42 protein-coding genes and 3 pseudogenes (1 of these 45 running past the window's edge) are annotated in these 57,671 nt (G+C 62.8%); 31 read left to right on the plus strand and 14 right to left on the minus strand.

The genetic code is table 11. The features are described 5' to 3' along the window. The 4 genes and pseudogenes from HHL24_RS35990 to HHL24_RS36005 form a co-directional block, all read left to right on the plus strand. Nucleotides 1–244, plus strand: a pseudogene (locus HHL24_RS35990) (IS6 family transposase); the annotation flags it as partial. A 133-nt stretch (nucleotides 245–377) separates the two neighbouring features. After that, nucleotides 378–1,016, plus strand: coding sequence for a TetR/AcrR family transcriptional regulator (locus tag HHL24_RS35995; protein WP_169490037.1), 639 nt, complete (start codon nucleotides 378–380; stop codon nucleotides 1,014–1,016). Between the two features lie 30 nt (nucleotides 1,017–1,046). After that, on the plus strand, nucleotides 1,047–2,651 hold the full coding sequence (locus tag HHL24_RS36000) for an MFS transporter (RefSeq protein WP_169490038.1): 1,605 nt from the start codon (nucleotides 1,047–1,049) through the stop codon (nucleotides 2,649–2,651). Between the two features lie 485 nt (nucleotides 2,652–3,136). Then, complete coding sequence (locus HHL24_RS36005; protein WP_169490039.1) at nucleotides 3,137–3,409, plus strand: YodC family protein; 273 nt, start codon at nucleotides 3,137–3,139, stop codon at nucleotides 3,407–3,409. Nucleotides 3,410–3,422: 13 nt separating this feature from the next. Here HHL24_RS36005 and HHL24_RS36010 read toward each other — a convergent pair whose 3' ends face one another. After that, nucleotides 3,423–3,734, minus strand: a complete 312-nt coding sequence (locus HHL24_RS36010) for a superinfection immunity protein (RefSeq protein ID WP_169490040.1) — start codon at nucleotides 3,732–3,734, stop codon at nucleotides 3,423–3,425. Nucleotides 3,735–4,019: 285 nt separating this feature from the next. Here HHL24_RS36010 and HHL24_RS36015 point away from each other — a divergent pair, with 285 nt between their 5' ends. Further along, complete coding sequence (locus tag HHL24_RS36015) at nucleotides 4,020–5,483, plus strand: M20 family metallopeptidase (RefSeq protein WP_169490041.1); 1,464 nt, start codon at nucleotides 4,020–4,022, stop codon at nucleotides 5,481–5,483. A 453-nt stretch (nucleotides 5,484–5,936) separates the two neighbouring features. Further along, a complete protein-coding gene (locus HHL24_RS36020; RefSeq protein WP_169490042.1) occupies nucleotides 5,937–6,824 on the plus strand; it encodes a crotonase/enoyl-CoA hydratase family protein in 888 nt (295 codons plus the stop codon). A gap of 83 nt (nucleotides 6,825–6,907) precedes the next feature. Here the strand turns inward: HHL24_RS36020 and pdeR are convergent, their stop codons facing one another. From pdeR to HHL24_RS36035, 3 genes are all read right to left on the minus strand, one after another. Next, nucleotides 6,908–8,911 (minus strand): cyclic di-GMP phosphodiesterase, encoded by a 2,004-nt coding sequence (gene pdeR / locus HHL24_RS36025; protein ID WP_169490043.1) that lies wholly within the window; start codon nucleotides 8,909–8,911, stop codon nucleotides 6,908–6,910. Between the two features lie 219 nt (nucleotides 8,912–9,130). Then, nucleotides 9,131–13,693, minus strand: coding sequence for a DEAD/DEAH box helicase (locus HHL24_RS36030; RefSeq protein ID WP_169490044.1), 4,563 nt, complete (start codon nucleotides 13,691–13,693; stop codon nucleotides 9,131–9,133). Between the two features lie 297 nt (nucleotides 13,694–13,990). Beyond that, on the minus strand, nucleotides 13,991–17,323 hold the full coding sequence (locus tag HHL24_RS36035) for an autotransporter outer membrane beta-barrel domain-containing protein (protein WP_169490045.1): 3,333 nt from the start codon (nucleotides 17,321–17,323) through the stop codon (nucleotides 13,991–13,993). Nucleotides 17,324–17,663: 340 nt separating this feature from the next. Between HHL24_RS36035 and HHL24_RS36040 the strand changes: the two genes are divergently transcribed. Beyond that, nucleotides 17,664–18,719 carry an aldo/keto reductase gene (locus HHL24_RS36040; RefSeq protein ID WP_169490046.1) on the plus strand — a complete coding sequence of 352 codons (1,056 nt, stop codon included), beginning with the start codon at nucleotides 17,664–17,666 and terminating at the stop codon, nucleotides 18,717–18,719. 119 nt (nucleotides 18,720–18,838) lie between these two features. On the opposite strand, the gene HHL24_RS36045 is transcribed toward HHL24_RS36040, so the two are convergent. Continuing rightward, a complete protein-coding gene (locus tag HHL24_RS36045; RefSeq protein ID WP_169490047.1) occupies nucleotides 18,839–19,195 on the minus strand; it encodes a carboxymuconolactone decarboxylase family protein in 357 nt (118 codons plus the stop codon). A 117-nt stretch (nucleotides 19,196–19,312) separates the two neighbouring features. Here HHL24_RS36045 and HHL24_RS36050 point away from each other — a divergent pair, with 117 nt between their 5' ends. Then, nucleotides 19,313–20,254, plus strand: coding sequence for an AraC family transcriptional regulator (locus HHL24_RS36050; RefSeq protein WP_169490048.1), 942 nt, complete (start codon nucleotides 19,313–19,315; stop codon nucleotides 20,252–20,254). Here HHL24_RS36050 and HHL24_RS36055 read toward each other — a convergent pair. The 4 genes from HHL24_RS36055 to HHL24_RS36070 form a co-directional block, all read right to left on the minus strand. Continuing rightward, the gene (locus tag HHL24_RS36055) at nucleotides 20,251–20,820 is read right to left on the minus strand and encodes an FUSC family protein (RefSeq protein WP_169490093.1); all 570 of its coding nucleotides are present in this window, start codon (nucleotides 20,818–20,820) and stop codon (nucleotides 20,251–20,253) included. The two genes, HHL24_RS36050 and HHL24_RS36055, sit on opposite strands and share 4 nt — an antisense overlap. A 41-nt stretch (nucleotides 20,821–20,861) precedes the next feature. Continuing rightward, on the minus strand, nucleotides 20,862–22,181 hold the full coding sequence (locus HHL24_RS36060) for a cation:proton antiporter (RefSeq protein WP_169490049.1): 1,320 nt from the start codon (nucleotides 22,179–22,181) through the stop codon (nucleotides 20,862–20,864). An 83-nt stretch (nucleotides 22,182–22,264) separates the two neighbouring features. After that, on the minus strand, nucleotides 22,265–22,675 hold the full coding sequence (locus HHL24_RS36065; RefSeq protein ID WP_169490050.1) for a DUF3175 domain-containing protein: 411 nt from the start codon (nucleotides 22,673–22,675) through the stop codon (nucleotides 22,265–22,267). 206 nt (nucleotides 22,676–22,881) lie between these two features. Next, nucleotides 22,882–23,409, minus strand: a complete 528-nt coding sequence (locus tag HHL24_RS36070; RefSeq protein ID WP_169490051.1) for a PRC-barrel domain-containing protein — start codon at nucleotides 23,407–23,409, stop codon at nucleotides 22,882–22,884. Nucleotides 23,410–23,703: 294 nt separating this feature from the next. Here HHL24_RS36070 and HHL24_RS36075 point away from each other — a divergent pair, with 294 nt between their 5' ends. Beyond that, nucleotides 23,704–23,976: a hypothetical protein gene (locus HHL24_RS36075; protein WP_169490052.1), complete on the plus strand. Its 273-nt coding sequence runs from the start codon at nucleotides 23,704–23,706 to the stop codon at nucleotides 23,974–23,976. Nucleotides 23,977–24,077: 101 nt separating this feature from the next. Here the strand turns inward: HHL24_RS36075 and HHL24_RS36080 are convergent, their stop codons facing one another. Then, a complete protein-coding gene (locus HHL24_RS36080; RefSeq protein ID WP_169490094.1) occupies nucleotides 24,078–25,412 on the minus strand; it encodes a DNA topoisomerase IB in 1,335 nt (444 codons plus the stop codon). Nucleotides 25,413–25,577: 165 nt separating this feature from the next. Here HHL24_RS36080 and HHL24_RS36085 point away from each other — a divergent pair, with 165 nt between their 5' ends. The 6 genes from HHL24_RS36085 (at nucleotide 25,578) to HHL24_RS36110 (ending at nucleotide 29,475) form a co-directional block, all read left to right on the plus strand. Then, a complete protein-coding gene (locus tag HHL24_RS36085) occupies nucleotides 25,578–25,919 on the plus strand; it encodes a chemotaxis protein (RefSeq protein ID WP_169490053.1) in 342 nt (113 codons plus the stop codon). A gap of 116 nt (nucleotides 25,920–26,035) precedes the next feature. After that, entirely contained in the window at nucleotides 26,036–26,587 is a 552-nt protein-coding gene (locus HHL24_RS36090) for a type 1 glutamine amidotransferase domain-containing protein (RefSeq protein WP_169490054.1), read from the plus strand. 98 nt (nucleotides 26,588–26,685) lie between these two features. Continuing rightward, nucleotides 26,686–27,249, plus strand: coding sequence for a DUF4142 domain-containing protein (locus tag HHL24_RS36095; protein ID WP_169490055.1), 564 nt, complete (start codon nucleotides 26,686–26,688; stop codon nucleotides 27,247–27,249). Next, entirely contained in the window at nucleotides 27,246–27,590 is a 345-nt protein-coding gene (locus HHL24_RS36100) for a DUF1488 family protein (protein ID WP_169490056.1), read from the plus strand. The genes HHL24_RS36095 and HHL24_RS36100 overlap by 4 nt, the downstream gene beginning before the upstream one ends. Nucleotides 27,591–27,686: 96 nt before the next feature. Beyond that, entirely contained in the window at nucleotides 27,687–28,268 is a 582-nt protein-coding gene (locus HHL24_RS36105) for a hypothetical protein (RefSeq protein ID WP_169490057.1), read from the plus strand. A gap of 754 nt (nucleotides 28,269–29,022) precedes the next feature. Further along, the gene (locus tag HHL24_RS36110; protein WP_169490058.1) at nucleotides 29,023–29,475 is read left to right on the plus strand and encodes a PA2169 family four-helix-bundle protein; all 453 of its coding nucleotides are present in this window, start codon (nucleotides 29,023–29,025) and stop codon (nucleotides 29,473–29,475) included. Nucleotides 29,476–29,763: 288 nt separating this feature from the next. Here HHL24_RS36110 and HHL24_RS36115 read toward each other — a convergent pair whose 3' ends face one another. Next, nucleotides 29,764–30,102 (minus strand): BON domain-containing protein, encoded by a 339-nt coding sequence (locus HHL24_RS36115; RefSeq protein ID WP_169490059.1) that lies wholly within the window; start codon nucleotides 30,100–30,102, stop codon nucleotides 29,764–29,766. A 541-nt stretch (nucleotides 30,103–30,643) separates the two neighbouring features. Between HHL24_RS36115 and HHL24_RS36120 the strand changes: the two genes are divergently transcribed. The 16 genes and pseudogenes from HHL24_RS36120 (at nucleotide 30,644) to HHL24_RS36195 (ending at nucleotide 52,919) form a co-directional block, all read left to right on the plus strand. Further along, entirely contained in the window at nucleotides 30,644–32,125 is a 1,482-nt protein-coding gene (locus tag HHL24_RS36120) for an RNA polymerase factor sigma-54 (RefSeq protein WP_169490060.1), read from the plus strand. Nucleotides 32,126–32,263: 138 nt separating this feature from the next. Beyond that, complete coding sequence (locus tag HHL24_RS36125) at nucleotides 32,264–33,463, plus strand: pyridoxal phosphate-dependent aminotransferase (RefSeq protein WP_169490061.1); 1,200 nt, start codon at nucleotides 32,264–32,266, stop codon at nucleotides 33,461–33,463. 301 nt (nucleotides 33,464–33,764) lie between these two features. Continuing rightward, nucleotides 33,765–34,469, plus strand: a complete 705-nt coding sequence (locus tag HHL24_RS36130) for a gluconate 2-dehydrogenase subunit 3 family protein (protein ID WP_169490062.1) — start codon at nucleotides 33,765–33,767, stop codon at nucleotides 34,467–34,469. Nucleotides 34,470–34,622: 153 nt separating this feature from the next. After that, nucleotides 34,623–36,395 carry a GMC family oxidoreductase gene (locus tag HHL24_RS36135; RefSeq protein ID WP_169490063.1) on the plus strand — a complete coding sequence of 591 codons (1,773 nt, stop codon included), beginning with the start codon at nucleotides 34,623–34,625 and terminating at the stop codon, nucleotides 36,393–36,395. A 2-nt stretch (nucleotides 36,396–36,397) separates the two neighbouring features. After that, a complete protein-coding gene (locus HHL24_RS36140) occupies nucleotides 36,398–37,717 on the plus strand; it encodes a cytochrome c (RefSeq protein ID WP_169490064.1) in 1,320 nt (439 codons plus the stop codon). 325 nt (nucleotides 37,718–38,042) lie between these two features. Continuing rightward, complete coding sequence (locus HHL24_RS36145; protein ID WP_169490065.1) at nucleotides 38,043–39,839, plus strand: S10 family peptidase; 1,797 nt, start codon at nucleotides 38,043–38,045, stop codon at nucleotides 39,837–39,839. Between the two features lie 133 nt (nucleotides 39,840–39,972). After that, nucleotides 39,973–40,719, plus strand: coding sequence for a FadR/GntR family transcriptional regulator (locus HHL24_RS36150; protein ID WP_169490066.1), 747 nt, complete (start codon nucleotides 39,973–39,975; stop codon nucleotides 40,717–40,719). A gap of 331 nt (nucleotides 40,720–41,050) precedes the next feature. Continuing rightward, on the plus strand, nucleotides 41,051–41,794 hold the full coding sequence (locus HHL24_RS36155) for a (Fe-S)-binding protein (RefSeq protein ID WP_169490067.1): 744 nt from the start codon (nucleotides 41,051–41,053) through the stop codon (nucleotides 41,792–41,794). Continuing rightward, a complete protein-coding gene (locus tag HHL24_RS36160; protein WP_169490068.1) occupies nucleotides 41,791–43,182 on the plus strand; it encodes a lactate utilization protein B in 1,392 nt (463 codons plus the stop codon). Before HHL24_RS36155 ends, HHL24_RS36160 begins: the two co-directional genes overlap by 4 nt. Continuing rightward, nucleotides 43,169–43,765, plus strand: a complete 597-nt coding sequence (locus HHL24_RS36165; RefSeq protein ID WP_169490069.1) for a LutC/YkgG family protein — start codon at nucleotides 43,169–43,171, stop codon at nucleotides 43,763–43,765. The genes HHL24_RS36160 and HHL24_RS36165 overlap by 14 nt, the downstream gene beginning before the upstream one ends. Before the next feature lie 1,208 nt (nucleotides 43,766–44,973). Continuing rightward, a pseudogene (locus HHL24_RS36170) lies at nucleotides 44,974–45,735 on the plus strand (formylglycine-generating enzyme family protein); the annotation flags it as partial. Nucleotides 45,736–45,871: 136 nt separating this feature from the next. After that, nucleotides 45,872–46,147, plus strand: a pseudogene (locus HHL24_RS36175) (TolC family protein); the annotation flags it as partial. Nucleotides 46,148–46,175: 28 nt separating this feature from the next. Beyond that, the gene (locus HHL24_RS36180) at nucleotides 46,176–47,315 is read left to right on the plus strand and encodes a retropepsin-like aspartic protease (protein WP_169490071.1); all 1,140 of its coding nucleotides are present in this window, start codon (nucleotides 46,176–46,178) and stop codon (nucleotides 47,313–47,315) included. Nucleotides 47,316–47,576: 261 nt separating this feature from the next. Then, nucleotides 47,577–49,604: a VRR-NUC domain-containing protein gene (locus tag HHL24_RS36185; RefSeq protein ID WP_230417716.1), complete on the plus strand. Its 2,028-nt coding sequence runs from the start codon at nucleotides 47,577–47,579 to the stop codon at nucleotides 49,602–49,604. After that, on the plus strand, nucleotides 49,601–51,877 hold the full coding sequence (locus tag HHL24_RS36190) for an ATP-dependent DNA helicase (protein ID WP_169490072.1): 2,277 nt from the start codon (nucleotides 49,601–49,603) through the stop codon (nucleotides 51,875–51,877). Before HHL24_RS36185 ends, HHL24_RS36190 begins: the two co-directional genes overlap by 4 nt. 190 nt (nucleotides 51,878–52,067) lie before the next feature. Further along, a complete protein-coding gene (locus HHL24_RS36195; protein ID WP_169490073.1) occupies nucleotides 52,068–52,919 on the plus strand; it encodes an alpha/beta fold hydrolase in 852 nt (283 codons plus the stop codon). Here the strand turns inward: HHL24_RS36195 and HHL24_RS36200 are convergent. From HHL24_RS36200 to HHL24_RS36210, 3 genes are all read right to left on the minus strand, one after another. After that, a complete protein-coding gene (locus HHL24_RS36200; protein ID WP_169490074.1) occupies nucleotides 52,858–55,545 on the minus strand; it encodes a mechanosensitive ion channel family protein in 2,688 nt (895 codons plus the stop codon). The two genes, HHL24_RS36195 and HHL24_RS36200, sit on opposite strands and share 62 nt — an antisense overlap. A gap of 365 nt (nucleotides 55,546–55,910) precedes the next feature. Continuing rightward, a complete protein-coding gene (locus HHL24_RS36205; protein WP_169490075.1) occupies nucleotides 55,911–56,261 on the minus strand; it encodes an NIPSNAP family protein in 351 nt (116 codons plus the stop codon). A 116-nt stretch (nucleotides 56,262–56,377) separates the two neighbouring features. Continuing rightward, nucleotides 56,378–57,671 carry the 3' portion of an MFS transporter gene (locus HHL24_RS36210; RefSeq protein ID WP_169490076.1) on the minus strand. It continues 374 nt past the right edge of the window, so only the last 1,294 of its 1,668 coding nucleotides appear in the window; its start codon lies beyond the right edge, outside the window — the gene reads right to left on this strand; the stop codon is at nucleotides 56,378–56,380.

Below are 57,671 nucleotides of genomic sequence, written 5' to 3' on the forward strand. Positions count from 1 at the left end.
CGCCCGCGTGAACAATCGGGCCGAGAATAGCCATCAACCTACGCGCGAACGCGAGCGGCGCTTGCGCGGGTTTCGCGACCCAAAGCGTACCCAGGCGTTTCTCTCGAGTTTCGGACCGATCCGGCAGCACTTCGCGCTCAAGCGGCATTTGCTGCGCGCTTCTCTTTACCGCAAACAGATCACTCAGCGCTTCGACTCGTGGCATCGTTTGACCGAGCTCACCCAGAATCCGTCAACCGTCTGAGCAAACACGCATCCCCCATCTGTTTGCGTCATGGCCCAGTCAACGTGACAAAGCCGTGCAGGGACACCCGCCGTCGACGTCCATTCCCAATCTCGCCTTGCTTTGTTGAACGGTTAGTCATAATATCCGTCACATGAAGCAATCAGGCAATTCGAAGCAATCCGCGAAAAAAGCTGGCGAGGTCTGCTCCCGAGGGCGGCCGCGCGAGTTCGATACGGACACTGTGTTAACGAGCGCGAGCCAGGTTTTCTGGAATCACGGCTACCACGCCACCTCGATCGACGACCTCTGCAAGGCCACCGGCCTGTTGCGCGGCAGCCTATACGGCGTATTCGGTGACAAGCACGGGATCATGCTCGCCGCGCTCGATCATTACGCGGAAGGTTCGGTCGCGCGGCTAGCCGACCGGCTGAACGCGCCGGTTCCGGCAGAAGAGGCGCTGCGCAACGCTTTGCTGCATTACGCCCGAGTCGCTTGCGCGCTGACCGGCGAGCGCAGCTGCTTCATCACCAACACCACGCTGGAGATGCAACCCGGCGACGAGGAACTGCGCACCCGCGTCGCGGCAATTCAACGCCGCATGGCGACGTTGCTGGCGGCGTCGGTGATTCGTGGCCAGGCGAGCGGCGCCTTCAATTCCACACTCGACGAAAAAGCCGTTGGCGATTTCCTGCTGTGCGTGATGCAAGGACTGCGTGTGTTGGGGCGAGTCGCTCACACGGAAGATGCGCTGATTGGAATCGTGGACGTCGCCATGCGTGCGCTCGTCTAATTTTTTTACCTAATTCTTGAACGAACAGTCATGAATAGAGACGCCATCAAGCCCGCTCCGGCGGCATTCGTTGGAGCGCCAGGCGGACCTGCGGCAGGTGGACCTGCGGCAGGCGGACCTGCGGCAGGTGGAGTTGCTGTCGTCTGCCCGGGCGTGGGGGCGGTGGCCGCCAATGCAGTGACCGCCAGCGCGGCGGCCGCCGCCGGGAAGGTCGCGTCCGGCTTCCAGCGTCAGGGGCTCGCGCTCGCCGTGCTGTTCGTCGGCGCCTTCCTCGCGCCGCTCGACTATTTCATTGTCAACCTCGCGCTGCCGTCGATTCACACCGGCTTGAACGCCACTAACGCGCAACTGCAACTCGTGGTGTCCGCCTACGCATCCGCTTACGCCGTGCTGCTGATCACGGGCGGACGGCTCGGCGACCTGTTCGGTCGGCGTCGCATGTTCATGACGGGGATGGCGGCGTTCGTGGTCGCCTCCGCGCTGTGCGGCTTCGCCGCCAGCGGCCACATGCTGGTGATCTCGCGGATCGTGCAGGGCATCGCGGCCGCGGTCATGGCGCCGCAGGTGCTCGCGACCATCCGCGCGGTCGTGCCGCTACATCGGCAGACCAAGGTGATGAGCCTCTACGGATTCGTATTCGGGCTTTCGTCGATCGTCGGGCAGTTGGGCGGCGGCGCGCTGATTACCTATCATCCTTTCGGGCTCGACTGGCGCATCATCTTTCTCATCAATATTCCGATCGGCATCGTGGCCTTCATCGGCACGTGGAAGTTCGTGCCGGAAAATCAGCCGGCCACTAGCACCGGCATCGACCTGAAGGGCGTTGCGCTGCTTTCGGCGGTGCTGCTGCTGGTCATCTATCCGATGACGCATGGCCGTGAAGCCGGCTGGCCTGTATGGACCTTCGTGATGTTCGCACTTGCCGTGCCCGCGTTTGCGCTATTCGTGGCGACGGAGCGGCGCGTCGAACGCGGCGGCGGTCATCCCCTGGTGGATCTGCAATTGTTCCGGAACCCGGCCTTCGCACTGGGTCTCGTGCTCGCGTTCCTGTTCTACTGCAACAGCGCGTTTTTCCTGACCTACGGGATCTTCCTGCAAACCGGTCTGCACTGGTCACCGCTCGCCTCGGGCATGGCCATCATGCCGTTCGCGATCGGCTTCGTGGTCGGGCCGCTGGCGTCGCCCGCGGTGGTTAAACGCATCGGCGCTCACGTGCTGGCGCTGGGTTTCTCGATGATGACCGTCGGCTTCACGGTCACCGGCTGGTCCGCGACCCATGCTGCCACCCCGGACCTGCTGTCCTATTGCGGACTGGTGTGCGCAGGCGTCGGTCACGGCCTGCTGCTGCCGTCGATCATGCGTATCGTGCTGCTGGAAGTCGCCCCGGAGAAGGCGGGGCTCGCCTCGGGTGTGGTGTCGTCGACTTTGCAGATCGGCTCGGCGTTCGGCACGGCGGCCATCAGCGGCGCGTTTTTCGGTGTGATCGGCGGCCGCGAGACGCCGGGTGCGTATGCGCAAGCGTTCCAGTTCAGCCTCGCAATCAACGCGTGCCTGATGTTCGTGTGTATCGGTTTGAGCGTACTGCTGGTGCGGCATCAACAACAGGCATTGCGCCGGGCTGCACAGCCGGTTTAAAAACGGCGGTTGGGAAATCGTTCTCAACGGCGACCGCTGAAAACTATTATGCACTTTAAACAAAACCCGTTTTGGAGTGGTTATGTTTGCCGGTGAGTTATCCGTTCACAGGTAATTCCATCTATCGGTGATCGGAATAAACCCGAATGGGGTTTCTCGGCAGTGGTTTAGATATGACAAATCCAGACCGCATTTTCTACTTGCGGATCGGGCTTGCTGCCGTAAGTTTTGCGATCGTGCGGTGCCGCACAGACGGCGGCTTGGCGCTGTTTTGCAGGGTTTTCCCGGCTTTGCGCAGGGCCCGCCGGGTTGCAAAACCTAATCCAGCACCAATGAAAACGGTATCAATAAAAAGCACTTGCCGTGGTTAATTTCGATTGTTAATCTTGGCCGACTTTTTAGAGTTTTCCTTCGGCAGGGTTCAATGTTGCAAAGCACGATGCGATGACTTAATTCCACTCAACGGGTTCCGTAGGGGATTGAATATGCTGACCGCTACCATTGACGTATTCGAAACACCGCAAGCCGCACGCTTCAATGTCGGCGATGTTGTCACGCTGAAGGAAGGTGGCTCGCGCATGACCGTGACATATGCAGGACCGGTGGCGCTCAACCCTGGCGACTGGCTGATTTGCGAGTGGTTCGACGAACATGGCGAACTGCGCCGCGAGATGTTCGCGCACGAGAGCGTGCGGGCCGAGCCACGCTCGATTCCTGCTGGCTCCGTGACGTGGGGCAGAATGGGCCGGGCGGCCTGACTATTTCTTCCCGTTATTTCTCCCCGCGCTCGCGCGCCGTGGCACGTTTTTGCACGCGCATCAGAAGCGCCGAAGAAAACGCCCGCATCCGCACGATCTTCCGCGTCTCTACGATTTCACCTGCCACGTTCTTCGGCGGGTTCGGCTGCAATGACCAGTAGAGTGCGAGCAGCCAGCCAAAGCCGGTCCAGCCGAGGCACGCATTGAAGAGCGCCAGCGTCAGCACGTCATGACGCTTGCGCCGGTCCGCGAGAATGCTCGGCAGAAAATACAGCCCAAGCGCGAGCACCGCGGCGATAGCCTGAACCACGACGTTGCCACCCATAGACTGGCTCCCCAACACGCGATGTATGCCGCAATTGTCGCGCGATTGTCTGCTTTGCGCAGCGTCGCTGTGAACGGCCGCTGTGCGCCTGCGCTGTGAACTCCCGCTTTGAACCTCCGCTGTGAATCTGTGCGGTGAACCCCCGCTGTCACACTGTTTGTGCCCCTCGCCACGCTGCCCTCATCGGCGTTCAGCTGGTGTGATGCACGGCGAGGGGTTCAGCGCATCGCGCATCAGGACTATCATGGACGTTTCGACTGAACAGAACCGCCACGGACCGCCACCATGATCTCCGACGATACGACACAGCAAACTCAGCGCATCAACCAGGACACGCTACGCGAATTCGTAGACCGCAAATGGAACGACGAGATCGTGCCTGCGCTCACGGACTACATCGCGGTGCCGGCCAAGAGTCCGGCATTCGATCCCGAGTGGGTTAAGCATGGCTATCTCGAGCGCGTGATCACCGACGCGGCGCAATGGGCCGAGCAGCAACCCGTGCGCGGTCTGAAACTTGAAGTGATCCGCTTGCCGGGCCGCACGCCGGTGATTTTCTTCGAAACGGCCGCGACCCGATCGGGCAGCGAAGAAACCATCGTGCTGTACGGCCACCTCGACAAGCAGCCTGAATTCGACGGCTGGCGCAACGACCTCGGCCCCTGGACGCCGAAGCTCGAAAACGACAAGCTATACGGCCGCGGCGGCGCCGACGACGGTTACGCGATCTACGCGAGCCTCACGGCACTGGCCGCGCTGGACGCGCAAGGCATCGAGCGGCCGCGCTGTGTCGGCCTGATTGAAACCTGCGAGGAATCGGGCAGCTACGATCTGCTGCCGTACGTCGACGCATTGCGCGAACGGCTCGGTAAAGTCGGTCTCGTCGTGTGTCTCGACTCGGGTGCGGGCAACTACGATCAACTGTGGCTCACTACGTCGTTGCGCGGGCTGGTCGCCGGCGACCTTGAAGTCCAGGTGCTCGACGAAGGTATTCACTCGGGCGGTTACGGCGGCATCGCGCCGTCGAGCTTCCGCATCATGCGGCAACTGTTCGACCGTCTCGAAGACTCCGCCAACGGCACGTTGTTGCCGAAGGGTTTTCACGCCCCGATCCCGGCAGACCGGCTGCGCGAAGCGGAAGCGACGGCCCAGATTCTCGGCGACGATGTCTGGAAGAAGCTGCCGTGGGCCTGCGGGCAGGATGGCCGCCAGGTGCTGCCCACCACCACTGATCCGCAAGAAGCGTTGCTCAACTCGACGTGGCGTCCGTCGCTGTCGGTGACCGGCGCGGCCGGCTTGCCCGCGCTCGCTGACTCCGGCAACGTGCTGCGTCCGCGCACGGCGTTCAAGCTATCGCTGCGCTTGCCGCCGCTGATCGAAGCGGAAAAGGCCGTCGCGGAACTGAAGGCGCTGCTCGAATTCGACCCGCCGTACAACGCCAAGGTCACTTTCAAGCCGGACGCGGGCGCGGCGAGCGGCTGGAGCGCGCCCGATCTCGCCCCGTGGCTCGCCACCGCGCTTAACGACGCGTCGCGCACACACTACGGCGCGGACGTTGCCTACATGGGGCAGGGCGGCACGATCCCGTTGATGAACGTATTGAAGTCGGGTTTCCCGAAGTCGCAGTTCATGGTGTGCGGCGTGCTCGGGCCGAAGTCGAACGCGCACGGACCGAACGAGTTCCTGCACGTGCCGTACGGCAAGAAGCTGACGGCGGCCGTTGCTCAGGTGATCGCGGCAGCGCCTTGATGGGCGTTTTGCCTCGATGTTTCCTGCAATAACGTTGCGGGTGAATCAGCGGGCGCTCCGGGGCGCCCGCGTTCGAATATGTAAATTGAATATCCCGTCTGTTAGCCCACGAATAAGAAAACATACATCTACAAGCTATATTTTCGATTGCGTTACCTAATCGAGACTATTTCTTTTTCTTTCAAATCCGGTAAGAAATTCAAGCTTCGTTCCCTCGCTAATGTATTGCGCTCCGGTGCTCACTTTCGGGTAAATACCGCCCATCTTCGGTGCGCAATCGTTTGCGTCTCCGGCATCTTTTACCTCGCGGTTGATCTTCCCGCAGTGCGCCGTCTGGCGGGGCTTCACACATCTGTTGCATTCATCTGTTGGTTACCCCGCTCCCATCCGATTCCGGTCTGCTTTAGGCTCGCATTGCAATACCAGTGTTTAACCTTAAAAGGACCGATCAAAATGAATCTGCATAACCACCACGCCTGCCGTCCGTTCCTCGAGGCCGGCAATTTGTCGCAAGTCTCCGCTTACTACGAAGAAGGCCGCAACATCATGTGGATGATGTTGCGGGCGCAACCGCGTCCCTGTTTCAATCTCGATCTGGTGCACGACATTCTGGGTCTCGCACAGGCAGCACGAGAGTCCGGCTTGCCGATCGACTTCTGGGTGACAGGCTCGTTGATCCCGACCATGTTCAACGTCGGGGGCGATCTCGATTTCTTTGCCGACACGATTCGCTCCGGCAAGCGTCAAGTGCTGATGGCGTACGCGCGAGCCTGCGTCGATTGTGTGCATGCAGCGTCGCGCGGCTTCGATACGGGGGCGATTTCGATCGCGATGGTGGAGGGCACGGCGCTCGGCGGGGGCTTCGAGGCGGCACTGGCGCACCATTTCCTGCTGGCGCAGAACGATGCGCGCATGGGCTTTCCGGAAATTGCGTTCAACCTGTTCCCGGGCATGGGCGGTTATTCGCTGGTCGCGCGCAGGGCGGGCATGCGTCTGGCCGAGGAGTTGATCGGCGTGGGCGATTCGCATACGGCTGAGTGGCACTTCGGCAAGGGGCTGGTCGACCAGCTGTTCGAGCCTGGTGACGCCTATATGGCGACGCGCACCTTTATCGACACGCTCAGGCCGAAGATGAACGGAATCCGCGCGATGCTGCGAGCGCGCCAGCGTGTGATGCAACTCTCGCGCGCCGAGCTAATGGAAATTACCGAGGACTGGGTGGACGCAGCCTTCATGATCGAGGAGAAGGACCTCGCCTTCATGGAGCGGTTGGTGATGCTGCAAAACCGACGTACTTCGAACCTGCGCCAGACAGCCTCCAGCGCGGCTAATTTCGCCTGAATCGATCTGGGTTTCGACGACATCGAGCCGCAGTGGGCATCCCCCAAATCCCGCAAGGGACCTCCTTCGGGGCGCGCGGAAGCTCAGGCAATCAGCCTGAGCTTCTGCCTATCCTGCAACCAGCGTTCGAATTCCGCGGCCGGCATGGCCTGACCGTACAGGAAGCCCTGCACGTAATCGACGCCCAGCCCCCTCATGAACATCTCTTCCGATTCGGTTTCGATGCCTTCGGCGACCACCTTGAAATTCAGTTCCTGCGCGACTACTACCATCGAGCGCACCAGTGCTTGCGCTTTGGTGTCGGCATTGATCGAACGGACAAAACTGCGGTCGAGTTTGATGACGTCGAGCGGAATGCGGCCCAACTGCGAGAGCGACGAGTAGCCGGTGCCGAAGTCGTCCAGATGAACCTGTGCGCCGAGCTGGCGGAACTGCGTGATCAGATCGATCGCCGCCGCTTCATCCTCGATCAGGCAGCTCTCGGTGAGTTCCAGGTCGATCAGACAGGGATCGAGATTCGCGCGCTGCAGCGCTTCGCTGAAATGCCGCACCACGGCGGTATCGACCAGTTGCCGTGCCGACACGTTGATCGCGACACGCAGGTTGTAGCCGTCCGCCTTCCATTTGGCGGCCTGCCTGGCGGCCGTTTCCATTACCCAGCGGCCGAGCACGCCGATTAGCCCGGATTCTTCCGCATAACGAATGAACTCCGTCGGCATGATCTGCCCGCGTTCCGGCGAGTTCCAGCGTACCAGCGCCTCCACGCCCTGCACCACGCCGGTGGCGAGCACGAGCTTGGGTTGATAGTGCAGCGTCAGCTGACCCTCTTCGAGACCGCGCCGCAGGTTGGTGTCGAGCCACATGTACTCGGCGACCTTGCGGTTCATGTCCGGCGAGAACACGCGATAGGTGCGCTTGCCTTCATCTTTGGCCACGTACATCGCTGTGTCCGCGGAACGGATCAACGATTCCAGGTTGTTGCCGTGTTCCGGATACAGCGCGATGCCGATCGAGCAGCCGGTGTAGACCTCGACGAGCCCCAGGCTGAACGGCGTGCGCAGGCGTTCGAGAATGCGCTGCGCGGTGGCTTCGAGATCGTGAGCGGTGCCTTTGGCGGCGAGCACGATGAACTCGTCGCCGCCGAGGCGCGCGAGCACGTCGCCTTCGTTCAGGCAAGTGCTGATGGCCGCCGACACATCGCGGATTAAGCGGTCGCCGAAGACGTGGCCGTAGTGGTCGTTGACCTTCTTGAAGTTGTCGAGATCGAGGAACAGCACGCCGACCGATTCGCCTGGGGCCGCTTCTTCGATCGCGGCACGGATCTTGTCCTGGATCGCGTTGCGATTGGCGAGCCCGGTGAGCGAATCGGTGTTCGCCAGCTCGGTGAGCCGTTCCTGCGCGAGCCGTTCTTCAGTGATGTCGGTGCCCGAACAGATCAGAAACTGCTCTTCGACGCCGCTGCCGCTTTGAACGAACTTGTTGCGAAACAGGAAGAGCCGTTCGCCGCGGAGGGTTTTCACGCGCCGCTCGACTTCGTACGAGACGCCGCGATTGAAGAACCCCGTGATGTTCTGGCTCGACGCCGCGCCGGATTCGGTGGTCATGAACAGCGCCCACACATTGCGGCCGACGATGTCTTCTTCCTTGACGCCGGTGAGTTCCTCGGCGAGGCGGTTGAAGCGCTGTATACGACCGTGCCTGTCGACGATGACCACGACCGAATTGACTTCGGAAACGACCTGTTCGGCGAAAGAGAGACCGTGGACCAGATCGCGCGCAACGGATTCCGTGTCGTCGTAGGCTGAGGCGGTGCCTGCCCACGTATTGCTGGCGAGTTTTTTTCCGACGAGGTGCAGGCGCAGCGGTTCACCAAACAGCCGCACGTCGAGGATAAGGTGCGAGGTGATGCCGGTGAGGCAACGGATTTGCGAGGCCTGTTGGGGATTCAGCGGAATGGCGACATTGGCCGGCACGTCGCCGGTGACGGGCGTGAGTTCCAATGCGTTGCTGTCATTCGACAGACGCCAGCAAGGGCTGCTTGTGCCGAACTGGGCAAAAAGCACCTGATCGTGTTGGTCGTCGTTCATGAGATCCCCGGGCGGTGTGTGCCGATGGGCCCACCGTGAAGGCGGGATGGCGGCAAACAGTCTTCATCATACTTAAAGACTGGCCTCATTGTAGCGAAGCGGCTGGCGTTCGGGCCTATAAACATTAACGGTTCGAAAGGTCTTTGGCTTTAGGCTCCTGTTTCGGGCGCGCGCTGACGCGAAGCCTCGAAAACACATCAAAATGGCCTCAAAACCGTCTTAAAACCGCCGGGCTAACACGCTCCGTGCACGCTCCCGTTCCACGGGAATCGCTTCCACCGAGGCAGCAAACCAGAAAGCTCCTGCAACAAGTGTCGCGACAACAACACCATCCCGATACAAAACCCGATTTCCCGCTACAGCCGGCACCCGTTCGCCGACCGGTAAAGTGCCGGCGAGATTCAAAGGATCCGTTCCGGCGACGCACACAAAAGCACCATCGTTCGCATGCCGCCGAACCTCCCGCAATAACGGAATGGCTTCCGGTAGAGCAAATTGTTCGCCGGCGAGGCCATTCACGAACCGCCCGCCGCGAACGACGCCACGCGCTTCGAGCCGCTGAAACACGCGTAACAGATCCCGCCACGGCGGCAACCATTCGGCCTCGCGTTCGAGCAAACGCCAGACCACTACGCCATAACGGCGTAGCAAAGTCATCGCGACATGTTCGAGTACGTCGGGGGCGAACTGCTGACGACGCGCTGGCGAGGTTTCCACTGCAGCAACAACGGGCCGCCGGCTCACCAGTGCCCAGCGCCCCGCGTCGTCCATTCCTCCAATCAATGCACTCGACCTGACACGCCGGCTGCTCGAATAAGCGCTGCGTTTGGCGACGGGTTTCAACAACGCGCGCAAGCCGGCGAAACTGTCGGAATTCACGAGGCCCGCCGCAACGAGCTCGCCCAGCGCGTTCTCAAGCTCCATACGCAAGCCGCTGACTTCGGTCAGCAATTCGTCGAAGAACATCGCGCCGTGTTGCGATAGCGTGTCATGGACGCTCTGCGCGCGAGCGGATAGCTCCGGTTGTTTCGACGAGTCGATCAGCGCGCTCCATACGCGCACCTGGGCGCGCGGCAAAAGTACGATCGGCGTGCTGCGCACCGGTCCCGCAGCACTGCGTGCCCGCTCGGTCAGACGGGTCCAGACGATCTTGCCGGCGCGGCATAGTTCGTCCAGCGAAATGTTTGCGTACGCCTTGACGCGTGCCGGCAGAATGTCTTCTTCCCATGCGGCCGCCGCGGCCTGAAACCCCTCCATCTGCTCGAGTACCGCGCCCAGCGCGTCGCGTCCCTCGCTGCGCGTGTCCGGCGTCAAATGCTGCCACTCGAATAGAAAGCGCATGAAGTCGTGCCGTTCCACCGGCTCGATCTCGCGTCGCAAGCGTTTCACCGTGTAACGGTGAATCCGTGCAAGCAAATGACGCTCACACCATTCTTCTTCGGTTGCGCCCGGCGAGAAGCGGCCGCGCATCACGTAGCCTTCCGCTTCGAGACGCGCCAGCGTTTGTTCGACCGATGCCGCGGGCAAGCTCAGCGCCTCTCCAATCGCGCGCACTGCAAGCGGGCCGAAGCCGGTCAGCCGGGCGCGCAGCACGTCGAGCAATGCGTCGTCGGCGCTCCAGGTGTCGGTGTAGCCCTTCGGTGCGGTGAGTGGCGGTGCAAACGGGGCGTCAGGGTAGAGCGCCTGGAAACAGGTCAGACGCTCGGCGGGCAACCACAACGCGTCGTCGGCAGCGATCTGCACGCGGGTTGCGCGGCCGGATTCAGCAAGCGACGCGAGCCATGCGGGCCAGCCTTCATTGTTGCGCGCTTCGGCCTCGGTGATGCAGGCGAGGCCCGTTAGCGCTTCGTGCATCTCGTCGGCGGTGCGCACCTGCGGCCACGCTTCATCGCGCACGCTATCGATCGCGTCGGCGTCGAGCGCGCCGAGGTCGTCGGCGCTAGACGGATCGGTCCAGCGGCGGTTCAGCACGGCTTGCGTGCGGCGTTCTTCGATCGGTGCATCGTCGAGATAGGCGTACGGCTTTGCGTTGAGGATTTCGGCGGCAAGCGGCGAGGGCGCCGGCAAATCGCGGGCTATCAGTTGGACGTCGCCCTGTTCGATACGACGCAGCAAAGCAAGCCAGTTTTCGCTGTCCATCGCGTCGTGTAGACAGTCGTCAACGGTTTGGCTCACTAACGGATGATTCGGCAGTTCGCGTTCGCCGACGACGTTCTCCAGGCACGCGGCCTGTTCGGGAAACACGCTAGCCAGCAAATCTTCGCTACGCATGCGCTGCAGTTGCGGCGGGGTCTTGCGCCCGCCGGTATAGCGCGGCAGGCCAAGCGACGTGGTCGCGTTCCAGCGCCAGCGCACGCCGAAGAGCGGTGCATCGAGCAGCGCCTGGATCAGCAGATGCTCGGCGCTATTTGAATGCAGGTAGCGCCACACTTCGTCGAGTACGAACGAATGGCTGCCGGTCAGCGAGAGAACGATCGCGTCTTCGGTGGCGGCGGCCTGCAGTTCGAAGTTGAAGGTCCGGCAAAAACGCTTGCGCAACGCGAGACCCCACGCGCGGTTCACGCGGCTGCCGAACGGCGCATGGATCACGAGTTGCGTGCCGCCGGATTCGTCGAAGAAGCGCTCCATCACGAGCGTGTTTTGCGACGGCAGCACGCTGAGCGCAGCGCGCGCACGGGCGAGATAGTCGACGATCTGGCGGGCGGCGGCTTCGTCGAGATTGAGGGTGTCGATCAGCCAGTCGATTGCGCGTTGGAGGCGCGCAGTCATGACTTCGGTGCCGGTTCCGGTTTCAGTCGAACGCGCCGCATCGATCGACTCCACCCCATCGGCCTCCTCCCCATCGAGCAAGCGCCCAATCTGCTCACGCAAGCGCGCGACGCCGAACGACAGTTCATCGCTGCGCCCCGGCGCTTCCCCCAGCCAGAACGGAATATTCGGCGGCTGCCCCTGCGCGTCCTCGACTCTCACGCGGCCGCTCTCGATCCGCAGAATCCGGTACGACGCATTGCCGAGCTGAAACACATCGCCGGCAAGACTCTCGACGGCGAAATCTTCGTTGACGGTGCCGATATTGATCGCCTGCGGTTCGAGCACCACCGCATAGTCGGCGTTCTCCGGAATCGTGCCGCCTGAAGTCACGGCGACCAGTTTGCCGCCGCGCCGGCCGCGCAAGGTGCCGCTCACGACGTCGCGATGAATATAGGCGCCGCGCGGGCCGTTGCGGCTCGTATAGCCAACGGCCAGCATGTGCAGCACGGCGTCGTATTGCGCGCGCTCCAGGCCGGCGTAGGGAGCCGCGCGCCGCATCATCTCGAACAGTGCGTCTTCGCTCCATTCGGCGCTCGATACTTCGGCCACGATCTGTTGTGCCAGCACATCGAGCGGCGCGCGCGGAATCCGTAACGCATCGAGTTCGCCACGTCGCACACAGTCGAGCAACGCCGCGCATTCGATCAGATCGTCGCGCGAGGCCGGGAAAAGCCGGCCTTTCGGCATCCCGCCGATATGGTGGCCCGAGCGCCCCACGCGTTGCAGGAATGGCGCGATCGCGCGCGGCGAACCCATCTGGCAGACCAGATCGACGTCGCCGATATCGATGCCCAGTTCCAGCGAGGCGGTGGCGATCAGCACACGCAACTCGCCGCGTTTCAGGCGCTGTTCTGCATCGAAACGATGTTCTTTGGCGAGACTGCCGTGATGCGCGGCGACCACGTCCTTGCCGAGCCGCTCGGTCAGATGGCGCGCGGCGCGTTCGGCCATGCGGCGCGTGTTGACGAAAATCAGCGTGGTGCGATGCATCGCCACCAGTTCGGCGAGGCGGTCGTAGACACGCTCCCACACTTCGTTGGGCATCACCGCTTCGAGCGGCACGGGCGGAACCTCCAGGGCGAGATCGCGTTCGCGGATGTGCCCCACGTCGACAACGGCGCAGTCTGCGGGAACGCCGCTTTCGATGCTCGCGCCGCCCACCAGAAAGCGCGCGACCGCGCTGACCGGCTTTTGCGTCGCGGATAGGCCGATCCGCGGCAAGCGCCGCTGACACAGCGCGTCGAGCCGTTCGAGGCTGAGCGCCAGATGACTGCCGCGCTTGCTGCCGGCGAGCGCATGAATTTCGTCGACGATCACCGTGCGCACCGTCGACAGCATGCGGCGGCCGGAATCCGAGCCGAGCAGGACATACAGCGATTCCGGCGTGGTGACGAGAATATGCGGCGCGCGCTTTTTCAGCGCGTTGCGCTCCTGTTGCGTGGTGTCGCCGGTGCGCACGGCGGTGCGGATGTCGAGCGGCGGCAGGCCGCGCGCGTCGAGTTCCGCGGCGATGCCCTGCAACGGCACTTGCAGATTGATGCGGATGTCGTTGGAGAGGGCTTTCAGCGGCGAGACGTAGACCACCAGGGTTTCGTCGGGCAGGGCGCCGCCGTTGGCGAGGCCTTGCTGGACGAGTTCGTCCAGCGCGGACAGGAAGGCAGTGAGGGTTTTGCCCGAACCGGTGGGTGCGGCGACCAGGGTCGAGCGCCCACTGCGAATCTGCGGCCAGGCGGCAGCCTGGGCGTCGGTGGGGGCCGGGAAGGTCTTCAGGAACCAGCCGGCGACCGCGGGATGGAAGTCATCCAGCGCGCTGGCCGTTAAAGGGGCGGAAGCAGGGGCCGCAGCAGGGACAGAAGTGGGGTTCGAAGCGTGACCCGAAGGGGCATCCGAAGCCGTCGGCAATACCGGATCGAAGCCCGAAGAATCAGAGGGCGCGCTTAAGGCGGTTGCGGAGTTCGAGGCCGAAGTCATGCTGGCATAGATGGGGACGCGACGTGCCATATCCAGAGGGCGGCAAGCGCCGACCTGTTATGAAGAGCAGCGATCAGTCTGGCAGGTTTTTACCGGTTTTGCCGACGATCGGGCGGCAAAGCTCGCGCGGAACGTGGCGGCTACCTGTTGTAGTCTGGACCGCACCGCACCGCACCGCACCCCGCCCCGCCCCGCCCGCACCGGACCGCACCCAACGCACCCAACGCACCCAACGCACCCAACGCACCCAACGCACCCAACGCACCCAACGCACCCAACGCACAGTGCCGCGCAAAACTACCAGACCCAGCGCACGCCCGCATCGCCCGTCACTGTTCTCTGGTGCGCGCCACCCAGGTTTGTCACCCAGCCAAGCGTCGCGAACACGCTGCCCGACGTGCTGAATTTGCCGACCACGCCCGCGCCGAGTTGCGCTGCAGTTTGCCCGACGTTGCCCGTCATCACGGTCCCGCCGCCAAAGGTGACTTCGTCGTCGGAGCCGAACTCGCGTAAGAAACTGACTCGCAGATAAGGCCGCCAGGCGATCGCGAAGGCATCGAACTGACCTTGCAGACGCGCGCCGATTCGACCGACGAAAGTATTACCGCTGTTGAAGCCGACGCTCGACACGCCATCGTAGAAATCGGATAGCGCGAGGTGCTGCCACACAAGTTGCGCTTGCGGTTCGAGCGTGAGCCCCGCGCCGAGCGGAATCGGCAGGCCGCCTTCGAGCGAACCGGTCACCGCGTTGCCATGCGTCGTCGTGTCGATGCCGTCGCGCGAGACCGGATCGACGGTCAACGAACTCCCCATCAGCACGGCATCCGTGTACCAGCCGCTTGGACCGATATGTGTCCAGTAGCCGCCGAGGCTATACGCATTGATCGCGAGGTGGCCCACGGCGAGATTGGGCATGCCGAGCGCGAAGCCGTCGACGTCGCCGGTGGCCCGCGCGAAGCCGACGAACAAACCGTAGTGATTGCGCTGGCCGCTCGCGCTGTGATCCGCGTAAAGATCCTGCCCGGCCTGAATGCCATAGACGGAGCCGTCGAATTGCGGACTTGCCGCGCCGTCCTGGCTCAGCACGCTATGGCCGCCCCATACGCGACCCCATGCGGCAGGCAGTTTGCCGCTGTCGTTCAACAAGGCCTGATCGCCTTGCCGGTCATGAAACGTATCGATCTGCATGAGGCCGAGATCACGCGCGACGCCGGGCGCCGCGGCGTAGACGGGCACTTCGACGCGATACAGCGGCGTGGCGGCCGAGCCGGCAGGCGGCGCGGGCGGCAAAGGCGGCGAGCCCTCGGCCGCAAGCGGTACACCGGGCACGACAACGGGTGGCTCGCCAGGCGTGCCTGGCGTCGTGACCGGCGGCTCGCCTGGTGTAGTCGCTGGCGGCAGCGGCGCGACCGTGTTGCGCAGATACCAACTGTCCGTCGTGCCGCTGCTCACACCGCCTTTGGCGAGATAGTAAGAGTACGCGCCGGCCTTCACCGGTGCGGCCAGCGTGAAAGCGCTCGAGGCGGTGGTGGCGCCGTTGGTTGTCTGAATCAGTTGAATGCCGTCCGCTACCGTTTGTGCGCCCTGGCCGCCCACGTTCGTGATTTGCAGGTGCGTTGAGCCGGTGGCCGTTCCGCCGTTCAGCACGAGGCGATCGGACGCCGCGCCGTCGCCGGCGACCACGGTGTTCAGTCCGATGGTGCCGTTCTGTCCGACATAGTTGCCCGTCACGTTCAGCCGGTTGCCCACACCCGCGCCGGCAGGACCGCCGATCTCCACGAGTCCGGCGTTCACCAGCGAGCCGTTGATCGAGAACGCGCCGTTCCCTTCACTTGCGAACGACTCCGATGCATTCGCCACCGCGAGCGTGCCGTTGTTCGTGACTGCGCCCGTCACGCTGCCATAGCCGCCGAGCGTTGCGCCCGTGGCCACCGTGGTGGCGCCGCCGCCGGTAAGCGCAGCGTTGGCATGGGCTGCATCGCCGATCGCGAGGGTGCCCGCCACGACCGTGGTTGGACCGCTATAGGTGCTCACGCCCGTCATTAGCAAGCTGCCGCTGCCGGCTTTCGACAGGGCGCCGGTCCCGCTCACTGGCTGGGTGAGCGCGGTATCGAACGATTGCGTATCGATCGTGCCGCCGCCCGCTGCCAGCGTGATCGCACGCGTGCTGGCGAGGTCGAAGCTCGTCGTCAGTTGCAGCGCGCCGCCGTTGAACGTGAGGCTGCCCGTGTTTGCGCCGAGCGCATTGTCCGCGGCGACGGCGATCGTGCCTTGATCGATTGTCGTGCCCCCCGAGTAAGTATTGCCGGTCGCCACAGCCGGCGCGAGCGTCAACACGCCGGCGCCGGTTTTATCTACTGCGCCCGTGCCGCTGATCGATCCCGGGTAGGTGCCCGCGTTGTCCTGGGCAAACCGCACCAGTCCATTGTCGGTGACATTGGAAGGCAGGTTCTGCGCGTTCGCCTGCAAGGTCGCGCCGCTATCGACGAGCGCCGTCGCGCTCGCGCCGAGCGTACCCGTGAGATTGAGCGTGCCGGTCTGCACATGCGCAAGCGTGAAGGTCCCGCTACCGGTCCAGTTCCACAGCGCGCCTTGCATCTGCAGGGTCTGAAAGTTGGTAAACGCATTCGACGCCGTGCCCGAGCCTTGCAAGGTCACCGTATTCGTTCCCGCTCCGCCGTCGGCCGCGCCGTTGATCACGGAGCCGGTTTGCAGAACCAGCGCATCGTTGCCGTTGCCCATCGTGATGGCCGTGCCGATGCCGCTCTGCACGAGTCCCGCATTGATGATGGTGCTGCTGCCGTTGAGCGTGCGGATGCCGGAGCCATTCTGACTGATGATGCTGCCGCCGGCGAGGTTCTGGATCGTCGCCACGAAGCTCGATCCCGCGGTGTTGGAAAACACCGCATCCGAGCCGCTGCCGCTCGCGCTGATCGTGCCGCTGTTGATCAACTGGTCGTTATTGCCTTGCAGATAAGCGGTTGGACTGGCCGCGCCGGAGGTGGACAGCGTGCCGCTGTTGTTGATGGTGCCGCCGCCGCCCAGAATCGATGCCGCGCGGGCGTTGCTGCCCGAGGTCCTCACCGTGCCGCTGTTGATCAACGTGTTGTTCAACTGGCCGACGTTCGTTTGTCCCCACGCGGCCGTCATGCCGTAAGCGTTGGGACCGCCGGTGGTGATCGAGCCGCGATTAATCAGGGTGTTGCCGCTGCCGTTGGCGGCCATGCCGTCGTTGTAGGCACCACTCGTGGTAATGGCCGCGCCGCTCGCGTTGGTGAGCTGATTGCCGTTGCCTATGCCGAGCAGGACGGCGCCACGCGCGGTACCCGTACCGCCGCCACCCGTCAGTGAGAAGTTGCCGCTACTGTTGATCGTGCTATTGGTGTCGACGCTGAAGACGACCGGGGTGGCGCTGCGCACGAAACTGCCCGAGGCGGTGCTATCGGTATTGATCGTCACACCTGTGCTGCCGGTTTGCGCAACGACGGCGGCGAGGCCGCTGCCCGTGCAGGTGACTGTGGTATTGGTCGGCGGTGCGGTATTGCTGCACGCGGCCATCGCGGAAGGGGTGAGTGCTTTGGAGAGCAACACGACGCTGCCCAGGCCGATTCCAAACGTTTTCTTCTTCATACGCGCGGTCCTTTTGGTAAAGGCACTACACCATGCGAGCGGAATGGTCCGACTTATACACGCCTTACTAAAACTTTCCAAATGCCCCCGGCATAACTTGCGAATGTGTTGTGGATCGCCGACGCCTGCCGGAGACCCGCACGGCGCCTCGCTTGCAGCGGACCAAGGCAATTTTTGAGCGGGAGAATTGTTGTCACGGTTACTGTGCGAACCGTAAGGAGTTTGAAACATACGTTCGCCGAGTGGCCGCCCAGGCCCTGCGCCGGGTCCTGCCGAAACTTGCGAGGTGCAGTACTCTGTACGGCTCAACGATCCACGAATCCGTGATGGAGTCTCGACGATGCGATACAACCAGTTAGGCCGTACCGGTGTGTTTGTTTCAGAGCTGTGCCTGGGCACGATGACCTTCGGCGGTGGCGAGGGCATATGGAAGCAGATCGGCGATCTGCAGCAGGGGGACGCGGAGCGGCTGGTCGGCCGGGCGCTCGACGCGGGCATCAATTTCATCGACACGGCCGACGTCTACGCAGAGGGCGTGTCCGAACAGATCACGGGCCAGGCGCTTAAAAACCTCAAAGTGCCGCGCGACAAAGTTGTGGTCGCAACCAAAGTATTCGGCCCGATGGCAGCGTTCCCGAACGCACGCGGAGCCTCGCGCTATCACATCATCGACGGTGTCAAGGCGAGCCTGAAGCGCCTGCAACTCGATCACGTCGACCTGTATCAGATCCACGGTTTCGATCCGGCCACGCCGATCGAAGAAACCGTGCGCGCGCTCGATACGCTGGTTCAGCACGGCCATGTGCGCTATGTCGGCGTGTCGAACTGGGCCGCGTGGCAGATCGTCAAGGCGCTGGGCATTTCGGAACGCCTCGGCCTCGCGCGCTTTGAAACGCTCCAGGCGTATTACACGCTGGCGGGCCGCGACCTCGAACGCGAACTCGTGCCGATGCTGCGCAGCGAAGGTCTTGGGTTGATGGTGTGGAGTCCGCTCGCGGGCGGCTTGCTAAGCGGCAAATATGGGCGCGAGCAGCAGGGCGAAGCAGGCAGCCGTCGCACGACGTTCGATTTTCCGCCGGTCAATCGCGAGCGCGCTTATGACTGCATCGACGTGATGCGTGATATCGCGGAGGCGAAGAAGGCCTCTGTGGCGCAGATCGCGCTCGCGTGGCTGCTGCATCAACGCGTGGTGACCTCGGTGATCGTCGGGGCGAAGAAAATCGAGCAACTCGACGACAACATTGCCGCCACCGGCGTCACCTTGACCGCCGACGAACTGGCGAAGCTCGATCAGGTCAGCACGCTGCCGGCTGAGTACCCGGGCTGGATGCTGGAACGCCAGGGCGAGGCGCGCCGCAAACAGCTTGAAGAGGCGCGTCATCCGGCGCAAGGGTAGGTGCAAGGTGCGGCGTGTGCTGCTCCCGTTGCACGCGGGATAGGTCGTCGGTGAGCGGTGGCGCGGTGCGCCGGGCAAGTAACCTGCCGTCACACCGCTACTTCGCGACACCGCGTGCCTTACGCCGTCGGCTTACTGTCCGCCTGATAAGCGGCGACGGCGTCCATTGTGCGTGCCGAGTACACCATGGCGGCGCCCGCATTCACGGCAACCGCCACGCCCAGTGCTTCGGCGATCTCTTCACGAGTTGCGCCGTGTTTCAGCGCTTCGGCAGTGTGCACGGTGATACAGCCGTCGCATCGCACGGTCACGGCCACCGCAAGCGAAATCAGCTCACGCGTCTTCGCGCCGAGCAGGTCGGCCTTCTGGCCTGCGCTCGACATCGTTTGATAGGCCTTCACGGTATCCGGCGAAAGTTTTGCGATCTCGCCGATGCGGCCGAACAGTTCCTTGCGGTAATCGATCCAGTTCAACATGACAGTGCTCCTTTGTTTGCAGCGAGCCGGCGGGTGCCGGTGTCGTGAGGCATAGTATTGCGCTGTGCAGCGACATCCTGAATACTCGATTCGCTCAACTTTTAGCGCGATCGTCTCATGGATACGCTCAGCCGACTGATCGAGCTTGCCCGGCCGCAAGCTAGCCTGGATTTGCGCTGCCTGCTCGCAGGTGGCTTCGACATTGATCATGCGCCGGTGGAGGCGGGTGTTGCGCCTTTTCATCTGGTGCTGGACGGCACTTGCGTCGTCGAGACTGCGGGTGGCGGGCAGGTTGCACTGCACGCAGGGGATTTCGTGCTGTTTCCGCGTGGCGCTGCGCATCGGGTGCGCGATGTTGGCCGGGCGGCTGCCACCGCGCCGCTGACGTTGAGTCATGACGGCATGCTGCCATTGCGCCGCAACGACGGTGGCGACGCCTGCGCTGATCTCGACCTTCTGTGCGGCCGGTTTGTCTACGTACCGGGCTCGTCCGCGTTGCTGCTCAACGCGCTGCCCGATCCATTTCATGTGTCGCTGGTTGGCGTGCAAACGCTCGGCGCGTTGCAGACGGTGATTGCACTGATGCGCGCCGAAGCCGAGCAACGTCAGCCCGGCGCGCTCGCGATCGTCACCGCATTGAGCCACGCACTCTTCGCGATGGCCTTGCGCGCGCATGGCGAACAGAATGCATCGACCCCGGGCGTCTTGACGCTGCTGGCCGATGCGCGTCTCGGCGCCTCTGTGCAAGGCATGCTGAGCGCCCCCGAGCGGGCGTGGACGATCGCGGAGCTTGGGGAGCTCGCGGCGATGTCCCGCGCGACCTATGCGCGCCACTTCAACGAGCGCGCGGGCATGACGGTGATGGACTTTCTCACGCAGATCCGCATGACAATCGCGTGCGATCTGCTGCTGCGCACGCAGCGTAGCGCCGCGGAGATCGGTGAGGCAGTGGGGTATCAATCGGAAGCCGCTTTCGGCAAGGCGTTTCAGCAGAGCGTCGGTGTGACGCCGGGACGTTACCGGCGTCAACCGCAAGAAAACGGTCAGAAAGCCGGCTAGGCCTTCTCGGGTCTGCCGAGCCAGCGCTTCTCGATCCACGACATGATCAAGGTCACCAGCAGTGCGCAGACCGTGCCCAAGGTGACTTCGCCGAGGCGCAGCAGGGCCTTGTCCCACGGCGAACCGACGCCCGGCACCAACAGCATGATGGTCGCGGTAATGCCGCCTAGACGCGCGGCGCTGCCCACGTTCACGACCCAGCAAATCACGATGGCCACGGCAACCGTGGCAGCGTAAGCCGCGAGATTGCCGCCACCGGACGTTGCGCCGACGAGGCCGCAAACGGCGCCGACCATCGCGCCGATGAACTGATCGCGCGAGAGATTGCGGGTGTCGATATAACTATGCTGGCTCACCGCGATCGCCGTAATCGCGGCCCAGAAGGCCTGCTCGGTATGCAACCATCGGCCGATCGCGAAAGCGAGGCTTGCGCCGGCCACCGCCTGCGCGGCCATCACGCCGCCTTCAGCCAGCCGGTCGCCCAGCGGCAGCGACTTGAGAAAAGCAAACAGCGAGTTGGCGGCGTTCGTCCGCGCTTCACGTCTTGAATCGTCGGGAGAGGTCATCGAATGGGGCGGAGCCTGTTGCAGCATGAAGGATTCGTATTCTAGCGTTGGCCGCTGCGCAGCCTGCGATACCAGTTCATCAGAGGCGTAGCCGAGACGCCATGAACCACGACCGAAGCCGCGACGACCGCTAGCGTGAGCGGCACCAGTGGCGTGACGTCGGACGCCGCGCCCTGTTCGAGCGCGTATGCAAGGTAGTAAAACGAACCGATGCCGCGGATGCCGAACCAGCTCATCAACCGCCGCTGCGTATGCGTCGCGTTCGACCCCAGCAATGACAACTCCACCGATACCGGCCGGACGAAGACGAACAGCGCAACCGTGAGCGCGACCGTCTGCCACGTGAAAAGCGGCACTTGCAGCGTGGCGAGCACATTGCCGACCATCGCCATCACCGCCACCTCGGCGATGCGTTCCAGTTCGATCGTGAAGCCCATCACCGACTCCGCCATATACGCGTGCGCTTTGCTTGGGTTCGCCGCGGTTGCCTCGACGTCTTCGGAATCGACTGTGCCGATCGCTTTGCGCGCCGAAACGCCGCCGCTCGCACGATGTTCGACGCGGCGCATCGCGACGCCCGCGGCGAACACCGCCAGAAAGCCATACGTGTGCACGAGTTGCGCAGCGCCGAACGAGAGTTCGATCAGCCCTAACGCGAAGAAACCCTCTAGACCGAGCGCCTGCGCATGGCGCGTACGCAACCAGGTGACCGCATGCGTCGTGGCCCAGCCGAGCAGGCTGCCGATCGCAATCGCACCGACCACGCCCCATACCATGCTGCCGACGAGCCTGAAGGTCAGCACGTCGCCGGCTTGAGAGGCGGGCGCCGCGCATATCGCAAGGCCGAGCATGGCGAAGGGAAGTGCGACGCCGTCGTTCAGGCCGCCTTCGCCGGAGAGCGCGAAGCGCAGCAGGTCGTGATCGCCGGGATTGTGCACCTGGACGTCGTGGGCCAGCACCGGATCGGTTGGCGCCAGGATCGCCGCGAGCAGCAGGGACGGCCCCCAGCCAAGTTGCAACACATACACGCCGAACAGCGTGAGCAGCGCAATGGTCGCCAGCATGGCGAGAAAGCCGAGACGCAGCGGCACGGTCCAGAGCTTCTCCAGCATGCCGAGGCGCAAACGCAGGCCGATGGCGAACAGCGAGACCAGCAGCGCGACTTCGGTGATGATTCGCAGCAGATGGGCATCGGCGACGATATCGAGGCGCAACAGGTCCAAGCCGCGTGGCCCGAGCGCGTACCCGATGGCGAGGTAGAACATGGCGGCACTAACGGGCAGCCGCTGCAACGTCGTCGCTGCCACGCCGATAAAAACAAGCACGGCTCCGACGATGAGAAACCACAGTGTTTCGTGCATGAGTGTCCGGGTGGGGCCGGCATGCGAGCAACGCATGCGCAGCCGGTTAGGGGCCCGCGCCCGAACGCGTCACCCGCGTCGCTTCAAGGCGCGCGTCCGAACGCTTCACGCAATTTGCGTTTGGCCTGTTGCAAGGTGTCGCGGCGCGTCTTCGGCAGATTCCTGCCGGCGCGATTGATATAGAAGTTCAGCATCGACATCGCCGACTGGAACGGCGTGCCCTTGCGACGGCGACTATGCGTCGAAGACTGCTTCAACGATTTCGCGATCGACTCCGCGCTGCCAGTTTTGAAAATGTCGTGCTCGAGATCCATCGCATCGCTGGTTTCCATCACGTGATGCGACCACTTTTGCGGACGCTTCGCGCTGCTCTGGCTCGCTGTTTTGGCGCGCTGCGCGGCGTGCGCCTGTGCATGCCGCTGACGCGGAGGACGTCCTGACTTACCGCGGCTAACCGGGCGTTTCGATTTGCTGGCGGCTTTTCTGGTGGCCATGCTTTCACCTCCCTACCTTATCGAGTCGTACTCGCAATGACTTTGCTTGCCAGCTTGCGTACTTGCTTGCTTGGGCATTCGCCTCGTCAATCGCTTGCTCAAAGTGAAACGCGCCGGCTACCGCTTTAGCGGTATGCCGGCGCATTACTGCGGGCGCGGCTCGAAGGCGCAATCAACTAACCAGATTTACCCGCATTGTCTGTGGACTACAGCTTCAGCCCACCCGCTTCCGGTGCATCCGATGAACCCGCCGGAATGTCGCCGACGCCCAGGTCGTCGCGTCGATCGTACCGGTCACGTCCCCAGTAGGGCTCGCTTCCGTAGTACTGATGGACGGACGTGGCCCAGGTCTGGTCGGCCATGGCCGGCCAGTGATCCTTATCGAACCCCGGGGCGTTTTTCACTCGCTCGGCTGTCATATCGAGGACGAAGCATTTCTGCTGCGTATCGAGTGTCAGTGCGTTCCACGGAATCGCCAGCAGCTTGTCGCCGATGCCGAGAAAGCCGCCGCTCGACAGCACCGCATACGCGATGCGACCCGAGCCGACGTCGAGCATGATGTCCTTCACCTTGCCGATGTCCTCGCCATCGCTGCTGATCACCTTGTTGCCGTCGAGGGTGCCTGCCGCCATCACGTCCGGGCCTGGACCGTCTGCGGTCGCGCTGCCCTTGCCGACAATACGCGCGCCCTGGTCCTGGCGCATGCCGCCTAGGGTCTGTGTCTGGTTGACCATGGTGTTCCTCCCTTACTGGTTTGATGTAGGGATAACTGAGCAACCGGCGTTCCTCCGATTTCGCGGAGCCGCTGCAGCAGTGGTGGCGCGGAATCACGGTGCTTTGCGCGGTGTGTTGTTCAGGCAGCTAGCCTAAACGGTACGTAAAGGATGCTGATCGTTTGAAACTATTTCGTCCACGTGGAGCAGTGCAGCGCCGGGCATGGGCCTTGCTGTCTATCCATTTGGACGGCCTCGCTGAAAGGAACGGCGGGTTCTGCAGAACTATGAGCTGACCGGTGAAGGAGGGGAGTAATGAAACAACTATCCAGAAGGAGCGCGGGCAAGCAGGCGCTGATCGTGGCCGCAATGGTGTTATTGAGCGCGGCTTCTGGCTGCAAACGCTCCGACAACGGCAGCGCGGATACGTCCACCGCCGCCAGTTCCGCACTAGCCAGCAGTGGCGTGATGAATGGCGACGCGGCAACCGGCAGCACTGCTGATACGAGTAGTGGCGCGGCGGCTGCTGCCGCAGACGCGGCGAGTACGGCGGGTGCGGCCACAACAGCCTCCGGCGCCAGCCAATAAGTCAGTTTGGGATCCAAAGTAATAGCGCGTGCATTTGCATTGCGGAAGATAAGATTGCAGCTTCAGAATTCCGCCAGCAGGTGAATCCCGGCGCGGTGATTTCAGCCCATCTCTTTCGACGCCGCCAGTTTGGCCTCGCGAGCCGCCTGTCTGGCGTCGCGCAATGGCGCGGCCTCGCGTGATGCGACCGGCCGCCGTGAAGTTCGCGCACCCGCCTTGGCATCGGTCTTCGCCGTGGCTTCTTTACGCACCACGCGCGATTTTTTCAGCAGGCTGGTCAGCGAGCCGTCGATGCTATTTTTCACCGCCGCCTCCCGCATCTTGCGGCCCTTGGCGCCAGCCTTGCGCGCCAGCTTCGCCGCACGTTTCTCCGCGTACGCGAGCAACGCGGCAAATGCTACTTCATCTACTCTCAGCCCGCGGCGTGTCTGGCCGGGCGGCAAGCTTCGCAACTCGTCCGCCTCGAATGCACTGATTACCGCAGGGTGGATGTAGCAGCGTCGGCAAACTGCGGGCGTATTGCGCAGTAACGCCGCCACGTCCTTAACGGTCGCAACGATATGACGGCGCGCTTCCGTTGCACTGCTGCACACCAGCCGCCGCAGCGCGGCCAGCGCATAGACGCTGCCGGCCCACGTTCGATAGTCTTTCGCGGTGAAGTCGGCATCGCTCGCACGGCGCAGGTAATCGTTGATGTCGGCCGAACCAACCGTGCGGCGCGTGCCGTCTTCGTCGAGATACTGGAACAGGTCGTGGCCCGGCAGTTCGGCGCAACGGCGCACGATGCGTTTGATGCGCGGATTGTCCACAGTCACGTCGTGCTCGATGCCGCTCTTGCCGCGAAACCTGAAGCGCAACTGGCCGGCTTCGATCTTCATATGTTTCTTGCGCAGCGTCGTCAAACCGTACGACTGGTTCTCGCGCGCGTATTCCACACTGCCGATGCGAATCAGCGTGGTGTCGAGCAACTGCACGATCGCGGCGATCACCTTGTCGCAGGGCATGCCCGGCAGTTTCAGATCGCGTGCGACGCGGGCGCGGATCTTCGGCAACGCACGCCCGAACTCCGCCATGCGTTCGTATTTATCGGCGTCGCGCGTCTCGCGCCAGCGCGGGTGATACCGGTATTGCTTGCGGCCGCGTGCGTCGCGGCCCGTCGCCTGGATATGACCACGCGGGTCGGGACAGATCCAGACGTCTTCGTAAGCAGGCGGAATAGCGAGCGCATTGATGCGTTTGATTTCATCTTCGTCGTCGATGCGCTTGCCGGTCAGATCGACGTACACGAAGCCGTCTTTTTCACGCTTGCGCGTATAGCCGGGTTTCGTGTCGTCGGCGTGTCGCAAACCTGGCGGCATGACAGCGGGCGCCGCTTGCGGCGCGCTGTTGTCAGGGCGTTCGGGGCGGCGTTGAAGCGGGGTGGTCGTGGCAGCCATCGTCGCAGGTAGAAGTTTCAAGCAGGCGGTGCGGTTTGCGCCGGTGTTTCCCTGCAAGCAAAGGCGATGCCCAGCGCCGGACGTGGCCGCGCGGCTTGTGGTGCGCAAGCGGAACAGTCCTTGCGAATGCTCACTGTGAGCACTGGATAAACCAAGGAGAGCGCCATGAGCAGCACGCTGAATCCCGATGAAGAGCCGCAACAGGTAGTCAAACAAACCTCAGGCACAACGGGCGCGTTGGGCCCGAGTGATTCGTCCGATAGCGGTAGCGATGTCGCCGGTGCGAAGCGCCACGAATTCGATATTGATTCAGAACTGGACAACCACGCGCTCGAAACCGGCGACACCGAGCTCGGCAGCGATACCGATCGCGCCGGTACAGGCGAGCGAGCCGCTGCTGACGGCGACTCGACGCTCGTCGAAAACGGAGATATCGAACCCGACCGCATTGTCGATCCGCTGGCAGCCGATGACGACGGCCTCGACGACGATCCGCAGGGTCTCTAGCAAGGCCGTCAGACATAGGCACGTCTTTTGCTGATTTGGGACGTATCGGGACGTATCAAAGGGGCGGGCCGTTTAATGTGCGCCCGGTCCCTGCACTAACGTGAAGGAGAAAGCGCATGGCTAACACGCTGAATGGTTGCAAGGTGGCGGTACTCGCGGTGGACGGCTTTGAACAAGCCGAGCTGGTCGAACCGAAACGCGCGCTGGTTGAGGCAGGTGCGACGGTACACGTCATTTCAGCGAAGCCTGGCAAGATCCAGGGTTTCAAACATGTCGACAAGGGTGACGCCGTCGAGGTCGATTCGACCTTCGACACGGCGAGCGCGAACGACTATGACGCCGTCGTACTGCCGGGTGGTGTGGTGAATGGGGACGCCATCCGTTTGCTGCCGCAGGCGCAGGCCTTCGTCAAGGCCGCCGACAGTGCAAAGAAGCCGATCGCGGTGATCTGCCACGGGACATGGCTGCCGGTGTCGGCAGGGATCATCAAGGGGCGCACGGTAACGAGTTGGCCGAGTCTGCAAGACGATATTCGCAATGCGGGCGGCACGTGGGTGGACCAGGAAGTTGTCGAGGACGGCAATCTGATTACCAGCCGCAAGCCCGACGATCTTCCGGCTTTCAATAAAACACTGATTGCGCAATTGTCGAAGCGCAAGGCTGAGTAAGCGAAGCGTAATTGACGAGGCACGCAGAAGCTGTTTTGAAATGCTGTGCCTCGTCGTTCTATCCGCTGCGGTGGATGTGTCGACCAGGGAGAAAATGTATGAAATTCCGATATTCCCTACAAGTGATGACGGTTGCGCTGGGGCTTGGCGCAGCGTCGATCGGCGCGGCGTACGCGCAAGCCAGTGACGCCCCCGCGAGCGATGCGCCGGTGAGCGGCACGACGCTCTCGCCCGCGGACCAGCAGTTCGTGCAGGATGCCTCGCAGTCCGACGCCACTGAAATCGCGGCAAGCAAAATCGCGCTCAAGAATTCGAGCGATCCACACGTCAAGAAATTCGCGCAGCAAATGATTACTGACCATACGAAACTCTCGCGTGGCATGGCCGCACTCGCCGCGAAGAAGGGGCTTGCCACGGCGCCGTCCGCCGATTCCGCGCTGGTCGGCAAACTGCAGACGCTCAAGGGCCGCGAGTTCGACCAGGCCTATGTCGAGCAGATCGGGGTGGAAGCGCACCAGCGCGCCGTTGACCTGTTCCAGCAGGAGAGCCAGAGCGGCACCGACTCGCAACTGAAGGCGACGGCCACACATGCGTTGCCGACCATCAAGCATCACCTCGCGATGGCGCAACAACTCGCCGGCGCAATGAAGGGTTCGTCATGAACGCGACCCTGCCGCGGCCGGCCTATGAGGATTCCCTTATGCACATCACCTTTTCCGACGACAAGCCGTTCTTCGACGGAACGAACCTGACCGTGCGCTTCATGGCGCGTGTCGACGGCGAAGCGGTTGTGTGCGCGATCACCGCGGAGGCGCTGGAAGATCATTTCGGCGCCGATTCCGCGCTCGAATCTACGCTGATGGCCGCTTTCGACAAGGGGCGCAACCGCATCCGTTCGGTTTGCGCGGAAGCACTCGACCAGAACGACGGCGATGGCGTACTGTTGCATAGTGGACTGTTCAGAGTGGAAGGCATGGAACCCGATCACGGCGGCGCCGCATAGTCCGGGCACGTGCCTACCGTCTGCGCGTAGTTTTAACGCGACGCTGTGCGGCGTCACCGTCCCCAAAAACGCGATTCAACGATGCCAGGAGGCCTTATGTCACTCATCGTCGCAGCACGGTTTACGACTTTCCCCGCCGCTGAAGACGCGGCGCAAAAGCTCTTCAACGCAGGTTTCGTCGAAGAAGACGTCACGCTGTTTTTTGTCAATCCGCGCGGCCAGCACGCGCGCTATCCGATCGGCGGCGATGTCGGCACCGACGCGGGCGCGAGGGAAGCGCCGAAAGGCGCAGGAATGGGCGTCACCATCGGCGCGGTAGCGGGTGCGGTGGTCGGCGTAGCGATATTTGCGGCGTTTGCGGCGCCGATTATCGTCTCGCTGATCGCGGCCGGCGTCGGCGCGTACGTCGGCTCGCTGGTTGGGGCGATGGCGCGCACGCGCGAAGGCGGCATGGTCGGCCACCATTTACCATTTCATCAAGAAATGCGTGATTCCGGCGTGCTGGTTGCCGTGCATGTGTCTCCCGACAATCAGTTCGACGCTGCTCGCGTATTGCGCGAAGCAGGGGGCCTGGCAATCGAACGCGCGAGCGGACGCTGGCAGCAAGGGCGCTGGGCCGACTTCGATCCGCTCAAAACGCCCGAGCCGCTCAACGAATTCAGCGAGAAGCATGCCTGAGCGAGGTGAGCGCTTTCGTTTGAAGGTAGACGCGGTAAACAACAAAACGGCCCGACAAATGTCGGGCCGTTTTGCATTTCATTCGGGACGGCGCGCACCGCAGGGCTTAACCGACCGGTAACGTCTCGTCTTGCCATGCCTTCAGATTCGCAGGCTCAAACCCAGATGCGCGGCCTATTGTGTTGCGGCTGCGGCGCACGATCAACCTGGCCCTCATCGCGGGTAGCCTCGCAAGCAGCAGGTACCAAACCATCATGCCTGACGCCGCAGGACGACGCGGCTTGCGCACTCGCAACCGGCGCCTCCTGCGGCTGCATATGTTCGCGAATCTGCAGCACTGCAGCCGATGTGACGATCGCGATCGCGGCTAGATATTCTGCGCTCCTGATCTTCATGGCGATACTCCCTGTCGTTATTGCCTGCCCATTGTTTTCAATTCCTTGGCACGTCTTGCAGTGTGTTTGTTCACTGGATTGTGCGGTGCGGGCGGAATGTATTAAGCAACCTGCGTGCCATCCGGTAGAAGTCCGCTGGGCAGCAGTCTCAGGTCGATGGAGAGACGCTCGGGCGGGCAACATTTACGTGCGTTGGCAAGATTGCCAGCGCTTGTCGACACTTGCTAGCGCCGTTCGACAGGATGTCCGCGGCCACGCGCGCCGGGCATGGCTCATGCGCATACACATATGAACCCCGCTGCTACTCGGAGGCGCGTAGCGGCGGATTCCACGATTAACGAAACCCCTGGAGGTATTGAATGGCTACGAACGTTGTTTCCGTGCTGAACGATCTGGTCGAAACGTCGAAGGATGGCGAGAAGGGCTTTCGCAAGGCAGCTGAGGATGCGCACGACGCGCAGCTGAAAACGCTGTTTCTGTCGCGCGCCGAAGACTGCACGCGCGGCGCGCGCGAATTGCAGGATGCGGTTCAAGCTTTGGGCGGCAAGCCTGAAACTGGCGGCAGTATGAGCGGTGCGTTGCATCGTGGCTGGGTCGACGTGAAGTCGGCCGTGACGGATCGCAGCGACCACGACATCCTGGCCGAATGCGAAAAGGGCGAAGACGTCGCGAAGAAGCGTTACCACGACGCGCTTGAGAAGGAATTGCCGCTGGACGTGCGCGCGATTGTCGAGCGCCAGTATCAAGGCGTGCTGCAAAATCACGACCGCGTGCGCGATCTGCGCGATCAGTACGCCGCGGCCAAGCCGTAATTGCCAGCTGCGTAGTCGCGTAGTCGTCTTGACCCGGCCGCCGGCGCTCCTGGAGCCCCGGTTGCCGCGGGCGGTGGAACAGGGCGGTGGGGGAGGCATCTGGTGAGGCACTAGATCACTAGCGCAGTGGCAAAGGTGGTGCAGTGGCAAAAGCAACCATGCATGAAAAAGCCGCCCGCAATGCGGACGGCTTTTCATTTGCTGTCAAACGTTGGACCGCTGTACCGGCGGTTGTCCCAATAGGAAGAGCCGGCCGGAGCCGGCTCCCTTCTATCAGATCACCCGCTTTTATTCCGCCACGATTTTCAGATGGTTCCTCACGCTCGAGACGCCATCGACGCCTTTCACGACTTCTCCAGCTGCGGCCTTGTCGTCAGCGGACGGAACCGAACCCGTGAGCCACACCACGCCCTTGCGGGTCTTTACGTGAATATGGGTCGACTTGACGTTCTTCGCGCTGAGCAGTTCGGCCTTGGCCTTAGTGGTAATCGTGCCGTCGTCGACGTGCTGGCCGATGGTTTCGGATGATGCCGACGGGGCCGAAGCGCTGGTCTGCGCCGTAGCGTTCAGTGCGAATGCGACACAAGCGATGCTGCCTGCGGTCTTCAAAAGTTGGATGGTCTTCATGGTTTCTCCTTCGGGTGTTGATGAAAGATGCGGTCTTGTTGCCTGCGGTCGATCGCGGTCGAAACCGTTGATGACTCGCGTGGGGTCGCTGCCGCTACGGTTCCGTCAGGGCCCGTTATCGACGCCGGACGACGGCCTATGCATACGTTTCGTTTGCCTCGTGTTTGCCTCGCTATAGCTATAAGGCGCGACCGGGCAACCGATCCGGCGCAAAGACCAACGTCCGTCCACATGGTGCTGATTCGCAAGGTATGTGCCCGGTACGCCGGACAGGCGCTCGATGCCGGGAAAAGCCTTGACGGCATAGGCATTTAGGCTGATGAATAGCAGGGCGGGTATGTCCAGCGCGCCGTGCGGCGGCCGGCAAGGCCCACAACCGGAAATTGCCGTGTCCTTGTAAAAATGGCATTTGCCGGCTGCGCAATCCGCGGGCCTGAAAAGGCAAAACTCAAAAAAAACAGTATGTTGGGCGAGCTGGTATGACAGTTGCTCTGTTGAGGCCACGTAACCATTTCTCAGCTATTAACGGGACCTCACTACAATGCCGTCAATTGAACTACGCGCAAGGCAGTCTCTCGCACTCACGCCGCGTCTACAGCAGTCAGTGCGTCTGTTGCAGTTGTCGTCTCTGGAGTTCCAGCAGGAGTTGCGCACCGCGCTCGACACCAATCCGTTCCTCGAATACGACTCGACAGACACGGAAGACGTCGCGCTCGCCACCACAACGCCTGGCGATGACGTCGGCGCGATGCCTGCCACAGACACAGTCGCCGCGGCCGAACCTGAGTCGGCACAGACGGACACCGGCGGCAGCGACACGATGGAAAGCGGGGGGCAGGACGACATGCCCGGCGACTTTTCGGGCGACTACAGCAGCCGTAGTTCGATGCGCCAGAACGGCGACTCCGACAGTAGCGATCCCGCTGAATGGGCGCGCTCCCAACCGACCTTGCGCGAGCAGTTGCACGACTCGCTGCGTCTGTATCGACTCGACGACCGTGATCGCGCGGTAGCCCGCTTCATTATCGAGGCGCTCGACGACGACGGCTATCTGCGGCAGGAACTCTCCGAACTCGCGGATAGCGTCGACCTCGAACCCGAATTGACAGAAGAAGAATTGCTCGTGGCGTTGCGCCTCGTGCAGTCGCTCGATCGTCCTGGTCTTGGCGCCCGTTCGCTGTCCGAGTGTCTGTCGCTGCAGGTCAACGCCTTGCCTGCCGAGACGCCGGGACGCGATGTGGCGCGGCAGATCGTCGAACATCATCTTGAACGCCTCGCGCGCCGCGAACAGGCCGAACTGCAAAAGCAGATCGGCTGCAGCGCCGAGGAACTGCGGGTGGCGTGCGCGCTGGTGCGCAAGCTCGACCCGAAGCCCGGCAACAGCTACGGCCGCACCGACGACAACTACGTGGTGCCGGACGTGATCGTGCGTCAGGTGCGCAACAAATGGGTGGTGACGATCAATCCGGCAGTGCAGCCGCGCGCTCGCATCCATCGCATGTATGCCGAGTTGTTCGCGCAGTCGGCCGGCGCAAGCCGCTCGCCGCTCGCGCAGCAATTGCAGGAAGCGCGCTGGCTGATCCGCAATGCGCAGCAGCGCTTCGATACGATTCAGCGTGTGGCCGAATGCATCGTCGCGCATCAGAAGGCCTTCTTCCAGTACGGCGAAATCGCGCTCAAGCCGATGGTGCTGCGCGATGTGGCCGAGGAACTCGGTTTGCACGAGTCCACCATCTCGCGTGCGACCGGCAACAAATATATGGCCACGCCGCGCGGCATTTTCGAGTTCAAGCACTTTTTCCCGCGTGAGCTCGGCACGGAAAGCGGCGGCACCTGTTCGGCCGCGGCCGTACGTGCGCTGCTCAAGGAAATGATCGCCGCGGAGAACACGCGCGATCCGCTGTCCGATGTGACGCTCGCCAAGATGCTCGCGGATCAGGGCGTGTTGGTGGCGCGGCGCACGGTGGCGAAATACCGCCATCTGATGAAAGTGCCGCCGGCGGAACTGCGCCGCCAGGTTTAAGCGCGCTTCGCCCGATCAAAACGAAGGCTTCATCGAAGAGTCACGCGAGACTGACTGCTCGCGCGACTCTTTTTCGTATCTGGACGTTTCGCGCGTGCCCCATTACATTGGCGGCTCAAGTCGAAACGGGGTGAGTCAATGAAGTACTCGAATCTGGTCGAGCGTTTGCAAGGCAGGCGCACGTCGGCGTGGGAAATCCATCGTGTCGCTCAACAGGCGCTTGCCAATGGCGAAGACGTGATCGTATTGAGCGTGGGCGATCCTGACTTCGCGACGCCCGCACCGATCGTCGAGCGCGCAATCGAGGCGTTGCGCGGCGGCGATACGCATTACAGCGCAGTGTCGGGGCGTGAGCCGCTGCGCGCGGCGATTGCCGAAGAACACACGCGCACCACCGGTTTCAACGTGAGCGCGGCCAACGTGATCCTGACGGCGGGGGCGCAGAACGGCGTATTCGCGACATCGCTGTGCCTGCTGGAAGCGGGCGACGAAGTGATCGTTCCCGAGCCGATGTATCTCACATACGAGGCCTGCGTGCGCGCTGCGGGTGCCACGCTCGTGCCAGTGCCGGTCAATCCCGCGCGAGCGTTTCACCTCGACTGTGACGCGCTCGAAGCGGCGATCACGCCGCGCACTCAGGCCATTTTCTTTGCTACACCCTGCAATCCGACCGGCGTGGTGATGCCGCGTGCCGACCTCGAGCGCATTGCGCAGCTTGCCAGCAAGCACGACCTGTGGGTGCTATCCGACGAGGTCTATGCGGATCTCACCTTCGAGCGCGAGCATGTGAGCATCGCTGCGTTGCCGGGCATGGCGGAGCGCACGGTGACGCTCGGCAGTCTGTCGAAATCGCATGCAATGGCGGGGTGGCGCGTGGGCTGGGCGATCGGGCCTGCCACGCTGATCGAGCATATGGGGCGGCTTGCGCTGGCGATGCTTTATGGCTTGCCGGGCTTCATCCAGCAGGCTGCATTGACGGCCTTGCAGAACAAAGCGCAAATCGTCGCGGAGATGCGCGAGATTTACCGGCGCCGCCGCGACGTCGTGTTCGAGCGCTTGCACCGCGTGCCGGGCTTGCGTTGCCTGCTGCCCGAAGCCGGCATGTTCATGATGGTCGATGTCAGCGGCACGGGCCTCGACACGGTCGATTTCACCTGGCAACTGTTTCGCGCACAAGGCGTGTCGCTGCTCGACGCCAGCGCTTTCGGGGAGACCGCGAATGGATTCGTGCGGTTGGGTTTCGTGGTCGACGAAGCGAGCCTGATCGACGCCTGCGAACGGATTGCCGCGTTCGTCAGCGGATTATCGTTGCGGAATCGGGCATTGCCGGCGGGTTAGGCCCTCGGCCGCAAACAGATCTTTTCGCACCCGGACGCTCGGTTTTGCACCGACGCCGGGTGTCCAATCATTGCGCATCAACACCTGAACCCACGGTTGTAATTCGCGTACGCCGTCTGATTTACTCAAAACAGCCGGACGCCGCCAGGCCTTTGCCACACGGCGTCCGCGGCATTGTCACATCCATCGTAAGAGCGAATTTCACGGCGACGCATACGTGAGGACTCGCTGTATACTAACTATTTAGTTAAAATGCAGCGCGCGCCGTTGTTCGTAACGGCGTTTGTTCAAGGAGTTCGATATGTCGAGACGGAAATTCCTTTCGTCCATGCTGATGCTGGTCGCCGGTGTGGCAGTCGCGAAAGTGAAGGTGATTTTTGGCGGCATGCCATGGAGTAAAGATCCTGCGGTCTTGCCGCAGCCGGTCATAGCAGGCGGCTGGACCTTCTTCACCGCGGACGAAGCGCTCACCGTCGAGGCGATCGCCGATCGTTTGATTCCCGCTGACGAACTGAGCATCGGGGGACGTGAAGCCGGTTGCGTCGTGTTTGTCGACCGTCAATTGAGCGGCGACTTCGGCCGCGCGACGACCCAATACCGCAGCGGCCCGGTCACGCCAGGCACCCCGCAACAAGGGCCGCAGTTCAGCCAGACCCCGGCCGAGCGCTATCGGGCCGGCCTGAATGCGCTCGCGCAGCATTGTCAGAGCGCGCAAGGCAAGCCGTTTCACGCGCTCGACGCCGCACAGCAGGACACATTGCTTCAGCAGATCGAAGCCGGCCAGCTCAAGTTCGACAACGTCGACGGCGTGGCCTTCTTCAACATGATGCTGCAGAACGTCCGCGAAGGCTTCTTTGCCGATCCGGTCTACGGCGGCAACAAGGAGATGGCGGGCTGGAAAATGCTCGGCTTTCCCGGCGCGCAGTACGACTTTCGCGACGTGATCGGCCGGCGCGGTGAAGACCTCAAGGTGATTCCAATCAGCCTGATCGGCGGCAAGAGCTGATTCGCGGCGGAAGAACGCCCACGAGAACACAACACCCAAGCGTGCCGCGAACAGGCGGCGCGGTTCCCACAGCACGGCGCACGCCGTGCCTTGCGGGCGCGAACGGCAAGCCCGCGCGCCCGCGCATTGATCACTGAAACCTGGAGAATCTGGATGGCACAGAAACGCGCCAAAGTGGACGCGGTCATCGTCGGACTCGGCTGGTCAGGTTCGCTGATGGCCAACGAATTGACCCAGGCGGGCCTGAACGTGGTGGCGATCGAACGTGGCGCGTGGCGCGACACGTCGAGCGACTTCCCGACCACCATCGACACCGATGAACTGCGTTTCGCGACACGCCGCTCGCTGATGCAGCCGCCCGCAATCGAAACGCTCACGTTTCGCAACACCGTCGAGCAAACCGCGCTGCCGCTGCGCGACTGGAACACCTACCAGTTCGGCATCGGCGTGGGCGGCGCGGGCACGCACTGGAACGGCATGACATGGCGCTTTCTGCCGACCGACTTCATCACGAAGAGCCATACGATCGAACGCTACGGCGCGAACAAACTGCTCGACGGTTTGACCGTGCAGGACTGGGGCGTGACCTACGGCGACCTGGAGGCGTATTACGACAAGTTCGAACGGCTCGCCGGCACGTCGGGCCGCGCGGGCAACATCCAGGGCAAGATCCAGCCGGGCGGCAATCCATTCGAAGGTCCGCGTTCGCGCGACTATCCGCTGCCGCCGCTGGAACGCACGCAAGTCGCCATGATGTTCGACAAGGCTACCCGCGATCTCGGCCTGCATCCGTTCGCCGTGCCCGCGGGCAACACCTCGGGTGCGTATGTGAATCCGCTCGGCGTGCATATGGCGCCGTGCACGTACTGCGGGTATTGCGAGTTCTTCGGCTGCGGCAACTGGTCGAAGAGCAGTCCGCAAGCGTGCATCATGCCGGCGCTGATGCAGCGTAAGAACTTCAGCGTCATCCCGCAGGCTGAAGTGCTGCGCGTGAATCTCGCCGATGACAAGAAAACAGCCACGGGCGTGACCTTCGTCGACGAAGACAACAACGAGTGGGAGCAGCCGGCGGACATCGTCGTGATCGCCGCGTATCAGATGGACAACGTACGCCTGATGCTGCTTTCGGGCATCGGTCAGCCCTACGACCATGCGCGCGGCGAAGGGGTGGTGGGGCGCAATTACGCGTATCAGACGATTGCGGGCGCATCGATTTTCTTCGAAGGTCAGCGTCTGAATCCGTTCATCGGCGCGGGCGCACTCGCGCAAGCCGTAGACGACTTCAACGGCGACAACTTCGATCACAGCAACCACGATTTCATCGGCGGTGGCGTGGCGCTCGTGCACTCCACCAACGGCCGTCCGATCGGTCTGGCCAATGGCGTGCCGCCCGGCACGCCGCGCTGGGGCAGCGCCTGGAAGAAGGCCTACAAAGAGAGTTACCAGAACTACAACTCGATTTATTGCATGGGCAACAGCTACCCGCATCGCGACGTGTTCCTCGATCTCGATCCAACCTATAAGGATCGTTTCGGCCGACCGCTCTTGCGCGTGACCTTCGACTGGAACGAAAACGACAAGCGCTCGGCGAAATTCATGGCTGACCGCTCCGAAGAAATCGGTCATGCAATGGGCGCGAAAACCGTGGTGCGCTCCGAGCCCACCGCGAAGCCGTTCTCGCCGATGGACAATCTGTCCTCGCACACCACCGGCGGCGCCGTGATGGGCGACGACCCAAAGACGAGCGCATTGAACCGCTATTTGCAGAGCTGGGATGTGCACAACACCTTCGTGGTCGGCGCATCGGCATTCGCCAACAACGGCGGCTACAACCCGACCGGCACCGTCGCCGCGCTCACGCTGTGGGCCGCTGAAGCGATCAGAACGCAGTACCTGAAGTCACCTGGCCCGCTGGTGAGGACCTGAGCATGCGCACAAAATCGTTGTTGGGGATTGTGGCGCTTGCCTGTGCGAGCACGGCCGCGTGGTTCGGCGTGCAGCATCGCGCGCAGGCCCAGGATGCGCCGGCGCAGGTGGTGCATAGCCCGGTGGCGGCCGCAGGCCCGGCTGCCGAGGCGGTCGAGCGCGGCCGCTATCTGGCGCGGGCCGGCGACTGTATCGCGTGTCACACCGCGCAAGGCGGCCAGCCGTTCGCGGGTGGTCTCGCGATCGACACACCGTTCGGCAAGATCGTCGCGAGCAATATCACGCCGGACAAGCAAACCGGTATCGGCGACTGGAGCGAGGCCGAGTTCATTCGCGCGGTGAAGCAGGGCGTCGGCAAGCACGGCGAATATCTGTATCCGGCGATGCCGTACACCGCGTACGCGAAGGTTAGCGATCAGGATCTGCGTGACATCAAGGCCTATCTGGACACCGTGCCCGCAGTGAACAACAAGGTCGACGCCAACCAGTTGCCGTTCCCGTTCAACATCCGTTTGCTGATGTTCGGCTGGAATCTGCTGTTCTTCGACAAAACCCCGTTCAAGGCCGATTCGACGCAATCGGTGGAGTGGAATCGCGGTGCATATCTGGTGCAAGGGCTCGGGCATTGCGCGTCCTGCCATACGCCGAAGAACTTCCTGGGCGGCGACGGTGCTGCGTTGCAGGGCGGTGAATTGCAAGGCTGGTATGCGCCGGAAATCAGCGGCAATGCGCATGTGGGGCTGGGTGGCTGGTCGGTTGACGATATCGCGGCCTATCTGAAGAACGGTGGTAATGATCGTTCGGTGGCGTCGGGGCCGATGGCCGAGGCCGTCACCAACTCGACGCAGTATTTGACGCAAGCGGATCTGCGGGCGATCGGGGTGTATCTGAAGGGCTTTCCAGGGTCGGATAAGACTGTGCCTGCAGCACTCGACGCCGGAAGTGAGTCGATGCGTCTGGGGCGACAGGTGTTCCTGGACAACTGTGCGGCTTGCCATCGATCGAACGGTACCGGCGTGCCGGCGATGGTGTCGTCGCTCAGTGCCAGCGCGGGCGTGCAGCAGCCTAACCCCGCAAACCTGTTGCGGACGATCCTGATCGGCAGCCGTGGGGCGGTGACCGAAAGCAATCCGACTGGGGCGGCCATGCCCAACTTCAGCTGGAAGCTGTCCGATGCCGAAGTCGCGGCGGTGGCGACTTATGTGCGCAATAGTTGGGGCAATGCGGCAGACGCTGTTACGGCCGAGCAGGCTGGCAAAGCGCGAGCGTCGCTCGATGCCCGGCCAGTAGTGACGATGACGGCCACTGCGTCGGCTCATTGAGGGAGGGCGGCACCTACTTTCCTTTGGCCCCAAAAGCGACATAGAGCAGGATGCCGCGCGGCAAAGAAAGGTGGGCCAAAGCAAGCCGCCCGAATCGCGAACGTGAGGCAAAGCCCGCGCGGCGTCACGATAGCGGAGCGGCTTTCTTAAGTATTTCGTATTGCTTTCGTTTTCCTCCATGAAACGATGCGGCTTGGGAGAAGCGCGTGTTAGAGCCAGTTTTCGATTGACGTCTTTGATGCTTGCGTCAAGAATCGGTCGCCTGGTTCGTCTTAACCTGGACAATCGGGACATCGACGCCTATCGACTCGCAGCCGGAAACCCCATGGCCCTTCGCTTCTACCTCTCGTTGCGCCGCTCACTGATGGCAGGATCCATGGCGGCCGCTCTGGTGGCGATGGCACTGGTCCTTGCCGTCATCGCCACGTTCAGCCAGCTGTGCGCGGCGGCCGAACTGGACGACTCATCCGCTGCGGCCGCCAGCACGGAAACGGCCACGCCGCCGGCCAGTTCGGTGGGTGTGCCCAGCGTGCCCAGCGCTCAGGCAGAGACTGCTACTCAGGCCGTCGATGCGAACGGCCAGCCAGTCAAGGAGCCGCGCGCAAATCCTTCGCGTACCGGCCGTCCGCCACGGGTTGCCGCCGCCAGCCAGAGCGATGCGCAAGATAGCCCGCAGCACACTGCCAAGCCCGAGACCGCGGCAATCCCCATTCCGCCGGAAAGCGGCGCGGTCACCCAGCATTCGATCCGGCTCGACGGCCGCAAGCTCGACTACACGGCAACGGCCGGCAACCTGCTGCTGCGTGACAAGACCGGCCACGCCAATGCGAGCGTTTTCTACGTCGCCTATACAGTCGCCACCAAGGCGCCCGGGACGCGCCCCGTCACATTCCTCTTCAACGGCGGACCGGGTGCGGGCAGCGTATTCCTGATGATCGGCTCGTTCGGGCCAAAGCGGGTGCGCACGGCGAGTCCCGCGATCACGCCGCCCGCGCCGTATGTGCTGGACGACAACCCCGATAGCCTGCTCGACGCCACCGATCTGGTCTTTATCGATGCCGTGGGTGCGGGCTTGTCGAGAGTCGTTGGACATGGCACGGGGAAGGACTTCTGGGGCGTCGATCAGGACCTCGGCGCGTTTTCGCAGTTCATCGACCGCTATCTGACGGTGAACCAGCGCTGGAATTCGCCGAAGTATCTGCTCGGCGAATCGTATGGCACCGCGCGCGCCGCGATGCTCGCGTATCAACTGGGACAGAACAATATCGCGCTCAATGGCGTGATCCTGATGTCGTCGGTGCTCGATTCCGCGGCGTTTTCACCCGGCTCCGATTTCCAGAGCGAAAGCTATTTGCCGAGCTTCGCGGCCACTGCGTGGTATCACGACAAGATCGCGCCAAAGCCGGCCAGTCTGCCGGCCTTTCTCGACGAGGCTCGCGCGTTCGCACGTGGACCCTATGCGCAGGCGCTCGCGCAGGGCGATGCGTTGCCTGACGCGCAGCGCGACGAGATTGCCGCACGCGTCGCACAGTTCACGGGGCTCGACGCCGAGTACGTGAAGCGAAGCCGCCTGCGTCTCTATCCGTCGCGCTTTCGCGATCAATTGTTGCGCGATCAGTCGCGCAGCGTCGGCCGATACGATGCCCGTTTCGAAGGACTCGAGTATGACGGCGTGTCCGAGCGTCCCGATTTCGATGCATCGGTGAGTAGTGTGTCGAGCGCTTTCGACGCCGCGCTTCATCAGCATCTTGCGCAGGACCTGCACTTCACGCCCGCCGACCGCTACCGCGTTTTCAACGACGATGCGTTGAAGCAGTGGGATTGGAAACATCGTGAGTGGTGGGGTGAGCAGTTGACCGTGCCGTACGCGGCGGGCGATCTCGCTGAAGCGATGCGGCAGAATCCGCACCTGCGTGTCATGTCGCTAAACGGCTATTTCGACCTTGCCACGCCGTTCTATGCGACCGAATACGCGCTTGCGCATCTGGGTGTCGATGCACCGCTGCGCGCCAACGTACGGATCACCTACTACCCCACCGGCCACATGATCTATCTGGACGATGCCGCGTTGCATGCGCTCAAGCGGGATCTGGCGAGTTTCTATGCGGCGGGGGCGGGCTAGCGTGGTAAGCAGCGGCGTGTCGCTGAACGGTATAATTCCTGCACTTTGGCGCGCCGTTCGAAGGTGCGTCCATGCCGTCGTCCACGGCTTCGCCAATCAGGCTTTACCAACCCAGGCTTCACCCGCGCCGCTCATGCCATTTCTCCCGATCCAGTCCTTCACGCGCAAACGACTCTCCGACGTGGTGTCCGACCAGATCAAGCAGCTGATCTCGGACGGCGCGCTGATGCCGGGCGACCGGTTGCCGGCTGAGCGCGATCTGGCCACGCAGCTCGGTGTGTCGCGGCCGTCGTTGCGGGAAGCGCTGATCAGGCTGGAAGCGGACGGTTATATCGAAACGTCGGGACGGGGCGGCTTCACGGTTGTCGACGTCACCGCACCGATCATCTCCAAGCCGCTCGCCGAGCTGCTGCTGCAAAATCCGCGCACCAGTGCGGATATTCTCGAACTGCGCCAGGGTCTTGAATCGATTTCGACGGTGTACGCTGCGGAGCGCGCCACCGCGGCCGATCTGCAGAAAATCACCGAAGCGTTCGAAGCATTGAAGGCCGGCTCCCAGTCGCAAGACCGCGTGAACCTCGCCGAACTGGATGCTGCGTTTCACCTCGCCATCGCCGACTCCACGCACAACATCGCGCTCGCCCATGTGATGCACGGCATCCATACGCTGATTCGCGAAGGCATGCGCCAGTACCATCGCCTGATCGACTACGACGAGGCGATGGAAAAGCAGTTGATGAGCCAGCATCAGGCCATTTACGACGCGGTCATCGCACGCGATGCGCAAAAGGCGCGCAAGGCGTCCGAGCGTCATCTGACTTATGTGCGCGACATGTACAAGGAAGATGCGGCGAAACCTTCGCCGAGCGTGATTTCCTGAGTTTGCCGCTCTCCCGTCTGGCGTCCTGATCTCCTGTCTTCCTTATCTCCCGTCCGCCCCCCCGAATTCCTGACTACCTGAGCGCCGCTCCTGCCCACGCGCGAGCGGCGGACCGGCCGCATCCATGCCCGCGCTGAGGCCTGCGTAGCCGTTTTTACCAAACTTCCTCCGGTTGACACCGTCCGGCGACTTCCTTATATTTCGTGGTAAGACCAACAAGACCAGTCTTACTGCCCGACCGCAAGCACACTGTCGGCAGGAAAAACCTGCGCCGCCATGATTCCGCACTAGAGTAGGTGAATCACCGGCCGCTTTTCTTTTCAATGAGCTTATGAAAGTCGCCCTGTTTATCCCGTGCTTCATCGACGCGTTCTATCCCGAAGTGGGGATCGCCACGCTCGAATTGCTCGAACGCTTCGGCATCGAGGTCGACTATCCGCAGGAACAAACCTGCTGCGGCCAGCCGATGGCCAACAGCGGTGCGCAAACCGAGGCGGCCGGCGCCGAGCGCGTGTTTGCGCGCAACTTCGCCGGCTATGACTACATCGTCGGGCCGTCGGCGAGTTGCATCCATCACGTGCGCGAGCATCTGACCGCGCTCGAGCAGACCGATGAAGTCAGGAAGGTTCGCGCCAATGCGTACGAACTCGTCGAGTTTCTGCATGACGTGCTCGGCGCGCGCGAATTTCCTTGGGCCGAGTTTCCGCATCGCGTCGGCCTGCATAACAGTTGCAGCGCATTGCGGCATCTGAAGGAGGCGTCGGTCTCGGAGATTGCCGGGGCGCCGTTTTCGAAGCCACGCACCTTGCTCGAAGGCGTCAAAGGCATCGAATTCGTCAAGCCGTCACGGCCGGATGAATGCTGCGGTTTCGGCGGCACCTTCTCGGTGACCGAAGAGCCGGTGTCGGTACGCATGGGGCAGGACAAGGTCCGCGATCATCTGAACGCGGGCGCCGAGTACATCGTATCGGGCGACATGTCGTGCCTGATGCATCAGCAAGGCTGCGCGGAGCGGATGAAAGCCGACGCACGCTTCATCCATATCGCGCAGGTCCTGAACGGAGCACGCGCATGAGCCGGATCGATCACGCGAAAGCTGCGGGCGCTTTCATCAAGAAGACGGAGCACGTCGCGTTTCACGACAAGCGTTTGTGGGATTTGCGTGAGAAGCGCGATGCCCAGGCGCACGGCATTCCGGAATGGGAGACGCTGCGCGAACTGGCATCGGGCATCAAGGAACACACGCTGTCGCATCTGTCCGACTACCTCGAACAGTTCGCCGCTGCGGCTGAAGCAAATGGCGTCGTGGTGCATTGGGCCGCGACGGCCGAAGAACACAATGCGCTGGTCTACAAGATCATGTCCGAGCGCGGCATGACCACGCTCGTCAAAAGCAAGTCGATGCTCACCGACGAATGCAAGATGCGCGAGTATCTCGAACCGCGCGGCATCACGGTAATGGAGACCGATCTCGGCGAGCGCATCCAGCAACTCGATCATCAGGACCCAAGCCATATGGTGGTGCCCGCAGTCCACAAATTGCGTGCCGATGTGGCCGAACTGTTCGGCCGCACCATCGGCACCGATCCGAAAAACAGCGATATTCACTATCTCGCGGAAAGCCAGCGGATGAACACGCGGCCGTATTTCGTGCGCGAGAAAACGGCCGGTATGACGGGCTGTAATTTCGCGGTGGCGGAGACGGGCACGGTCGTCGTGTGTACTAACGAAGGTAATGCCGACCTGTCCGCGAATGTGCCGCCCTTGCATATCGCGTCGATCGGTATCGAGAAGCTGATTCCGAAGGTGTCGGATCTTGGCGTATTCATCCGCATGCTGTCGCGCAGCGCGCTCGGTTCGCCGATTACGCAATACACCTCGCATTTTCGCGCGCCGCGTCCGGGCACCGAGATGCATTTCATCCTCGTCGATCACGGCCGCTCGGAGCGGCTCGCGATGGAGGACTTCTGGTATTCGCTCAAATGCATCCGCTGCGGCGCGTGTATGAATACGTGCCCCGTGTACCGGCGCAGTGGCGGCTTGTCGTATGGCGGCACGTATTCGGGCCCGATCGGCGCGATCATTAATCCTACCTTCGATCTGAAGCGTTACAGCGCGTTGCCGTTCGCGTCGACGCTCAACGGCAGTTGCACGAATGTGTGTCCGGTGAAGATCAATATTCACGAGCAGATTTACAAATGGCGCACGGTGATCGCCGAGCGCCATGAAGTGCCGTTCGTGAAGCAGGAAGTGTTGAAAATGGCGGGGCGGTTGCTCGCGAGCCCGACGCTGTATCGGGCGACGGTGTCGTCGATGGGCGGCGCGCTGCGGCGGCTGCCGAATTTCGTGCTGTATAACCCGCTCAATATCTGGGGGCGGCAGCGTGAGTTGCCGGAGGCGCCGAAGCTGACCTTTCATGCCTGGTACAAAAAGAATCGTGGAGGTGGCGATGGCAACGCGTGAAGCTTTTCTGGCGAAGGTTCGTGAGGCGCAGCCGCCGGCGCGTCCACGGCCTGATGTGCCGATGTTCACTTCGGTGGGCGGGGATTTGCGGGCGCGCTTCACGACGGCATTGCAGGCGATGGGCGGCACCTGTGTCGAAGCGCCGGCTGCGGGCGACGTGCTTGCGCTGATCCGTGAGCGGTTCGGTGAGGTGGCGTCGGTGGCGTCGGCCACACCGGAAGTGCCCGGCACGCGTGCGATCACGGCCGAAACCGAACCGGCTTCGTTGCAGGATATCGAGGTAGGCGTGGTGCGGGCGCGCTTCGGCGTTGCTGAAACCGGCTCGGTGTGGTTCAGCGAGCGCGAGTATGTGGTCAACTCGCTGGGGTACATCGTGCAGCATCTGGTGGTGCTGCTCGATCCGGCGCAGTTGCTCGACGGCTTGCAGGACGTGTACCGTCGCGACGACTTTCGCGATGCACGCTATGCGGCGCTGGTCACCGGCCCTTCGGCCACTGCGGATATCGAAGGCGTGCTGATTCGCGGTGCGCAGGGGGTGCGGTCGTTGACGGTGGTGTGGGTGGCCGAACCTCGAGGAATCTAGTGGGCGTCTTGGAAAGCAGTCGCTCAACGCCTTCGATCTCCCACAAGACGCGCCTGTCTCCAACGGATTGTGCGGGACGCGATCGCAGCCAGAATGGCCGGCTGCTTGATTTCAATCGAACCAGACTGGGTTTGGGGATCACTATCTCGCCGACGGATGCCGGCCTGGAGCAACTGTTTACCGATGAACTTGACCAGCTGCGGGCGGCGCATCCAGACTGTCGGGTCGATCTGGATTTTCAGGGCCCACGGGGGGATCAAGGCTTGGTCCGACGCGATAGAAACCGTGTTCGCTGTGCGCCTGCCTTGTCGTCAATAGTGTTCGGGATATGTCGACTGATCCGCCGGCGGCGTGCTTTTGCGTGAGCGCTCGTAAGGGCAGGGGCAAATGCCGTTCAGGATTACGTGGCAAAATCTTCGTGTGTCATCCTTCTCTTTCGCTCCGCCGTCAGCAACTGATCGTCTAGTAGCGTTTCCCGGATATCCGCTTTTACTGAACGCGTGTGGCTGCTTCCCTCGCACTCGGACCGTGACGCGTTGATCCGCTTGCAAAATCTATTCAATTCTGATGTTGGCTTAGAGCAGTCTGATCCTGCGGCCTCGCTATTGAGAATAGTCTTGGTTTTGAATTGATTTTGAAAGACTGTAGGCAATTTGAATTAATTTTTGACAGAAATCGACACATTTATCCGGTTGGTATGTATATATTTAATGGCAATGGAGTTGCATGGCGGCCTTTGGGAGAAGGCCTTGTTTGAAATGGGTTGTGACGGTCGAGCTCGATAGGATCTGGCGAGAAGCGAATGACATTAACGGTGATGTTAGGAATCAGGATTCGGTACGCGTGCATTGCGCGAATTTTTGATTATTAAAACGTTTCTGCAAAATTTTAATTCGTGCACGGTTAAGCGTGTTAGTTTGGATGGGCGCAATGAGGTGCACGCCAAGGTGCAATTACGGAATGTTAATGTTATCGAGGATTTTTTTTCAACCAGGTTCGGCTTCAGAGGATGTTCGAGCATCAAGCTCCTCGCATTGCTGTTGTTTGGCTTGGTGACCATCACTACAAGTGCTAGCGCGGCAGAAAATACGCTTGCACATTTTCGTGATTGCGACGTCTGCTCCGAGATGGTGGCTCTCCCTTCTGGAGTGTTCATGATGGGCGCAACGGAGGACGAGTTCTAGGGCGAGAACGAGGACTACCGCTTCAAATACGTCAATGAAACGCCCAGGCACGAGGTGCATGTGAAGTCTTATGCACTGGCGAAGTTCGACGTGACAAGGAAACAGTTCGAGACTTTCGTCGATGCAACTGGATTCCACGAAAAGGGATGCAGGGTATTTAAACAGGGTCGGTGGTATTTCGACCCGTCCGCTGACTGGAAAAATCCGGGGTTCAGCCAGACGGATCGTGACCCGGTCGTCTGCGTATCCTGGTTTGACGCGGAAAAATTTATTGCTTGGCTTAACACGAAGCTACCGAAAACAGCTGTCCACAGGTACAGGCTGCCAACAGAAGAAGAGTGGGAGTATGCCGCGAGGGGCGGCACCATCACGCAAGCCTACTGGGGCAGTAACCACGCGGACCAATGTCGCTATGAGAATGCGAGAGATCAGGCAGCGAGGATTCTGGATCCTAATGCGCCACTCGCGGATTGCAACGACGGATTTGTCTGGACTGCCCCAGTGGGATCGTTCAGGCCAAATCCTTGGGGCTTATACGACATGTTAGGCAATGCGTACCAATGGATTGCAGATTGTCCTGAGGTGGGATACCACCCGCCTCCGGCAGTGCCGGAATGGATGCCTAATCATTTTCAGTTTCGCTCACTTCGGGGTGCGAGTTGGGCATCGATCCCGATTGCTGTTCGCTCAGCCGGCCGGATGGCTGCTAAACCCGAAGACCGGGATAGCACCTTTGGATTTCGCCTCGCGGTTGATTTGCCGCTTCAGTTGCCCAAGGGAGAATAAATGTCTGACTTGACCGTCGTACAAACCACTTCAAATGTCGCCTCAGCCATCGGGGCTTGGACGACTTTTATGCAAACGCTGGTGGCCTACAAGAACGGAACAGCGAGCCAAGGCGATGTAAGACTCGCGCCAGCAGGTCGGACTGGAGGTGTGGAACAGCTATCAGGCGGTGCAAACCTCGACTGACAGTGTCAAGGACAGCGCGACGCTGCTAGATATCGCGCAGCGCTCGTTCACGGCGGCGCAACATCGCTATCAGGCAGGCGTCGGCAACATCCTGGAACTGCTCAACGCACAGACTGCGCTGGCCAACGCGCAGCAACAGCGCGTGCAAGCGCTGGCCGACTGGCGCGCGGCTCGCTTGCGACTCGCCGGCAGTCTGGGTCATCTCGGCAATGACGACTTGCAATGAAACAAACCCTCCATCTCAACTCTTTGCTATGCGAAACAGTCTACGAGTCGCGATCTGTGCGGCTAGCGTCATGCTGGCTTGCGCGCAAGCCAGGGCGCAAATCGCGACCACCCAGCCCGACAACAACTGTCATCTGACTAAGGACGCGACGCTGCCGTTGACGGAAATCAGCGGGCACTATCATGTTCCCGTCGATATCGGCGGCCAGACGTTCCTGATGGTGGTCGATTCGGGCGCGGAAGATACGGTGCTCACGCCTGAGGCGGCCGACTTGCTCCATTTGTCGACCGACATGTCGAAAGCCGATGTAATACGTGGTGTGGGCGATACCCGCTCGGTGTATCCGCGGGTGCTGCCCTCACTCAAATTCGGCACAGAGGAGTGGCCCAATACGCGGGTCGAGGTCGCAAATCTGTTGACAGCGGCGGAACGTGCCGCGCCGTCGGTTCCAATCGGACTGATCGGCGCCAGGATATTGTCGCGGTATGACGTCGAGTTCGATTTCCCCGCGAAGACCATGACGCTCTATACCGCTCAAGGATGCACAGGCCGCTTTGTGCCGTGGGTCGGCAACTACGATGCCTACTCGCCGATCGCCACGCCACGCAATCGCTTTATCCTGTCGCTCGCATTGAATGGCCGTCCGATCAAGGCCGTCCTCGATACCGGCGCGTCGCGTTCGCTGCTCAAGCATGCCGCCCTGCAGGCGGTCGACGTCGACGAGGCCGCACTCGCAAGCGATCGGCAATTGTCGGGGACGGGCGTAGCGGGCAACTCGATTCATGTGTATGTGCATCGCTTCGACAGCCTCAGGGTGGGGAGGGCCAATTTGCGGAACGCGCCTATCGAGGTCGGCGATGCCGCGCTGAGTGATTCGGACATGCTGTTGGGGATGGACTTCCTGAGGTGGCGCCGTGTATGGCTTTCCTATTCGACGGGATCGGTCTTCATGCAACTGGCGTCCGGACGGGCCGGCGCCGCGCCGGCAGCGTCTCAGGCTGCACCTGCGTCCAGTCAGTCAGTGGATGTGGATGGACAACTGGCGGCGATCGGGCAGACGAGCGACGCACCGGCCGCGTTGCCGCTCAGCCGGTTGAGGCAGTTTTCAACCCACTCGCACATCACCTATTACCCGAATCTCCTTCTCCCGGTGGGGCGAACCAGATAAGCAAGGGAGGTCCTGGTACGGAAGCCTTCCGCGGGCGCCTCTTCATGGCCGCGACTGCTAGTGGGTCGTAAGCGGCGGCCGTCTGCCTTTGCCGGTCGCGAGCGGCGCTGGCCCGTGTCAACGCGCAATACGCGGCGTCGTGCGCAAAATCGTGAGCGTAAGCGCGGCGTTTGCTATCATTACTGTATAAACATACAGCCCTCTGTGATTGCTCGTTGCTGACTGATGCTTTCTGACGCGCCTACCGTAGCTTCCTTCGAGATGCCTTTCGCTCCGCCAGGGGCGAACTCGCCGCCTTGGGCGTTGTACTACCTGCTGAATTTTGAGCGCGCGCTGGCCTGGCTTGCCGAGCGCTACGATGACGTGTTCGGGCCGGATGAGCGCCACTTTCTCAACGAATTTCGCGGCTTGCCTCGGGCGTCGCGCGCGTTGCTGGTGCGCCTGCTGATGCGCAAGGGCACGCTTTTCAGGGCGAGCCGTCTGAGCTACGACGAGATCGGTTGTCCGCTGCAAGCCGCCGCGCCGCTAATCGCGCTCGGCTGGATCGACGCCGCGCCAAATCTCAGTCTCGACGAACTGTTCGGCCTCGCAACCCGCCCCGAACTCCAGCAGATGTTTGGCGGGCTCCTTATGCGCAAGAGCGCTCGCAAATCGGATCTGCTCGCCGCCTTGCGCATCACGCATGACGATGCGCGGCCCTACCATGTCTGGGACCCGCAGAGCGCCGACCGCGTCTTCCACGTCGCCATCGCGCCGCTCTGCGAGCGTCTGCGCCTGATGTTCTTCGGCAATCTGCAGCAGGAATGGTCGGAGTTCGTGCTTGCCGATCTCGGCGTGTTCCAGTACGAGAAGGTTGCATTCGCTCCGTCGTCGCGCGCATTCCAGCAACGCGCGGACGTGGACGTGTACCTGGCGTTGCACGCGTGCCGCGGCGCGCTCGACTGGCTGCCCGCAGGCGACTCGGAAGCTGAGGCGATCGACGAACTCGTCGCCGTGATCGCCGCGATCGAAACCTCGAACCCCTGGCTCGAAACACGTCGCGCGAAACTGCTGTTTCGTATTGGCCAGTACTGCGAGCGTCAACAGAACTGGCCCACCGCACTTGCAGTCTACGAACGTTGCGCGTGGCCCGGCGCGCGCCATCGGCGCTTGCGTGTGCTGGAGCGCAGCGAAAGATTCGACGAAGCCTTCGTCCTCGCTTCGCAAGCCGCCGCCGGGCCTGAAAGTGAGGAGGAGGCGCAGCGCGTTGCACGCATGTTGCCTCGTTTGCAGCGCAAGCGCGGCGAGCGGGTGGCGCGTGTGCCTGCCGCACGGCCAGTCGAGCGCAACACATTGGTGTTGCCGAGACCTGCGGCGCCGCAACCTGTGGAATACGTCGCACGCGATCATTTGACTTGCGAGTCGGCACCGGTTCATTACGTCGAAAATGCGCTGATCAATTCGCTGTTCGGCTTGCTGTGCTGGGAGCCGGTGTTCGCGGCGCTACCGGGCGCGTTTTTCCACCCGTTCCAACGCGGGCCGGCCGATCTGCATGCGCCGGATTTTTATGCGCGCCGCGCCGAACAATTCGCCGCGTGTCTCGCGCAACTCGACAGCAGTGCCTATCGCGAGACGATTATGCGGCACCTGCAAAGCAAGGCGGGTCTGCAATCGCCGTTCGTATTCTGGGGCTTGCTGACGCCCGAACTGGTCGTGTTGGCACTCGATTGCCTGCCTGCTGCGCATCTGAAGCTATGGTTCGAGCGGCTGCTGCGCGACATCCGCGGGAACCGTTCGGGCCTGCCGGACCTGATTCGTTTCTGGCCGGCCGAGCGCCGTTATGAGTTGATCGAAGTAAAGGGTCCCGGCGACCGCTTGCAGGACAACCAGATCCGTTGGCTCGCATACTGTGCACAGCACGGTATGCCGGTGCGCGTGCTCGACGTGCGCTGGGCCGATGAAGGCGTCGCCGGGTCCGACGTCCCGACAGAAGTCGAGACTGGGGCGACGGCAGAGGTCGTGGAAGTGAGCACGACAGCGGTTCCGAACGAGGCCAGCGCGGAGATCAGGGCGGTCGTTCCGAACGGGGCCAGCGCGGAGGTCAGGGCAATCGTTCCGAACGGCGCCAGCGCGGAGATCAGGGCAGTCATTCCGAACGGCGCCAGCGCGGAGATCGGCGCAGTCGTTCCGAACGGCGTTGGCGCGGAGGTCGGTGCAGTCATTCCGAATGGCGCTGAGATCAGGGCAGTCGTTCCGAACGGCGCCACCGCCGAGGTTAGAGCCGTGGTTCCGAAAGAGGTCACAACATGACCTACGTGGTCGCCGTGCGGGCGATGTGCGAATTCACCGCGCGGCGCGGCGATCTGGATCTGCGCTTCACGCCCGCGCCCACTTCGCTGGAAGGCATGGCGGGCCACGTGACGGTCGCCGGGCGGCGCGCGAGCGGCTACGAAACCGAGATCACGCTGACCGGCACGCATCGTGGTTTGACCGTGCGTGGCCGCGCCGACGGTTACGACCCGGCGGCGAACCGGCTGGAAGAGGTCAAGACCCATCGTGGCGCGCTCGAACGGATGCCCGCCAATCACCGCACGCTGCATTGGGCGCAGGCACTGGTATACGGCCATCTGCTATGCCGCGCCCGTGGGCTCGCCGAATTGACGGTCGCGTTGGTCTACTTCGATATCGGCAGTCAGAAGGAAACGTTGCTGACCGAAACGCACACCGCGCGTGAGCTGGAGATTTTCTTCGTCGAGCAATGCGAGCGCTTTCTCGATTGGGCCGAGCAGGAAGAAGCACATCGCGCCGCGCGCAATGCCGCGCTCAGCGCCTTGCAGTTTCCGCATGGCCAGTTCCGTAGCGGGCAGCGCGAGCTGGCGGTGTCGGTGTATCGCGCGGCGCGTGACGGCAAGCCGTTGATGGCGCAGGCGCCGACCGGCATCGGCAAGACACTGGCGACGATTTTTCCCTTGCTCAAGGCGTGTGCGTCGGACCAGATCGACCGCGTGTTCTTCCTCACCGCAAAGACGCCGGGCCGCGCGCTTGCCCTCGATGCGATCGAAACGCTCCATCAAAGCGTCGCGCCGTCCCTTGCGCGGTTGCCGCTCAGAACGCTGGAACTGGTCGCGCGCGACAAGGCCTGCGAGCATCCCGACAAGGCCTGCAACGGCGAGTCCTGTCCGCTCGCGCGCGGCTTCTACGACCGGCTCGACGCGGCCCGCAGCACGGCGTTGGCCGGGCCGAGGCTTGACCGGGCGTCGGTGCGCGAAGCGGCGCTTGAACACGACGTCTGCCCGTACTATCTCGCGCAGGAACTGGCGCGCTGGTCCGACGTGGTGGTCGGCGATTACAACTACTACTACGACAGCAGCGCGATGCTGTACGCGCTCACGCAGATCAATCAGTGGCGCGTCGGCGTGCTGGTCGACGAGGCGCACAACCTGCTCGACCGGGCACGGCGCATGTACAGCGCCTCGCTCGATCAGGCGGCATTCCGGCTCGCCCGCAAAACCGCGCCTGCGACGTTGAAGAAGCCGCTTGAACGGCTTCAGCGCGAATGGAACGCCGTCAGGCGCGCGCAGACCGACACCTATCAGGTCTACGCCGACGTACCCGGCAAACTGCTTTCGGCCGCACAGAATCTGATCGGCGCGGTAACGGATCAACTCGCCGAAGCACCGCTTTCAATCGACGAAGCGTCGCTGCGGTTTTTCTTCGACGCCATGCATTTCGTCGCGCTGGCGGAGCAATTCGGCGAGCATTCGATTTTCGACATCACGCTCACCACGGATCGATACGCGCCGCGCGACAAAGCGAGCACCACGTTATGCGTGCGCAACGTGATCCCGGCACCGTTCCTCGCGGGCCGCTACGCTGCTGCGCGCACCACGGTGATGTTTTCCGGCACGCTCAATCCCCATCATTTCTATCGCGACACGCTCGGTCTGCCTGAGCAGACAAACTGGCTCGACGTCGAAGGTCCGTTCCGCGCAGAGCAGTTGCAGGTGCGTGTGGCGGGGCATGTATCGACGCGCTGGCGTGACCGCGAACGTTCGCTCGTGCCCATCGTCGATCTGATCGCGAGGCAGTACGCAGCGCAGCCGGGCAACTATCTTGGGTTCCTGAGCAGCTTCGAGTATCTGCAGCGGGTGGTGGCGTTGATGCGCGAGCGTTATCCGGAACTGCCGGTATGGGCGCAGGAACCGGGCATGGACGAGGCGGCGCGCGACGCGTTCCTCGCGCGCTTTCGCACCATGAATCAGGGCGTGGGCTTCGCGGTGTTAGGCGGCGCGTTCTCCGAGGGCGTCGATCTGGTCGGTCAGCAGTTGATCGGCGCCTTCATCGCAACGCTCGGCCTGCCGCAAATGAACGACGTCAACGAACAGATGCGCCGCACGATGGAGGCGAAGTTCGGCAACGGCTACGACTACATGTATCTGTATCCGGGCTTGCAGAAGGTCGTGCAGGCCGCGGGCCGGGTCATTCGCACGGAGCAGGATCAGGGTGTCGTGCATCTGATCGACGACCGCTACCGGCGGCCGGAAGTGCGTCGCTTGTTGCCGCGCTGGTGGCACGTGCAATAGGCAGGTGCAATCGGCAGGTGCAGTCGGCACGCGCAACAAGGGTGCAACAAAGGTGCAATAAGCGGCTTACCGACGCCTCGCAAGCCCATCTCTTTACCTCCCAGGTAATCGACCTACCTACCGCCACCAGGCAAAGTGGCGGCACGGCACAACGATTCCGACCCAAGCGACCCAAGGTAAAGAGGCTTCCATGAACGCGACCGCACCGTATCTCACCGACGAACCCAACACCCTCCGCACCGCCGACCGCACGCGCCTTTTTTACCGCGACTGGGGACACGGCACGCCGCTCGTGTTTCTGTCCGGCTGGACGCTGAACTCCGACATGTGGGCCTATCAGATGGAGCCGCTGTCGCGCCTCGGTTGCCGTTGCATCGCCTATGACCGCCGCGGCCACGGCCGTTCGAGCGATCCGGGGCGCGGCTACGACTTCGATACGCTCGCCGACGATCTCGACAGCGTGCTGAGCGCGCTCGATCTAAGCAACGTGACGCTGGTCACGCATTCGATCGCGAGCGGCGAAGCGGTGCGCTATCTGACGCGGCATGGGTCGGAACGCGTGGCCCGGATTGCGTTCATCGCGCCCGCCGCCACGCCGTATCTGCTGAAAACCGAAGACAACCCGAACGGGATCGACGCCGCACTGTTCGAGCAAGGCCGTGTCGCACTGAGCCGTTCCTTCCCGGACTGGATCGAGGCCAATGCCGCACCTTACTTCGGCCCGGGCGTGTCGCGCGCGCCGCTCGACTGGACGATCCGCATGATGCTGCAAACCTCGCATCAGGCCATGCTGGAACTCGCCCGTGTCCAGACCGTCACCGATTTCCGCGCGGAGCTGGCCCGTGTCCGGGTGCCGTCGCTGGTCGTGCATGGCGACCGCGACGCTTCGGCGCCGCTCGAACTCACCGGACGGCCGACTGCGGCGCTAATCGAAGGCGCTTCACTGAACATCTACGAAGGCGCCGGCCACGGCCTGTACTTCACTCATGCGGAGAAGTTGAACCAGGATTTGCTGGCGTTCCTGGGCCGCCTGCCGGCTTAGGGTCGACGGGCAGTTGATTTTCAACCGGCGCGTCGGCCTTCCCGTCGGCTGCCTTCAGCGAAGCATTGGCGGACGTCGCTGAAGGCGGTTTATCCTTTGGTGCGGCCGTGGGCGCCTCGTTCGGTGCGCCGTTCGGTGCGCCGTTCGATTCGACTTTGGCCGGTACGCTTTCCGGGTCCCACGTCAGCAAATGCCGTTGCGGGTTGGCGATTTCGATGCCGCGTGCGCTGAACTGGTCGAGAATGCGCCGGTTGAATTCACGCTGCACACCCCAGCGCGCGCTGTCGCGACATTGGATCTGGCCGGCCAGCGTCACCGCCGAGCCATCCACTCCATCCACGCCCCAGAAGCTGAAGTCGGACAGGATGCCGTCCTTGAACGTCTCATCCTCGCGCAGCGCGGCGCCGATTTCCTTCAGCGTGTCGATCGCCAGATCGACGTCCTCGCCGAACACGATATTCACCTTCACCGCCGCATTGCCGAGCCCGCGATTGGTGTTGTTGACCGTTGTGACCGAACTGAACGGCACGGTGTAGAGCGAGCCGTCGCCACCGCGCAACCGCACGGTGCGGATCGACAGATACTCGACCGTGCCGGACACCCCCGCGAGCGTGACCCAGTCGCCAACCTGCATGGCGTTTTCCATTAACAGGAACATGCCGGTGATGAAATCCTGCACCAGCTTTTGCGAACCGAAGCCGAGCGCCACGCCGAAGATACTCGCGCCCGCCAGCAGCGGCCCGATGTTCACGCCGAGTTCGCTCAGGCCAGTGAGCACGACGACTAGTGCGATCACACAGAAGAGCGCGCTGCGCAGCATCGGCAGGAGTGTGCGCAGACGCGCGGCGCGCACCAGGTCGCCGCTGGTGGTCCAGCGGTCCAGCCGCGTTTCGACCGACACGTTGACACCTTCCCACACCAGCAGCGCGATCGCGGCAGCGACACCGATCGTGACCATCGCTGAAGCCAGCCGATGGCCGATCGAACCGGCCTGGAACAGCTCGCCCACGTCGACGCCCCATACCTGCAGCAGCGCGAGTGCGGTGACGATGCAGATGATCCACGAGACAACCCGCCGCAGCAGCGGGTAGTAGCGATAGGCATGCTGGTGCACGAGCGACGCTTCGGCGTCGCCCTGTACATTGAATAGCCGCGCCATGGCGCCGAAAATCACGATCGCGATGACCCGCGCGCCCACCAGGATCGCCAGCGTAATGCCGCCGAGATGCAGCAGGGTGTGATAGCCGTTCTGCACGTCGAGCGCCCAGATGAACCATAGCGCCATCACGATGAACACGGCGAACCACGCCCATGCGTCGGCGAGCGCATTGCCGAACATTTGCAGCGATTCGCGCGCGGCGAAGCGCCTGCGGATCAATTCGCCGACCGGCTTCGCGCATTGCAGGATCAGGATCGAGATCATGATGTGGCCGGCGAGCGCGACTACCTTCATCAGCGCGAGATGCGCCGCGTCGTTCAGGCCGAGCGATTGCGCGATCTCAGCGATCGCCGAACCTGTGCCGACCACGGCGACGATCCGCGCGATCCAGCGCTGCACGAAAACGGCCCAAGCATCGCTCATGCGCAGCAGGCGCAGGCGCGGCGCGGAAGGCTGCAGGAAGAAGCCGCTGCCTATCACGATCAGGCGGCACAGCACATAGATGTCGATCAGCGAATCGAGCGCACGGTCTTGCGGCGTGCCGTCGTCGGTGAAGATCGACATCAGCGCGCTCGCCGCGCCGACGAACACCGCCAGCGGCAACAGGCGCAGCACCACCGTCAGCAGCGCGCGCGGCAGACGCTGCAGGAGCGTCCAGTGATGCACGGCGTTCTGCTTGCCTTTGGCTTCGGTGGCTTTGCCGGTAGCGGGCGTAGGCGTTGTTGTGGACGCGCCGGGCTTCGCTGCCTGTGCGGTTGCATCGGGCGAAACGGGTGAAACAGGAGAAGCGGGAGAAAGGGGCAGCGGTGGCGCGGCATTTGGCGCATCGGCCGGTTGCGGCAGGACATTGACGGGCAGGTCGGCTTGCGGCGCAGCGTTGTCATCGCCCTGTTCGCGACGCGCGGCGAGGGCCGCGTACGCGCGGCGCAACAAGCGGCGCGCGAGCCATTCGAGCCCGAGCGCGGGCAGCAGCGCCGCCAGCAGTGACCATGTGACACGACCCAGCACGCTACGCGCTTCTGGGTTGGTCGATTGCCAATGCCACCAGGCACGCACCGACGCTACGTCGAGCAGCGCGGCGACCGAACTGCGCAATGACGTGCCGAGGTGCACGGCCCAGTGCGCGCCCTGACGCGCCAGTTGCGAAGCGAGACCGTTGGACTGGAATGCGGCTGGAACGAGCGCCGCGGCGCTGCTGGCCGCGGCGGGGGCTGAAGCCGCCACCGCTGAGGCCGGCGGCGCGCTGAGTACACCCGCTGCGGCGATCGCCTGGAGGGTGTCGCTGACTTGCGCGCGGCGTGTGGGGTCATTGAGGACGCTGAGGGCCTGGCGGGCCTGTTCGGGCGTCAGGGTGATCGCGGCGCCGGATGCCGCGGATGCGGCGGTGGGTTGCGCCACGGCGGCAAAGACCGGCGAGGCGCTCAGGATGAGAAAAAAGAGAAACCAGGCGTGAAGTATTTTGCGCATAGGGTGTAAAGCGGGGTACCAGGTGCGGACGGAGGTGCCGGGACACGTGGATCGGTTCGGCGGCATGACCTTGAACCGACACGGCTTGGGCCGTACAAGTTCCATCCGTGGTGGCTTTCGGTTGCCCCGCGAGGGTTCGGCGAGCCGGGTTGAATTGTAACGTCAGGAAGCACAAAGCTTGCCTGTCAGACGGCACCGTCGACCGCGTAGCGCGCAAGCCTGCGGGGCGTGAGGCTGAAGGCAGCCGTGTGACAGTTGCCGTGCGAGGACGCAGCCATGCGCGGCTGCGTCGCCAAAAGCGGTAGCGCGAAAGCGCACCAGCGCCGGACCACACGGATCGCGCGGGCACGCAGGCCCGGCGACGTCTATTCCGTCGCGTCCACCGCGCCCACCGCGGCCACCCCAAGCGTGCCTTCGACCACCTCGGTGAAGGTGCGCTCCTCGCGCAGAATGAAGCGCTTCGTCTGCGCGAACTGGAAGTTTTCCCGCGCTTCGGCATCGGCTCGCAGCCGCGCCCGATAGGCTTCGTACGCGGCGAGGCTGTCGAACGCAATCAGGCCCCATGCGATGTCGTTGGTCCCTTCGTGGGGCAGAAAGTAGCCGATCAGATGACCGCCGCAGCGAGGAATGATGCGGCCCCAGTTGCGAGCGTAATCGTTGAAGGCATCGCGTTGGAATGGGTCAATCTGATAACGGATAAAGCAGGTAATTGTCATGTGCAAGCTCCTGATCGGGTCGTGGTGGTAGGCGGTATCTGAGTACAAGTATGGCGACCGGTCGATCGCGACGTTTCATTGTTTTCTGAACTGTCGATGAGATAGCGCGACTGGCTCTACGGCTTGCTTTGCGAGCGGATCGTCAAAGCCGCCAGCACCGCGCCGGCCAGCGCGCAAAGCGCCGACACCAGCGCCACCGCCCGCAGCGCAGCACCCAAAGCCTCAGCTTGGGCCTGGGTCACTTCGGCATGCGAAGCGCTTTGCGCGGCGCCGGTTGGCGCGGAAGCGGAGGCTGCATCCATGCCGCCTTGTGCCAGCCGCGCTGCCTGACGTGCCTCTTGCGGCATATTCAACGCATTGAGCCGCGTGTCGAGCGCCGCGTCGTGCGACCGCACGAACACGATCCCGAGCACCGCAATCGCCAGCAGACTCGCCACCCTGGCGACGGCATTATTGATGCCCGAGGCGACGCCCGTACGCGCGGTGGACACCGACGTCATCACGGTCGTCGTCAAGGGTGCGACGGCAATCGTCATCCCGAGCCCGAGCACGACAAGCGCTGGAAAGAAGCCGCGCCAATATTCACCGCGTACCCAGGGCAGCGCGAGCATTGCAAAGGCGATCGCCGCGACCACCGGTCCGATGCTCAGCAGGGTCCGTGCGCCATAACGGCTCGTCAGGCCGCCGGTGAAACGCGACAACAGGCCGATCGTGACCGGCACCGGCAGTAATGCCGCGCCTGCCTCGGTCGCGCTATAGCCATACGCGCGGATCAGCGTGAACGGCAGGAAGAACAGTGCCCCGCCCAGCCCAAAGTAGAGCAGCAGTGTGACGAGGTTCGCGCCGACGAAGTCGCGCGAATGGAACACGTCGAGCGGCATCATCGGATTGCGGGTCCTTGCTTCGAGCGCGACGAAGCCGGTCAGTACGAGCAGGCCGCCGAGGATCAATGCCAGCACCCATTGGTCGCCGAAGCCGCGCGCCGAGGCGAGGGTCAGGCCATAGGTCAACGCGGCGAGCCCAGCAGCCGCTGTGACGGCGCCCGGCCAGTCGAGCCCCGGCAGCGCGTGCCCATTGAGCGCAGGGTCCGGGCCGGACGAATCGTCTTCCTGACGGCTATCCGGCACGGCGATGACCGCGAGCGCGATGGTTGCGCACGCAATCGGTACGTTCAGAAAGAAAATCGCCCGCCACGAAAACGCATCGACGAGCCAGCCGCCCGCCACCGGCCCGACCGCCGACGTGATGGCGCCGACACCCGCCCAGGTGCCGATCGCCTGACCACGCTCCTTGTCGTCGAACACCGAGCCGATGATCGCGAGACTGCTCGGCACCAGCAGCGCCGCGCCAATGCCTTGCACTGCGCGCGCCGCGATCAACGCGCCGATACCCGGCGCGAGGCCGCAGCCG

Origin of the sequence: Paraburkholderia polaris, from assembly GCF_012927345.1 — a bacterium.
GTDB classification, from domain to species: domain Bacteria; phylum Pseudomonadota; class Gammaproteobacteria; order Burkholderiales; family Burkholderiaceae; genus Paraburkholderia; species Paraburkholderia polaris.

Bases quoted from the DNA above. Each gene is read 5' to 3' on its own strand.
- HHL24_RS35995 (WP_169490037.1), top strand. From the start codon at position 378: ATGAAGCAATCAGGCAATTCGAAGCAATCCGCGAAAAAAGCTGGCGAG.
- HHL24_RS36000 (WP_169490038.1), top strand. From the start codon at position 1,047: ATGAATAGAGACGCCATCAAGCCCGCTCCGGCGGCATTCGTTGGAGCG.
- HHL24_RS36005 (WP_169490039.1), top strand. From the start codon at position 3,137: ATGCTGACCGCTACCATTGACGTATTCGAAACACCGCAAGCCGCACGC.
- HHL24_RS36010 (WP_169490040.1), bottom strand. From the start codon at position 3,734: ATGGGTGGCAACGTCGTGGTTCAGGCTATCGCCGCGGTGCTCGCGCTT.
- HHL24_RS36015 (WP_169490041.1), top strand. From the start codon at position 4,020: ATGATCTCCGACGATACGACACAGCAAACTCAGCGCATCAACCAGGAC.
- HHL24_RS36020 (WP_169490042.1), top strand. From the start codon at position 5,937: ATGAATCTGCATAACCACCACGCCTGCCGTCCGTTCCTCGAGGCCGGC.
- pdeR (WP_169490043.1), bottom strand. From the start codon at position 8,911: ATGAACGACGACCAACACGATCAGGTGCTTTTTGCCCAGTTCGGCACA.
- HHL24_RS36030 (WP_169490044.1), bottom strand. From the start codon at position 13,693: ATGACTTCGGCCTCGAACTCCGCAACCGCCTTAAGCGCGCCCTCTGAT.
- HHL24_RS36035 (WP_169490045.1), bottom strand. From the start codon at position 17,323: ATGAAGAAGAAAACGTTTGGAATCGGCCTGGGCAGCGTCGTGTTGCTC.
- HHL24_RS36040 (WP_169490046.1), top strand. From the start codon at position 17,664: ATGCGATACAACCAGTTAGGCCGTACCGGTGTGTTTGTTTCAGAGCTG.
- HHL24_RS36045 (WP_169490047.1), bottom strand. From the start codon at position 19,195: ATGTTGAACTGGATCGATTACCGCAAGGAACTGTTCGGCCGCATCGGC.
- HHL24_RS36050 (WP_169490048.1), top strand. From the start codon at position 19,313: ATGGATACGCTCAGCCGACTGATCGAGCTTGCCCGGCCGCAAGCTAGC.
- HHL24_RS36055 (WP_169490093.1), bottom strand. From the start codon at position 20,820: ATGACCTCTCCCGACGATTCAAGACGTGAAGCGCGGACGAACGCCGCC.
- HHL24_RS36060 (WP_169490049.1), bottom strand. From the start codon at position 22,181: ATGCACGAAACACTGTGGTTTCTCATCGTCGGAGCCGTGCTTGTTTTT.
- HHL24_RS36065 (WP_169490050.1), bottom strand. From the start codon at position 22,675: ATGGCCACCAGAAAAGCCGCCAGCAAATCGAAACGCCCGGTTAGCCGC.
- HHL24_RS36070 (WP_169490051.1), bottom strand. From the start codon at position 23,409: ATGGTCAACCAGACACAGACCCTAGGCGGCATGCGCCAGGACCAGGGC.
- HHL24_RS36075 (WP_169490052.1), top strand. From the start codon at position 23,704: ATGAAACAACTATCCAGAAGGAGCGCGGGCAAGCAGGCGCTGATCGTG.
- HHL24_RS36080 (WP_169490094.1), bottom strand. From the start codon at position 25,412: ATGGCTGCCACGACCACCCCGCTTCAACGCCGCCCCGAACGCCCTGAC.
- HHL24_RS36085 (WP_169490053.1), top strand. From the start codon at position 25,578: ATGAGCAGCACGCTGAATCCCGATGAAGAGCCGCAACAGGTAGTCAAA.
- HHL24_RS36090 (WP_169490054.1), top strand. From the start codon at position 26,036: ATGGCTAACACGCTGAATGGTTGCAAGGTGGCGGTACTCGCGGTGGAC.
- HHL24_RS36095 (WP_169490055.1), top strand. From the start codon at position 26,686: ATGAAATTCCGATATTCCCTACAAGTGATGACGGTTGCGCTGGGGCTT.
- HHL24_RS36100 (WP_169490056.1), top strand. From the start codon at position 27,246: ATGAACGCGACCCTGCCGCGGCCGGCCTATGAGGATTCCCTTATGCAC.
- HHL24_RS36105 (WP_169490057.1), top strand. From the start codon at position 27,687: ATGTCACTCATCGTCGCAGCACGGTTTACGACTTTCCCCGCCGCTGAA.
- HHL24_RS36110 (WP_169490058.1), top strand. From the start codon at position 29,023: ATGGCTACGAACGTTGTTTCCGTGCTGAACGATCTGGTCGAAACGTCG.
- HHL24_RS36115 (WP_169490059.1), bottom strand. From the start codon at position 30,102: ATGAAGACCATCCAACTTTTGAAGACCGCAGGCAGCATCGCTTGTGTC.
- HHL24_RS36120 (WP_169490060.1), top strand. From the start codon at position 30,644: ATGCCGTCAATTGAACTACGCGCAAGGCAGTCTCTCGCACTCACGCCG.
- HHL24_RS36125 (WP_169490061.1), top strand. From the start codon at position 32,264: ATGAAGTACTCGAATCTGGTCGAGCGTTTGCAAGGCAGGCGCACGTCG.
- HHL24_RS36130 (WP_169490062.1), top strand. From the start codon at position 33,765: ATGTCGAGACGGAAATTCCTTTCGTCCATGCTGATGCTGGTCGCCGGT.
- HHL24_RS36135 (WP_169490063.1), top strand. From the start codon at position 34,623: ATGGCACAGAAACGCGCCAAAGTGGACGCGGTCATCGTCGGACTCGGC.
- HHL24_RS36140 (WP_169490064.1), top strand. From the start codon at position 36,398: ATGCGCACAAAATCGTTGTTGGGGATTGTGGCGCTTGCCTGTGCGAGC.
- HHL24_RS36145 (WP_169490065.1), top strand. From the start codon at position 38,043: ATGGCCCTTCGCTTCTACCTCTCGTTGCGCCGCTCACTGATGGCAGGA.
- HHL24_RS36150 (WP_169490066.1), top strand. From the start codon at position 39,973: ATGCCATTTCTCCCGATCCAGTCCTTCACGCGCAAACGACTCTCCGAC.
- HHL24_RS36155 (WP_169490067.1), top strand. From the start codon at position 41,051: ATGAAAGTCGCCCTGTTTATCCCGTGCTTCATCGACGCGTTCTATCCC.
- HHL24_RS36160 (WP_169490068.1), top strand. From the start codon at position 41,791: ATGAGCCGGATCGATCACGCGAAAGCTGCGGGCGCTTTCATCAAGAAG.
- HHL24_RS36165 (WP_169490069.1), top strand. From the start codon at position 43,169: ATGGCAACGCGTGAAGCTTTTCTGGCGAAGGTTCGTGAGGCGCAGCCG.
- HHL24_RS36180 (WP_169490071.1), top strand. From the start codon at position 46,176: ATGCGAAACAGTCTACGAGTCGCGATCTGTGCGGCTAGCGTCATGCTG.
- HHL24_RS36185 (WP_230417716.1), top strand. From the start codon at position 47,577: ATGCCTTTCGCTCCGCCAGGGGCGAACTCGCCGCCTTGGGCGTTGTAC.
- HHL24_RS36190 (WP_169490072.1), top strand. From the start codon at position 49,601: ATGACCTACGTGGTCGCCGTGCGGGCGATGTGCGAATTCACCGCGCGG.
- HHL24_RS36195 (WP_169490073.1), top strand. From the start codon at position 52,068: ATGAACGCGACCGCACCGTATCTCACCGACGAACCCAACACCCTCCGC.
- HHL24_RS36200 (WP_169490074.1), bottom strand. From the start codon at position 55,545: ATGCGCAAAATACTTCACGCCTGGTTTCTCTTTTTTCTCATCCTGAGC.
- HHL24_RS36205 (WP_169490075.1), bottom strand. From the start codon at position 56,261: ATGACAATTACCTGCTTTATCCGTTATCAGATTGACCCATTCCAACGC.